The organism is Leisingera sp. ABM4_101, assembly GCF_056158725.1.
This window is the reverse complement of the sequence record NZ_JBSWTV010000001.1, coordinates 168,396-225,915: the sequence shown is the minus strand read 5'-3', so window position 1 is coordinate 225,915 and position 57,520 is coordinate 168,396. Positions and strand designations below refer to the sequence as shown.

At 61.9% G+C, this 57,520-nt stretch carries 49 protein-coding genes and 1 pseudogene (2 of these 50 only partly in view); 25 read left to right on the top strand and 25 right to left on the bottom strand.

Going from position 1 to position 57,520, the window contains the following annotated elements:
• On the bottom strand, positions 1-42 hold the 5' end (the start) of the coding sequence (locus ACXAEK_RS01000) for an Lrp/AsnC family transcriptional regulator (RefSeq protein WP_475039246.1). It extends 408 nt beyond the left edge of the window; 42 of the gene's 450 nt are visible here — the first part of the coding sequence; the start codon lies at positions 40-42; its stop codon lies off the left edge, out of view.
• Between the two features lie 60 nt (positions 43-102).
• Complete coding sequence (locus tag ACXAEK_RS00995) at positions 103-936, bottom strand: LysR family transcriptional regulator (protein WP_475039244.1); 834 nt, start codon at positions 934-936, stop codon at positions 103-105.
• Between the two features lie 104 nt (positions 937-1,040).
• Between ACXAEK_RS00995 and ACXAEK_RS00990 the strand changes: the two genes are divergently transcribed.
• The 5 genes from ACXAEK_RS00990 (at position 1,041) to ACXAEK_RS00970 (ending at position 6,241) form a co-directional block, all read left to right on the top strand.
• Positions 1,041-2,084, top strand: a complete 1,044-nt coding sequence (locus ACXAEK_RS00990; protein ID WP_475039243.1) for an LLM class flavin-dependent oxidoreductase — start codon at positions 1,041-1,043, stop codon at positions 2,082-2,084.
• Positions 2,081-2,596 carry a flavin reductase family protein gene (locus tag ACXAEK_RS00985; RefSeq protein WP_475039241.1) on the top strand — a complete coding sequence of 172 codons (516 nt, stop codon included), beginning with the start codon at positions 2,081-2,083 and terminating at the stop codon, positions 2,594-2,596. The genes ACXAEK_RS00990 and ACXAEK_RS00985 overlap by 4 nt, the downstream gene beginning before the upstream one ends.
• The gene (locus ACXAEK_RS00980) at positions 2,587-2,781 is read left to right on the top strand and encodes a 2-hydroxymuconate tautomerase (RefSeq protein ID WP_475039239.1); all 195 of its coding nucleotides are present in this window, start codon (positions 2,587-2,589) and stop codon (positions 2,779-2,781) included. The genes ACXAEK_RS00985 and ACXAEK_RS00980 overlap by 10 nt, the downstream gene beginning before the upstream one ends.
• Positions 2,782-2,792: 11 nt before the next feature.
• Entirely contained in the window at positions 2,793-3,575 is a 783-nt protein-coding gene (locus tag ACXAEK_RS00975; protein ID WP_475039237.1) for an alpha/beta fold hydrolase, read from the top strand.
• Positions 3,576-3,997: 422 nt separating this feature from the next.
• Positions 3,998-6,241: a methyl-accepting chemotaxis protein gene (locus tag ACXAEK_RS00970; protein ID WP_475039236.1), complete on the top strand. Its 2,244-nt coding sequence runs from the start codon at positions 3,998-4,000 to the stop codon at positions 6,239-6,241.
• 64 nt (positions 6,242-6,305) lie between these two features.
• Here ACXAEK_RS00970 and ACXAEK_RS00965 read toward each other — a convergent pair whose 3' ends face one another.
• The 3 genes from ACXAEK_RS00965 to ACXAEK_RS00955 form a co-directional block, all read right to left on the bottom strand.
• A complete protein-coding gene (locus ACXAEK_RS00965) occupies positions 6,306-9,347 on the bottom strand; it encodes an efflux RND transporter permease subunit (RefSeq protein WP_475039234.1) in 3,042 nt (1,013 codons plus the stop codon).
• A gap of 10 nt (positions 9,348-9,357) precedes the next feature.
• Positions 9,358-10,398, bottom strand: a complete 1,041-nt coding sequence (locus ACXAEK_RS00960) for an efflux RND transporter periplasmic adaptor subunit (RefSeq protein ID WP_475039232.1) — start codon at positions 10,396-10,398, stop codon at positions 9,358-9,360.
• 323 nt (positions 10,399-10,721) lie between these two features.
• A complete protein-coding gene (locus tag ACXAEK_RS00955; protein ID WP_475039231.1) occupies positions 10,722-11,495 on the bottom strand; it encodes a FadR/GntR family transcriptional regulator in 774 nt (257 codons plus the stop codon).
• A 330-nt stretch (positions 11,496-11,825) separates the two neighbouring features.
• Here ACXAEK_RS00955 and ACXAEK_RS00950 point away from each other — a divergent pair, with 330 nt between their 5' ends.
• The 3 genes from ACXAEK_RS00950 (at position 11,826) to dld (ending at position 16,770) form a co-directional block, all read left to right on the top strand.
• Positions 11,826-12,878 carry a TRAP transporter substrate-binding protein gene (locus ACXAEK_RS00950; protein ID WP_475039230.1) on the top strand — a complete coding sequence of 351 codons (1,053 nt, stop codon included), beginning with the start codon at positions 11,826-11,828 and terminating at the stop codon, positions 12,876-12,878.
• A 123-nt stretch (positions 12,879-13,001) separates the two neighbouring features.
• Entirely contained in the window at positions 13,002-15,068 is a 2,067-nt protein-coding gene (locus tag ACXAEK_RS00945) for a TRAP transporter large permease subunit (RefSeq protein WP_475039229.1), read from the top strand.
• Between the two features lie 19 nt (positions 15,069-15,087).
• On the top strand, positions 15,088-16,770 hold the full coding sequence (gene dld, locus ACXAEK_RS00940) for a D-lactate dehydrogenase (RefSeq protein WP_475039227.1): 1,683 nt from the start codon (positions 15,088-15,090) through the stop codon (positions 16,768-16,770).
• Between the two features lie 24 nt (positions 16,771-16,794).
• Here the strand turns inward: dld and ACXAEK_RS00935 are convergent, their stop codons facing one another.
• From ACXAEK_RS00935 to ACXAEK_RS00920, 4 genes are read right to left on the bottom strand one after another with little or no spacing between them, the layout of a single operon-like run.
• Positions 16,795-18,036: an NAD(P)/FAD-dependent oxidoreductase gene (locus ACXAEK_RS00935; protein ID WP_475039225.1), complete on the bottom strand. Its 1,242-nt coding sequence runs from the start codon at positions 18,034-18,036 to the stop codon at positions 16,795-16,797.
• Positions 18,033-19,055, bottom strand: coding sequence for an Ldh family oxidoreductase (locus ACXAEK_RS00930; protein WP_475039223.1), 1,023 nt, complete (start codon positions 19,053-19,055; stop codon positions 18,033-18,035). The genes ACXAEK_RS00935 and ACXAEK_RS00930 overlap by 4 nt, the downstream gene beginning before the upstream one ends.
• Positions 19,056-19,111: 56 nt before the next feature.
• On the bottom strand, positions 19,112-20,638 hold the full coding sequence (locus ACXAEK_RS00925) for a trimethylamine methyltransferase family protein (RefSeq protein ID WP_475039222.1): 1,527 nt from the start codon (positions 20,636-20,638) through the stop codon (positions 19,112-19,114).
• Between the two features lie 26 nt (positions 20,639-20,664).
• Complete coding sequence (locus ACXAEK_RS00920) at positions 20,665-23,094, bottom strand: GcvT family protein (protein ID WP_475039220.1); 2,430 nt, start codon at positions 23,092-23,094, stop codon at positions 20,665-20,667.
• 229 nt (positions 23,095-23,323) lie between these two features.
• Here ACXAEK_RS00920 and ACXAEK_RS00915 point away from each other — a divergent pair, with 229 nt between their 5' ends.
• The 7 genes from ACXAEK_RS00915 to ACXAEK_RS00885 all read left to right on the top strand — a co-directional run bounded on the left by ACXAEK_RS00915 (position 23,324) and on the right by ACXAEK_RS00885 (position 30,159).
• The gene (locus tag ACXAEK_RS00915; RefSeq protein ID WP_475039218.1) at positions 23,324-24,217 is read left to right on the top strand and encodes a LysR substrate-binding domain-containing protein; all 894 of its coding nucleotides are present in this window, start codon (positions 23,324-23,326) and stop codon (positions 24,215-24,217) included.
• A 218-nt stretch (positions 24,218-24,435) separates the two neighbouring features.
• Complete coding sequence (locus ACXAEK_RS00910) at positions 24,436-25,197, top strand: DeoR/GlpR family DNA-binding transcription regulator (RefSeq protein ID WP_475039217.1); 762 nt, start codon at positions 24,436-24,438, stop codon at positions 25,195-25,197.
• Positions 25,194-26,312: an ABC transporter ATP-binding protein gene (locus tag ACXAEK_RS00905; protein WP_475039215.1), complete on the top strand. Its 1,119-nt coding sequence runs from the start codon at positions 25,194-25,196 to the stop codon at positions 26,310-26,312. Before ACXAEK_RS00910 ends, ACXAEK_RS00905 begins: the two co-directional genes overlap by 4 nt.
• A 1-nt stretch (position 26,313) precedes the next feature.
• Positions 26,314-27,576, top strand: coding sequence for an ABC transporter substrate-binding protein (locus ACXAEK_RS00900; RefSeq protein ID WP_475039213.1), 1,263 nt, complete (start codon positions 26,314-26,316; stop codon positions 27,574-27,576).
• Positions 27,577-27,639: 63 nt separating this feature from the next.
• Positions 27,640-28,533 carry a carbohydrate ABC transporter permease gene (locus tag ACXAEK_RS00895; protein WP_475039212.1) on the top strand — a complete coding sequence of 298 codons (894 nt, stop codon included), beginning with the start codon at positions 27,640-27,642 and terminating at the stop codon, positions 28,531-28,533.
• A complete protein-coding gene (locus ACXAEK_RS00890) occupies positions 28,530-29,330 on the top strand; it encodes a carbohydrate ABC transporter permease (protein ID WP_475039210.1) in 801 nt (266 codons plus the stop codon). Before ACXAEK_RS00895 ends, ACXAEK_RS00890 begins: the two co-directional genes overlap by 4 nt.
• A 28-nt stretch (positions 29,331-29,358) precedes the next feature.
• Positions 29,359-30,159, top strand: a complete 801-nt coding sequence (locus ACXAEK_RS00885; RefSeq protein WP_475039208.1) for a phosphodiesterase — start codon at positions 29,359-29,361, stop codon at positions 30,157-30,159.
• A 143-nt stretch (positions 30,160-30,302) separates the two neighbouring features.
• Here the strand turns inward: ACXAEK_RS00885 and ACXAEK_RS00880 are convergent.
• From ACXAEK_RS00880 to ACXAEK_RS00870, 3 genes and pseudogenes are all read right to left on the bottom strand, one after another.
• Positions 30,303-30,764, bottom strand: a pseudogene (locus ACXAEK_RS00880) (SRPBCC family protein); the annotation flags it as partial.
• Between the two features lie 155 nt (positions 30,765-30,919).
• Complete coding sequence (locus ACXAEK_RS00875; protein WP_475039207.1) at positions 30,920-31,246, bottom strand: Rieske 2Fe-2S domain-containing protein; 327 nt, start codon at positions 31,244-31,246, stop codon at positions 30,920-30,922.
• 38 nt (positions 31,247-31,284) lie between these two features.
• Positions 31,285-32,235 (bottom strand): LysR family transcriptional regulator, encoded by a 951-nt coding sequence (locus ACXAEK_RS00870; protein ID WP_475039205.1) that lies wholly within the window; start codon positions 32,233-32,235, stop codon positions 31,285-31,287.
• 221 nt (positions 32,236-32,456) lie between these two features.
• On the opposite strand from ACXAEK_RS00870, the gene ACXAEK_RS00865 reads away from it, so the two are divergent.
• Positions 32,457-34,874 (top strand): GcvT family protein, encoded by a 2,418-nt coding sequence (locus tag ACXAEK_RS00865; RefSeq protein WP_475039204.1) that lies wholly within the window; start codon positions 32,457-32,459, stop codon positions 34,872-34,874.
• A gap of 96 nt (positions 34,875-34,970) precedes the next feature.
• Here ACXAEK_RS00865 and ACXAEK_RS00860 read toward each other — a convergent pair whose 3' ends face one another.
• The gene (locus tag ACXAEK_RS00860) at positions 34,971-35,912 is read right to left on the bottom strand and encodes a LysR family transcriptional regulator (RefSeq protein ID WP_475039202.1); all 942 of its coding nucleotides are present in this window, start codon (positions 35,910-35,912) and stop codon (positions 34,971-34,973) included.
• Positions 35,913-35,965: 53 nt separating this feature from the next.
• Here ACXAEK_RS00860 and ACXAEK_RS00855 point away from each other — a divergent pair, with 53 nt between their 5' ends.
• Positions 35,966-36,694 (top strand): hypothetical protein, encoded by a 729-nt coding sequence (locus tag ACXAEK_RS00855; protein WP_475039200.1) that lies wholly within the window; start codon positions 35,966-35,968, stop codon positions 36,692-36,694.
• Between the two features lie 6 nt (positions 36,695-36,700).
• Complete coding sequence (locus ACXAEK_RS00850) at positions 36,701-37,765, top strand: D-cysteine desulfhydrase family protein (RefSeq protein ID WP_475039199.1); 1,065 nt, start codon at positions 36,701-36,703, stop codon at positions 37,763-37,765.
• A gap of 84 nt (positions 37,766-37,849) precedes the next feature.
• On the opposite strand, the gene ACXAEK_RS00845 is transcribed toward ACXAEK_RS00850, so the two are convergent.
• From ACXAEK_RS00845 to ubiT, 8 genes are all read right to left on the bottom strand, one after another.
• On the bottom strand, positions 37,850-38,869 hold the full coding sequence (locus ACXAEK_RS00845; RefSeq protein WP_475039197.1) for a GlxA family transcriptional regulator: 1,020 nt from the start codon (positions 38,867-38,869) through the stop codon (positions 37,850-37,852).
• Positions 38,870-39,685: 816 nt separating this feature from the next.
• Positions 39,686-40,687, bottom strand: coding sequence for an IS30 family transposase (locus tag ACXAEK_RS00840; protein ID WP_475039195.1), 1,002 nt, complete (start codon positions 40,685-40,687; stop codon positions 39,686-39,688).
• Positions 40,688-40,795: 108 nt separating this feature from the next.
• Positions 40,796-41,806, bottom strand: coding sequence for an IS30 family transposase (locus ACXAEK_RS00835; RefSeq protein ID WP_475039194.1), 1,011 nt, complete (start codon positions 41,804-41,806; stop codon positions 40,796-40,798).
• A gap of 241 nt (positions 41,807-42,047) precedes the next feature.
• A complete protein-coding gene (locus ACXAEK_RS00830) occupies positions 42,048-42,572 on the bottom strand; it encodes a DUF2478 domain-containing protein (protein ID WP_475039192.1) in 525 nt (174 codons plus the stop codon).
• A 29-nt stretch (positions 42,573-42,601) separates the two neighbouring features.
• Positions 42,602-43,810, bottom strand: coding sequence for an NnrS family protein (locus tag ACXAEK_RS00825; RefSeq protein WP_475039190.1), 1,209 nt, complete (start codon positions 43,808-43,810; stop codon positions 42,602-42,604).
• On the bottom strand, positions 43,807-44,712 hold the full coding sequence (gene ubiV, locus ACXAEK_RS00820; RefSeq protein WP_475039189.1) for a ubiquinone anaerobic biosynthesis protein UbiV: 906 nt from the start codon (positions 44,710-44,712) through the stop codon (positions 43,807-43,809). The genes ACXAEK_RS00825 and ubiV overlap by 4 nt, the downstream gene beginning before the upstream one ends.
• 4 nt (positions 44,713-44,716) lie before the next feature.
• The gene (ubiU, locus tag ACXAEK_RS00815; protein WP_475039292.1) at positions 44,717-45,694 is read right to left on the bottom strand and encodes a ubiquinone anaerobic biosynthesis protein UbiU; all 978 of its coding nucleotides are present in this window, start codon (positions 45,692-45,694) and stop codon (positions 44,717-44,719) included.
• Positions 45,694-46,236, bottom strand: coding sequence for a ubiquinone anaerobic biosynthesis accessory factor UbiT (gene ubiT / locus ACXAEK_RS00810; RefSeq protein ID WP_475039187.1), 543 nt, complete (start codon positions 46,234-46,236; stop codon positions 45,694-45,696). Before ubiT ends, ubiU begins: the two co-directional genes overlap by 1 nt.
• A gap of 106 nt (positions 46,237-46,342) precedes the next feature.
• On the opposite strand from ubiT, the gene ACXAEK_RS00805 reads away from it, so the two are divergent.
• From ACXAEK_RS00805 to betI, 7 genes are all read left to right on the top strand, one after another.
• Entirely contained in the window at positions 46,343-47,884 is a 1,542-nt protein-coding gene (locus ACXAEK_RS00805) for a UbiD family decarboxylase (RefSeq protein WP_475039185.1), read from the top strand.
• Entirely contained in the window at positions 47,881-48,459 is a 579-nt protein-coding gene (locus ACXAEK_RS00800) for a UbiX family flavin prenyltransferase (RefSeq protein WP_475039184.1), read from the top strand. Before ACXAEK_RS00805 ends, ACXAEK_RS00800 begins: the two co-directional genes overlap by 4 nt.
• A gap of 115 nt (positions 48,460-48,574) precedes the next feature.
• A complete protein-coding gene (locus tag ACXAEK_RS00795) occupies positions 48,575-49,531 on the top strand; it encodes a LysR family transcriptional regulator (protein WP_475039182.1) in 957 nt (318 codons plus the stop codon).
• Positions 49,532-49,640: 109 nt separating this feature from the next.
• On the top strand, positions 49,641-50,606 hold the full coding sequence (locus ACXAEK_RS00790; protein ID WP_475039181.1) for an ornithine cyclodeaminase family protein: 966 nt from the start codon (positions 49,641-49,643) through the stop codon (positions 50,604-50,606).
• Positions 50,607-50,629: 23 nt separating this feature from the next.
• Positions 50,630-51,757, top strand: coding sequence for an aminotransferase (locus ACXAEK_RS00785; RefSeq protein WP_475039179.1), 1,128 nt, complete (start codon positions 50,630-50,632; stop codon positions 51,755-51,757).
• Between the two features lie 525 nt (positions 51,758-52,282).
• On the top strand, positions 52,283-53,791 hold the full coding sequence (betC, locus tag ACXAEK_RS00780; protein WP_475039178.1) for a choline-sulfatase: 1,509 nt from the start codon (positions 52,283-52,285) through the stop codon (positions 53,789-53,791).
• A 190-nt stretch (positions 53,792-53,981) separates the two neighbouring features.
• Positions 53,982-54,569 carry a choline-binding transcriptional repressor BetI gene (gene betI / locus ACXAEK_RS00775; protein ID WP_475039177.1) on the top strand — a complete coding sequence of 196 codons (588 nt, stop codon included), beginning with the start codon at positions 53,982-53,984 and terminating at the stop codon, positions 54,567-54,569.
• 3 nt (positions 54,570-54,572) lie between these two features.
• Here the strand turns inward: betI and ACXAEK_RS00770 are convergent, their stop codons facing one another.
• From ACXAEK_RS00770 to ACXAEK_RS00755, 4 genes are all read right to left on the bottom strand, one after another.
• Positions 54,573-55,556 carry a GlxA family transcriptional regulator gene (locus ACXAEK_RS00770; protein ID WP_475039176.1) on the bottom strand — a complete coding sequence of 328 codons (984 nt, stop codon included), beginning with the start codon at positions 55,554-55,556 and terminating at the stop codon, positions 54,573-54,575.
• Between the two features lie 130 nt (positions 55,557-55,686).
• Positions 55,687-56,376, bottom strand: coding sequence for an ABC transporter ATP-binding protein (locus ACXAEK_RS00765; protein WP_475039174.1), 690 nt, complete (start codon positions 56,374-56,376; stop codon positions 55,687-55,689).
• Positions 56,373-57,128 carry an ABC transporter ATP-binding protein gene (locus ACXAEK_RS00760; RefSeq protein WP_475039173.1) on the bottom strand — a complete coding sequence of 252 codons (756 nt, stop codon included), beginning with the start codon at positions 57,126-57,128 and terminating at the stop codon, positions 56,373-56,375. The genes ACXAEK_RS00765 and ACXAEK_RS00760 overlap by 4 nt, the downstream gene beginning before the upstream one ends.
• A protein-coding gene (locus tag ACXAEK_RS00755; protein ID WP_475039171.1) for a branched-chain amino acid ABC transporter permease crosses the window boundary here: on the bottom strand, positions 57,121-57,520 show its end. Its footprint extends 590 nt past the window's final position; 400 of the gene's 990 nt are visible here — the last part of the coding sequence; the start codon falls outside the window, past its right edge; it ends in the stop codon at positions 57,121-57,123. The genes ACXAEK_RS00760 and ACXAEK_RS00755 overlap by 8 nt, the downstream gene beginning before the upstream one ends.

Genomic DNA, 57,520 nt, shown 5'->3' with positions numbered 1-57,520 from the left:
CGATTGGATCAGCCGGAGTATATCGTGGTCTTTGTCGTCCATGACGAATTTTTCCTCTGGTTCGGCCTGGAAGACAACTTAAATCGGCAGAAACCTGGCAATTCAGGTGCGAGAAACCCCATGCGCCGCAAGCCAGCAAAAGGCGTCTTCGCGGTCCTTGCGCCAGGACAGGAAGCTCCGCTGCTCAAAGGCTGGCGCGCCTTGGACCTCAAACAGAAGCTCTTTTGAGATCAAATCAGCGGTCATCCGCCGCGGCAGATAGGCAGATCCGCCCTTGGACAGCAAATGCGCCAAGGCCCAGTCCGGATTGCTGAACGCAACAGAAGCGGTTTCACCGCTGGGCCAGGTTTCCGCATGTTGTGAGCGCACAGCGGGGCCATAGTCGACATAGATATACGCAGGGTCCCAGTCCACAGCCCGGCGCGGGCTGGTCGCGACCTGAACCAGCAGGCATGCGGAAAATTCCCTGCTGGCAAATTGTGCACCGGACAGCGGTTCGGTAAGCAGCGCGGCATCGCTCATCCCGCTCTGCAGCCAGGAGTGGGCGTCCGCAGCTAAGCCTGCCCAGACTTCACAAGCTGTTTCAGGATAGCTTTCCCGGATACCGGCCATCCAGGCTTCGCCCAGCCCGGTCCACAGGCCCGGATCGCAGACAAAGCTGAACAACCGTGTCACGCCCTGCGGCAGGCTGATCCGTGCCCGGGCATTTTCCCAACTGCGCACAATCACCTCTGCCTGCTCAAGGAAGGCGAACCCTTCCTTGGTCAGTGTGGCGCCTTTTCGGGACCGCACCAGAAGTTTTGCCCCCAGCGCCTGCTCCAGCGTGTCCAGCCGGGCCGTGACAGCGGATTGCGTGATGTTCAGCTCCTCTGCGGCCCGGTTCAGGTTTCTGGTACGGACCACGCTGAGAAATGTTTTGATGGCGGCAATGTTCATGCATCAGATAATGCAATAATACTGCATTTAAGAATAGAATAAATCCGTTTTCTTGATTTACTGATTTCTGCCACGCTGCGCCTGTCACTTAGGGGAGGCCAAAAATGGAATTCTGTATCCAGCTGTCAGCGGATTATCCGGATAAATCCTACGGCGGCGACCGCGTTTACGCTGATATGCTGGATCAGGCGAAGCTTGCGGATAGCTTGGGCTTTGATGCCGTGTCAGTGACGGAACATCATCTCATCAATTGCCTGATGATGCCGGCACCGTTGCAATTCGCTGTCAAAATTGCCGCGCACACGCAGCGTATCAAGATCATGACCTCAATTGTGGTGCTGCCGCTGCATGACATGCGCATCTATGCTGGCGAGGTTGTGGCCGCTGACATCTTCACTGACGGACGCCTGCTTTTGGGAGTTGGCCGCGGTGCCTTCAAATACGAGATGGAGCGGCTGGGTGTGCCGATGGAAGAAACCCAGTCCCGGTTCAACGAGTCACTGGCCGTTCTTCAGGCGCTGCTGTCGGAAGAAGAGGTGAGCTGGGACGGGACATACTATAAATTCGATCCGATCACGATCATGCCGCGCCCGCTGCAGCCCGGCGGGCCGCAGATGATGATGGCGGTGCTTAACCCCGAAGGCATCTATCACTGCACCAAACGCGGGTTCCACATTCAGACCACGCCGCTGTCGGGAAACCACCAACTGCTGCTGGACCAGGTTGCAGCGTTCAACCGCGCCAAGCACGAAATGGAGGAGGCCGGGCGCGGCTTGACGCTGTCGCTTTCACGGGTCGGATTCGTGACCCCTAACGCTGCGGAACGGCAGAAGAAAATTAGAGCTGCTCACAGCTACTACAGCCGCTTTGACAACGTGTTCACAGGCCCCGGGATCGTGGACAAAGGCATGATCCGCGAAATACCGCGTCAGCAAAGCGCAGAAGACCTGGCGGAAAGCCTGCTGATCGGCTCCCCGCAGGAAATGATAGACAAACTGGCGCCTTATGCGGAGCTTGGTATCGACCGTGTGATCCTGAACCCAAATTTCGGCTGCGACGCCCAAGAGACGCTGGACAGCATTCAGTGCTTTGCAGAAGAGGTGATGCCGGAATTCACCGGGCGCGCTGCTGCGGAAGCTGCAGAATGACGGCAGTGGATGCCAAGGCATTTACCAATGCGATGCGGCAGGTGGCCAGTTCAGTCACCGTGGTCACAACCGGCGGCCCTGCCGGGCAGGCCGGGGCCACTGTCAGCGCATTTGCATCCGTGTCCGCAGATCCTCCATCCGTGTTGGTCTGCCTTTACAGCGGCAGCCGGATTGCCCGCGCAGTGACAGGAAACGAGGTATTTTGCGTCAATATCCTGCCAGAGGACGCCGCCCGGACCGCCCGTATCTTCGCCGGGCTGACTGGCGCAGCTTCCGGCAGCAGATTTGAGACCGTTGCAAACCAGCAGTCCCCCTCTGGCCCGCTCCTGGCTGGGGCCACGGCCCTTAACTGCTGTCTGGAAAAGACCCTTGTGCACGCAACGCACACCGTAGCGATCGGACGTGTAACCAGCATTCGCAATGCGGCTGTGCGCCCGCTTACATATTTGGATGGCGCCTTTCAATGTGTCCGTCCCCCTCAAATTGAGACAGGAGACCAAGGATGCCAATAATCCGTGTTGAAATGTTCGCCGGTCGCAGCGAGGCGCAAAAGCGCGCCATTGTCCGCGAGCTGACCGATGCATTTGTCAGAACTGCGGGCGGGACCCCAGCCAGCGTGCATGTGGTTCTGACCGATGTGGACAAGAGCAACTGGGGCTCCGGCGGGGAATTGTGTTCAGATAAATTTCCGGATTGAGGAGGGCTGTGATGACCAAGGCGATTGATTGTGAATTCACTGTTCAGGGCGATGGCCCGCCGCTGTTTCTGATCCACGGTATCGGAGCGGCCCGCAACACCTGGGCAAGGGCCCTGCCGGAGCTTACGCAGCGTTTTACGGTTGTCACTTACGACCTGCGCGGACATGGGGGGTCGCCCTTGCCGGCAGTTCCGTTCGGCCTTGATGAACTGGTGGCAGATCTGGAACGGGTGCGGGAACGAACCGGTTTTGCCAGCGGGCATTTCGCCGGGCATTCACTGGGCGGTATGATTGGTCCAGCCTACGCGCTGAAGTACCCGCAGCGGGTCCTCTCTCTGGGCTTGCTCTCGACGGCAGCCTTCCGGACAGAGGATGACAGCGCCAAAGTATGGGCTGTGGTACAGGCCATGGAGGAAAGAGGCATTCCTCAGGTGCTGGAAACACTGACTGCCCGCTGGTTCACAGACAGTTTTATCGCTGACAACCCCGGCGTGGTGCAGAACCGGCTGAAGCAGGTGATTGAAACCGCCCCAGACGTGTTTCTGAACGTCTTCCGGATTTATGCGGGCACAGAAATGTCACCCTGGCTGCATCAGGTCCGGGTACCGGCGCTGGTGCTGACCGGAGAACACGATGGCGGCTGCAACCCGCGCCTGAACCGGCAGATTGCTCAAGCCTTGCCCAGTTCAGAACTGGTCATCCTTCCGGGCCTGAAACACTCCCTGCTGCTAGAGGCTGGAGAGCAGGTTGCCAAGGAAATCATCCGCTTCACAGACGCCTTGGCAGGGTTGTAAGTGAAAACCGGAATCGGGTGGCAGCAGAAATTGCTGTATAACAAGGGACTTTCTGCGCTCTGTTTCAGGGCGCTGAAATCTTACCAGGAACTTGCCGGAACTTAGTTCAGGAGCAAGTTGAAGGCGTTGCCCTTTCTGTCAAATCATCAAATGTGAATGAGATCCTGGGTGACGGTTTGCGGCATGAGTTTTCGCGCCGCGCTCACAATCGATCACGCCTGCACTAGTTTTCAAAGGATTTTCAGGCTGAATTGGCCGGAACAGGCGTAACTTCAAATTTGCGGCATTTCGACAGAATGAATTCCGGAAAACTTCATTTGCGATAACTTAATGATACACACTTTTTCAGGACTTTCCTGATTAACACTCCTGTATGTCCAGGTCTGTGCCTGGGCGCCGCCGTTTGCAGGAGAAACTCGCCAATGCCCCGGACCACGAAGCTGCCGCTGAAACTGAAACTGCCGCTGATCATGGTGGCGCTGACGGGGGCATTCCTCGTTACAGTTTCCTTACTCGTTTATTCAATGGCAGAGCGCAGCATCCGGGAAAATGCGTTTGCCGCTCAGAGGATTGAGGCAAAATCCGGTGCCCAAGCCCTGGAATTCCTGCTCAAGGCTGCGCGTTCTGATGTGTCCAGCCTTGCCGCCCAGCCCGCGGTTTTCAGGGCGATCGGCAATTTTGAAAGGGTGATCGGCATGGTGGAGGAAGACGACCCCGTCACCTACTTGAAACAGACCTATGCGAGCGGCAATCCGAACCCTGTTCATCTGCGCGAGGAGCTGACGGATGCCGGTGACGGATCCTATTACAACCAGTCGCATGTGACCTATCATCCGACTTTCCTGCAAAGCCTGCGCCTGAACGGCTACCAGGACCTTTACTTGATCACGCCCAATGGGCAGATCGTCTACACGGTTAAAAAACAGGGGGATTTCCTGACCGGTCTTCAGCCGGGCACCGAGGGTGGGCTTGCACAGGTGTTCCGGGCGGCACTGGACGCCGAGGCGGGCAGTGTGGCAGTGGCCGATTTTGCGGCCTATAGCCACAGCGAAGGGGCGGCTGCCTTTATGGCCGCTCCGGTCTTCACTAAACGGGGCGATGTTGCCGGGGTGATTGCGGTGCGGCTGGGAACAGCAGGAGTTGTCAATGCCTTGACCAGCAACCTGTCAGGGGGCACCCATCAGAACATCTTTGCGGTCAGCAGCGACGGAATGGCCCGCAGCCCTTCTTCGGTTGAGGGATTGTTCCCGGTGCTGCAGCAAATGCCGGAGACGCCGCAAATCCAGGCAGCCAAGGCGCGGCAAGGCGGTCAATTTGAGGGGGTCAGCTCCTCTCTGGGTGAACGCGCCATTGCCCTGGTGATGCCGCTGGATCTTCCCGGCTTGGACTGGTCGCTGGTGCTGGAAACTGACGAGCATACCGCCTTTGCTGTTGTCGAACGTATCCGCCTGATTGCTGCCGCGCTGATCGGTGCGGCGTTACTGGCGGCCATTGGCGTATCCTGGCTGGCGGCGCGCAGCGTCACCCGCCCGATCCATGCCCTGCGGGAGGCCACCAATGCGCTGGCCGGCAGCAACTATGATGCCGAAATCCACGGCCGGGACCGTGGTGACGAATTGGGTGACCTCGCGCGCAGCCTGGACAGTTTCCGCGGCAAGCTGAAGGAAGCCGATGAAGCTTCAGCCCGCGAAGTGGAGGCCGCCCGCCATACCGCTGCCGTAGTCGACAGCATGAGCGCGGCCCTCTCCGAATTGCAGCGCGGCAACCTGGCCTGCGACATCCAGGCGCCGTTCGACGGCCACTACGAAACGCTGCGGGAAAACTTCAACCGCAGTCTGGAACGGCTGCGCGGCTCAATGGCTGAGGTCGTCGGCGCGGCGGAGAACGTTGGCCGCTTCTCCGAGGAGCAACGCGGCGCCGCAACGGAAATGGCGCATCGCACCGAAAGTCAGGCAGCCACCCTGGAAGAAACCGCAGGTGCCATCCGGGAGCTGACTGGCGGCATCCGCGACACTGCAGAGCGGGCGGGACGGATGGACGAAACCATGCGCGGCGCCCGATGCGAAGCTGAGCAAAGCACCGATGTGGTGACATCTGCCGTGGCCGCAATGGACCAGATCCAGGAGGCCTCGGCGGAGATTTCCAAAATCATCAACATGATTGACGACATCGCCTTCCAGACCAATCTGCTGGCACTGAACGCAGGCGTCGAAGCCGCCCGCGCAGGCCCTGCAGGCGCCGGTTTCGCTGTGGTTGCCTCAGAGGTGCGTGCCTTGGCGCAGAGGGCCTCCAATGCGGCGGGACAGATCAAGGGGCTGACCTCGGCCAGCGAGGAGCACGTGGCCAATGGCGTTGCTATGGTCGGCCGCGCCGGCGACGCGCTGACCAGTATCATCGAGCAAGTGTCCGCCGTGTCAGGCCTTGTGACCGAAATCGCAGACGGAGTGCGTACCCAGTCCAGGGGGCTGGAAAAGATCGACGGCGCGATGCACCAGCTGGACAACATGACCCAGCAGAATGCGGCGATGTCCGAAGAGGCTGCCGCAGCCAGCCAATTGCTACAGAATGAAGCGCATAGTTTGACGGGCATCGTCGGGCGCTTCGATCTGGGCAAGGAGCATCTAGACCACAGGGCCGGCACCGTGCCGCAGCGCCTGAGTGCTTGAACACGAGGTCTTTGACCGGGGGCGCTGATACCGCGTGCGCCCCCGGTTTGCTAGCAAAGCCTAGTTAGGCGGATGCCGTTTCCTGTTTCTCCGCCCGGCGGAAAAAGATCAGGTAAAACACTGGCGCTGCCACCAGGGTCAGGACGGTTGCAAAGGCCAGGCCGCCCATAATGGTGATTGCCATCGACACAAAAAAGGCATCTGTCAGCAAGGGCGCCATGCCGAGGATGGTGGTCACCGCTGCCAGCATCACCGGGCGCAGGCGCGAGACTGAGGCTTCGACAATCGCTTCACGCAGCGGCTTGCCGGTTTCCCGCACGAGGTCAATTTCCTCCACCAGAACGATGCCGTTCTTGATCAGCATCCCCGAGAGGCTGAGCAAGCCCAACAGCGCGGTGAAGGTGAAGGGGAAGCCGGTACCCAGGAGCCCGATCACAACGCCGTTCACTGACATGGGGACCAGTAGCCAGATGATCACCGGCTGGCGGATCGCGTTGAACAGCAGAACCGAGATCAGCACCATGATCAGCAGCGTCACCGGCAGCTGCTTGCCAAGGCTTTCGTTGGCATCGCCCGAGCTTTCATGCTCGCCGCCCCATTCCATCAAATAACCGGGTGGTATCTCCATCGCCTCGATGGTCTCCTGCACCTCGGCAAAGACAGTGGCGGCAGTCAGATCCGCAGGGATGTCGGCGCCGACGGTCAGCGTAGGTACCCGGTCGCGCCGGTGCACCAGGGTGTTTTCAATCGCCACATCAATGCCGTCGATCATCTGCTCCAGCGGCACGAAACTGCCACCCGAGGAAGAGAATACCACCTGGTCATAGATGTTATAGCTCCCCTCGGGTGCGCGGCGCACCACGATGGGGATCAGCCGGTCGCGCTCGCGGAAGACACCCATCTGCAGGCCGTCGGTGGAAAACTGCAGCGCATCTGCGATGTTTTCACGGGTAACGCCTGCGGTTTGCGCACGGTCGGTGGCGTAAACCGGCTTCAGCACAGCCTCTTGTTCGCGCCAGTCATGGCGGGCGCTGAGGATGTCGGGGGAGGCGCCCTCCAGCCGCCGGATGGCTTCCTCGCCCAGTTGGCGCAGCACTTGCGGGTCAGGACCGGAGAAGCGCACCTGGATCGGGTCGCCGCCACCGGGACCGAAAACCAGCCGCTTGGTGCGGAATTCCCCCTCGGGGAATTGCGCCTGTCCGAATGTCTCGAGGTCTGCTTGCAAGGGCGGGATGGCTTCCAGGTTTTCGGTGCGGATTATCAGATGTCCATAGCTGGGATTTGGCTTTTCCGCCGAGTACGTCAGCATGAAACGGGTGGCGCCCTGGCCGGTGAAGGAGGCCACTGAGACCACGTCGTCACGCTTGGCCAGCCAGTCCTCGAACACCTGCATGTGGTCGGAAGTGGTGTGGATCGAGGTGCCCTGCGGCAGCTTGTAGTGGACGAAGAACAAGGGCGTGTTGGAGTTCGGAAAGAACTGCTGCTTCACCAGCCCGAAGCCGGCAAAGCAGGCCACGGTGACGCCAATCAGCGCGGCGACAACCAGCCAGCGCAGTTTCAGCGAAGCGCGCAGGATGACGCCATAGGTGCGGAACAGGATACCGCTATAGGCGTCTTTGTCCCCGCCCTTGCCCTGCTTGAAGAAGTAATGGCCCAGAAGCGGCGTTGCGGTCAGCGCCAAGAGCCAGCTGAGCAGCAGCGAGATGGCAATGACAGCAAACAGCGAGAAAAGGAATTCGCCCGAGGCATCGGGGCTTAGGCCGATGCCGGCAAAGGCCATGATGCCGATGACGGTAGCGCCCAGAAGCGGGATCTGGGTTTTCGAGGCGGCCTCATGCGCGGCCTTGCGCGAGGATTTTCCGCGCAGCATGGAAATCTGCATCCCCTCGGCGACCACGATGGCGTTGTCCACCAGCATGCCCATGGCGATGATCAGCGCCCCCAGCGAGATCCGTTCCATCTCGATTGAGAACATGTTCATGAAGAACAGGGTGCCGACCACGGTGAGCAGCAGGGTGGTGCCCACCACCACGGCGGCGCGCCAGCCCATGAAGAGGGCCAGAACGACGACCACGATGGAGACCGACATGGCGAGGTTCACCAGGAAGTCGTTGGAGGCCTGCTCCACCACTACATGCTGCTGGTAGATCGGTTTCAGCTCGACGCCGTAGGGGATTTGGCTGTCGAGCTCTGCCAGCTTGGAATTGACGTTGCGGCCCACCTCGACGATGTTTTCGGTGGCAAGCCCCGCTATGCCCAGTGTGAAGGCTTCAACGCCGTCAAACCGGATGATCAGGTCTGGTTTGCTGACACGCCCGCGATGCACATCAGCCATATCGATCACGTTGACCACTTCGCCTTGAGAGCCGATTGCAAGGCCGGCGATCTCGGTCACCGAGTCTGAACCTTCCGGCGCGCTCAGCCGGGTTTCAGCAGCTCCCGCCTCCAGACTGCCGGCGGAGCGGACAGAATTTGCGTTCGCCAGCGCGCTGTTAATTGCTTCAATCGGGATGTTCTGATTGACCGCAACCGCCATTTTGGGTTCGACAAAAACAGCCTCTTGCGGCAGCCCTGCGATTTCAACATCGGCGACCCCGTCCACCGTCAGCAGTTCACGCCGCAAGAAGGTGGCCAGCTCATGCTTTTCCGCATCTGTGAACCCTTCGGCGCTCACCGCATAAAACAGGCCGAACACGTCACCAAAGCCATCATTGACATAGGGCTGGCTGACACCTTCTGGAAGCGCGCGGGCCGCATCACGGATTTCTGCCCGCAGCTTGGTCCAGATTGCCGGCAGCTCAGTACCATCATAGATGTCCTGCATCTCCACTTCGATCAGTGAATGGCCCGGACGGTTGACCGAAGTAATCAGCTTTACTTCGCCCATCTTCTGGATTGCTGATTCCAGCGGCTCGGAGACTTCCAGAGCCACCTGCTCGCTACTAGCCCCATGATACTGCGTTGAAATTACTGCAGATTTGATGGTGAACGCTGGATCTTCCAGCCGGCCGAGGTTCAGAAAGCCCCAAATGCCGCCCAGCAAAGCGGCCAGCATGATGATCCAGGTGTAAAGCGGCCGGTTGATCGACCCGCGTGCGATGTCCATCTGCCTGCCCTCAGTTACCAAAACCGGAGAAACGGCGGACCCGTTGCCCGTCCTTCAGCGCGGCACCGCCTGTCACGACAATCTCCTCACCGCCGGCGAGCCCCTCCGCAATACGGAAATCCCCGTTTTGGGTGGCACCAACTTTGACAGCAGTCCAGGTGACCGCCCCTTCATCAGCACCTGCGGGTTCAAAGACCATCACCCCGGTGGCACCATCGGCTGCGGCGACCAGTGCAGTTCCTGGAACTCGGATCGCGGCATCACCGGTATCAACGCTGACCGCCACCGTGGCAGAGGCGCCAGGCAGAATCTGGCGGCCTTCGGGCGGGGGCAGGCGGAACGTAACCCGGTAGCTTTGGCCGACACTGCTCGCCTCGGCGTCAAATTCCAGAATTTCCAACGGGTATTGCGTGTCTTGCCCAGGGAAGTTGGCAACAATTGTCAGCGCGTCGCTTTCATCGGCCTGCTGAAACAGCACTTCCGGAACATCAACCTCAATGTGAAGCTCCGACATATCGTGCAGACGCACAATCGGCGTGCCGGCACTGACGGTGGTGAACTGCTCCACCTCGCGGCTGGAAACCAGCGCGTCAAACGGCGCATTCAGCGTGGCATGGTTAAGCTCATACTGCGCATCACGCAATGCCACCCGAGCCAGCCCGGCCTCGGTCTCTGCGTCGTCAATGGACACCTGGCTGACCGTCCCGGTCAGTTTTTCCAGCCTGGCAACTGTCCGGTCGGCCTGCGCCTTTTGCAGACGCGCTTGTTCCAGCTTCAGCTCAAATGGCTCCAGGTCAAGCTCGGCAATCAGCGCGCCCCGTGCAACAGTCCCGCCTTCGGTAACCGGAAACTCCAGGATCTGTCCGCTCACCTGAAAGGCCAGATCAACTGTCTGCTTTGCCGCCACCTGGCCAAAAAACTGCCGCTCAAGCAGCAGCGCCTCAGAAGACGTCTGCATCAGCTTGACCGGCTTGGGCGGCTCCTCAGCCCAGGCAGCCGCTGCCCAAACAATGAGCCCGCTGACCAGGGCAGGGGTTTGGTTCCAACGCATGACTGTCTCTCCTTCCAGGCCGCTTGCCGCCAACCCGCATGATAGCTGTTTTCGCCTCCGCTGCCAGTTGCCTTCAAGCTGGAAGCCAAGCGCTTGCCCGCCGCCGTTCCTGGCGGCCAGTTCATCAGCAAACAGCGGTCTGTGCTGCCCAACTCACTGATCCGGGAATTCGCGGTGTCTCAGCCGGCAATCGAAAACATTCCTGTGAACGAGGTCACAAAACTGCGGGTTTCACCGCACGAGCCACTGCCTCGCAAAGAGCCGAGCTGCAAATGCCCCGGATAGTCCCGCGCCCCATAACCCAGGGGCTGGCACCTTGGGCATTAGCGTGTCAGCTGCCGCCGCTTGGCGGCGCGGATTTCGCGGGCCTGCTGCTCCCGGCCGGTTCGGAACGAAGCTTCGACAAAATCCATATGGCGCCGGGCAGCAGCCTCAGCGCGGTCCGGGTCACCGTCGATGATCGCCTGGGCAATCTCCTTGTGCTGCTTCAGCAGCTCGGCGCCGGTGCCGTCCATGGTGCGCAGGAATTCGCGGTTGTAAAACACCCCCTGCCGGGTCAGATCGTAGACCGAGGCCATCATGTGGATCAGCGTGGTGTTCTGGCTGGCGTCGACCACTGCGGTGTGCAGGCGGAAGTCGGCCTCCTGGCTGGCGTCCTGATCGTCCTGTTCCCATGCGGTCTGCATATCGGCGATGATCTCAGCCAGCCGCGCCTTGTCGGAGTCTGTGGCCCGGGTGGCGGCCAGGCGGCTGGCAAAGGCCTCCTGCTCGCGGCGGTATTCCAGGTAGTCGTAGAAGGCACCGCCGTGGCGGGTGTAGAGCGACAGGAGGGCAGGGGACATGGCCCGGCCGGTGAGCGGCGCGATGAAGGTGCCTTCGCCATGGCGGACATTGACCAGACCGCGGCTTTCCAGCGTTTGCAGCGCCTCGCGCAGTTTTGGGCGTGAGACCCCCATGGCCTCTGCCAGCTCCCGCTCGGAGGGCAGTTTGCGGCCTTCTTTGAGGATGCCGTCGACGATCATCGTCTCAATCTGCTCGACCACGGCATCGGCAATTGATTCGTGTCCAACGGGGTCAAACGGGCGGATGTCGGTCATGGCGTCCACTTAGATGCTGGGAAACCTCGGAACAGAGGTCATTCTGAAACTTTACCACTGCCCCGCAAAACTGCAAGCCGATGTACCCAGAAATACGGATGCCCGACTTCGAGGCAATGATATGAAAGAAAACAATATTTCATGAACCCGTCTTCAAAGTGCCGAAAAAACATGCGGTTTCGCCTGTCTCACAATCCCGCTGCCAACCCAATCAGTGGTAAATAAAGTTGTTGACTGGATTGCTTGGTCAACAATATTTACCAGTCATGCCGCATCAGCGGTAGGATCTGCGGCCGGAGGAGCGGCCGGACTGAACCCGGAGGAGACCCCATGAAAAAGACCCTGACCTCGCTGGCCGTGGCCGCTTCGCTGCTGGCAGCCCCTGCCGCACAGGCTGCCGACAAGCTGCTGCTGAAAACCCCGATTGCGTTTTCGACTGCGCTGCCGGGCCTTGGCTCGCCGATCCCGCGGGTGGCGGAGCAGCTGGACCTGATGTCGGGCGGCAGCCTGAAGATGAAGGTCTACGAGCCCGGCAAGCTGGTGCCGCCGTTCGAGATCCTGGACGCGGTGTCCTCGGGCAAGATCAACTCCGGCTACACCACCGCCGGTTACTGGGCGGGCAAGATCCCGGCCGCGCCGCTGTTCTCTGCGGTGCCGTTCGGCCCGGAAGCGGGCGAGTACATGGCCTGGCTCTACTATGGCAACGGCATGACCCTGTATCAGGAGATGTACGACCAGGCGGGCTATAACGTGAAGGTTCTGCCCTGCGCGGTGATTGCGCCGGAGACCTCTGGCTGGTTCGCCAAGGAGATCAACAGCGCCGAGGACCTGAATGGCCTGAAGATGCGGTTCTTTGGCCTGGGCGGCAAGGTGATGCAGAAGCTGGGCGTTGCCACATCGCTGCTGCCCGGCGGTGAGATCTTCCCGGCGCTGGAGAAGGGGGCGATTGACGCCACCGAATTTTCCATGCCTGCGATCGACGCCCGTCTCGGTTTCCACAAGCTGGTGAAATACAACTACTTCCCCGGCTGGCACCAGCAAGCCACCGTGTTTGAACTGCTGGTGAACAAGGACGTCTGGAACGCAGCCAGCGACCAGCACAAGGCCATCATCGAAAATGCCTGCAAGGCATCCATGGCCGACAGCTTTGCCGAAGGCGAGGCGATCCAGCACGCGGCGCTGATCGACAACGTCGAAAACAACGGCGTGCAGATCAAGCAGTGGGACGCTGAGATGCTGGATCTGTTCCGCACCACCTGGAACAAGGTTGCCGAGGAAGAAGCTGCCAACAACAAATTCTTCAGCAAGGTTCTGGGCGACATGCAGGGCTTCCGCGAGGGCTATGCGGTCTGGAAGGAAAACGCATTCCTCCCGCGCAAGTAACCCGCTTGCGCGACCTCGGGGCGGCCATATTCCCGCCGCCCCGCCTTTCCCGATTTTCGTCATTTCCCTTACTGATACGGGCGCATTCACGTCCGCGCACGCCACGTTCCGGAGGAGGAAACCATGGCTGAGAATCTGCACCTGCAGGACGACCCGATCGAACGCTACGAAGAGATCCTGGAGCATGGCGACGAGGACCGGCAGCGGCTGGCGGTGTGGATCGACAACGCGGTCAAGGGGACCGGCAATCTGGTGATGTGGGCCAACCTGCTGCTGGTGCTGGCCATCGTTTCGCAGGTCGCCATGCGCTACCTGCTGAACCAGAACTATCCCAAGCTGGACGAGATCCAGTGGCATTTCTACGGGCTGGTGACGATGATTGGCATTTCCTATGCGCTGGTCACAGACAGCCATGTGCGGGTGGATGTGCTGCATATGCAGCTGAGCCGCCGCGCCCGGCGGATCATCGAGGTGACCGGCATCCTGACCCTGCTGGTGCCGTTCATCTATCTGATGATCGATCAGGGCTATGACTATTTCTATGAAAGCTGGCGGGTCAATGAACGCTCTGACAGCCCCACCGGCCTGCCGGCCCGCTGGGCGCTGAAGGCGGTGATCCCGCTTAGCTTTGTCATGCTGGCAGCGGCGGCGCTGGCACGGCTGATCCATGACGGACACGCGCTGCTGGCAGGTCCGGCAGAGGAGCGTGCGGGCAAAAGCCTGCGGCTGGTGATCTGGGCGCTGGTTGGTTTTGCGGTTGTGGCAACGGCGCTGACATTCCTGGTGGAGAGCACCGAGGAAAAACTGGTCATCGCCATGTTCCTGACCTTTATCGCGCTCTTGTTCACCGGTTTTCCGGTGGCCTGGACGCTGGCCGGGGTCGGGGTGGCCTACTGCGGCCTCGCCTATCTGTTCGACAATGGCCTGATGAACTGGACTGGGCTGGAGGAAACCCTGACCGGGCTGGATTACCTGACGCTGGGCGCGGTGGTGAACCGGGTCTATGCCACCATGTCGAACGCGGTTCTGGTGGCGCTGCCGATGTTCATCTTTATGGGTCTGATGCTGGACGAAAGCGGCGTCGCGGAGCGGCTGATGACCGCAATGCAGCGGCTGTTCGGCACCGTGCGCGGCGGGCTGGCGATCACCGTCACCATGATTGGTATCATCCTGGCGGCCTCAACCGGCATCATTGGCGCCTCTGTGGTGCTGCTGGGCGTGCTGTCGCTGCCGTCGATGATGGAGCAGAAATACGCGCCGTCGCTGGCGGCGGGCGTTGTGTCGGCCTCCGGCACCCTGGGCATCCTTATCCCGCCCTCGATCATGCTGGTGATCATGGCCGACCAGATGGCGCTGAGCGTCGGCGACCTGTTCATGGCCGCGGTGTTCCCCGGCGTCATCATCGGCGCGCTCTACCTCACCTATATCTTCGTGATCGCCCTAATCAAACGCGACGTGGCCCCGGTGCCTGCGGGTGCCAAACGCCCCGACTGGGCGGCGGTCAAGGACGTGCTGATCGCGGTGCTGCCGACGCTTGGGCTGATCCTGGCGGTCCTCGGCTCGATCTTCGCGGGGCTGACCACCCCGACCGAAGCCTCCGGGGTGGGTGCCCTGGGCGCGACCCTGCTGGCGCTTGGCTACCGCAAGCTGACGCTGGCGAAGCTGGTCAACGTGCTGAAGGCGACCTTTAACACCACCGCCTATATCTTTGCGATCTTCCTGGGCGCCACGGTGTTTTCCTATGTGCTGCGGGAGCTGGGCGGCGACGCGCTGATCGAGGAGATGATCCAGGGCACCGGTTTCGGCCCCGAGGGCACCGTCTTCATGATCCTGTTCATCGTGTTCCTCTTGGGGTTCGTGCTGGACTGGATCGAGATCACCCTGATCGTGCTGCCGCTGATGCGCCCGATCGTGAACGGGCTGGGACTGGATATCCCCGGGTTCGGCGCCATTGATGAGCCGGCACTGGTGTGGTTCGTGATCCTGGTGGCGGTGACGCTGCAGACCTCCTTCCTGACGCCGCCGGTTGGCTTTGCGCTGTTCTATCTCAAGGGCGTGTGCCCGCCGGAAATCCGCCTGGGCCATATCTACAAGGGCATCATTCCTTTCGTGCTGCTGCAGTTGACCGGGCTGATGTTTGTCTACCTGTGGCCGGCGCTGGCGACCTGGCTGCCGTCAGTGGCGTATTGAGCAGGGGAGGGCGGCTGTCATGAGCGATGCAGAGCTGATCGGGACGCTGAAATCCATTTGCGGTCGCCGCCATGTGCTGACCGGTGCCCGCGCCACCCGGCGGTTCCGCAAGGGGTTCCGCTCGGGCGAGGGGGAGGCGCTGGCGGTGGTCCGGCCCGCAACCCTGCTGGAGCAGTGGAAGGTGCTGCAGGCCTGTGTCGCGGCGGACAAGATCGTCATCATGCAGGCGGCCAACACTGGTTTGACCGAGGGCTCCACTCCCAAGGGCAGCTATGACCGCGATGTGGTGCTAATCAACACCCGGCGGATGGATCAGCTGCAGCTTCTGGACGGCGGCAAACAGGTGGTCAGCTTCCCGGGCAGCACCCTGTTTGCGCTGGAAAAGCTGCTGGCCCCCTTGGGCCGTCAGCCGCATTCGGTGATCGGCTCCTCCTGCATCGGGGCGTCCATCGTGGGCGGCGTCTGCAACAACTCCGGCGGGTCGCTGGTGGAGCGGGGGCCGTCTTATACCGAGCTGTCGCTGTTCGCCCGCATCACCGCGGAGGGCCAGCTGGAGCTGGTCAACCACCTCGGCATCAACCTGGGCAGCAGCCCGGAGGAGATCCTGACCCGGCTGCAGAACGGCGACTACCGCGCAGAGGATATCGAGACCGGCAACCGCAAAGCCTCCGACACCGGCTATGCCCGCCGGGTCCGCGACATCGACGCGCCAACTCCGGCCCGGTTCAACGCCGATAAGTCGCGCCTCTATGAGGCAGCGGGCTGTGCAGGCAAGCTGGCGGTGTTTGCGGTGCGGCTGGACACCTATGCCAGGAACAGCGACGAGCTGACGTTTTACGTTGGCAGCCAGACCACCGCGGCGCTGACCGCGCTGCGCCGCCGTATCCTGGCGGAGTTTGACACCCTGCCGGTCAGCGCCGAGTACATGCACCGGGATGTCTTTGATCTGTCGGACCGCTACGGCAAGGACACTATGGTGATGATCGACAAGCTGGGCACCGACCGGCTGCCGATGTTCTTTGCGCTGAAAGGCGCGGTGGACGCGCGGCTGGCCGGTATTCCGGGGCTTGGCAATCTGACCGACCGGGTGATGCAGGGCCTGTCGCGCCTGTGGCCGGATATCCTGCCGATGCGGATGCGGGCGTTCCGCCGGTCGCACCCGCATCACCTGATCCTCAAGATGCGCGAAGGCGGCATTGCCGAGGCCCGCGCGCTGCTGGAGGAAATGGCGGGGCAGGGGATGCTGAGTTATTTTGAATGCACCCCGCGCGAGGCCAAGATGGCCGGGCTGCACCGCTTTGCAGCGGCCGGTGCCGCGGTGCGCTATATGGCGGTGCACCGGTCAGATGTGGAAGACATCATCGCGCTGGACATCGCCCTGCGCCGCAATGATCAGGACTGGTTCGAGGAACTGCCGCCGGAGATCGCGGACCAGCTGGTCAGCAGGCTCTATTACGGGCATTTCATGTGCCACGTTCTGCATCAGGATTACATCGTGAAGAGGGGCGCCGATCCGAAGGCGCTGAAAGACGCGATGCTGGCGCTGCTGGACAAGCGCGGGGCCGAATACCCGGCAGAGCACAACGTCGGCCACCTGTATCCGGCCAAGCCGGACCTGGCTGCGTTCTACAAATCGGTCGACCCCACCAACAGCATGAACCCCGGCATCGGCAAGATGTCCCGCAGGAAAAACTACGCCTGACGCGGCATCGCAACCGGCGGGGCTTTACATAAACCTGTTCGGCCCAAAACCTGCCAGCCCGGGCTCCAGCGGCCGCCCAGCGACCACATCCGCGATCAGCCGCCCGGTGGTGGCGCCCAGGGTCAGGCCCAGCTGGCCATGGCCGGTGGCAAAGCTCACATTTGCCAGCTTGCTGGTGCGTCCGATAATCGGGCGGGTGTCGGGGGTAAAAGGGCGGCGGCCCATGCGGCGCTCGCGTTTGTCTGCTTGCAATCCCGGCAGAACCCGGTGCGCGCGTTTGACCAGCACATCGGCCCGGCGCCATTTCGGGGCGGCTGACAGGCTGGCGAACTCGACTGTGCCCGCAACTGCCAGCGCATCGCTGTAGGGTGTAAGGCCAAACCCGCCCGCGGGATAGAAAACCGTGTGTTTCAGATCAACTCCGGGATCCCGCAAGGCGGTGGAATAGCCAATCAGCCCTTCCATGTGCAGCGGGATGCCAAGCTGTCCGGCAAGGCCCTTGGAATGGGTGCCTGCTGCGATCACGACTTCATCTGCCGCCACCAGCTGCCCGTCCGCAGCGCGCACATTGATGATGCGGCTGCCGTCGCGTTCAAACCCTGAACATGCCTGCGCCAGCACCGTGCCGCCACGCCGGACAAAGGTCCGCGTCAGCCTTTCAACCAGTTGTTTCGGATCAGTGACAAAGCTCCAGTCCCGCAAAACTGACGCGTACTTGAAATCGGCGGCGATGGCCGGGTCCATCTCATGAGCTTCCTGGCCGGAGATGTCGTCGATGGTGCAGCCCAGCTCGCGCGCCAGATCAAAGGCGGCGCCCATGGTGGCCTTGTCGCGCTCATCATCGAACAGCTTGATCACCGGGCGTTCCACCAGCAGTTCCGGCGCGCCGATATCCGCCAGCTGCGCCTTAAAGTCCGCGGTGGCGGCAAAGGTCAGCCGCGCCAGATCGGCGGCAATGGCGCGCATGCGGGAGGGCAGGGAATTGGCGGTGAAGCGGGCAAACCAGGGCAGCAAGGGCAGCGCGCTGGCCGGGCGCAGCGACAGCGGTGCCTCCGGGTCCAGCAGCCAGCCCGGCACTTTCATCAGCATGCCCGGCTGCGACAGCGGCACGATCTCCCCCACCGCGATGCAGCCGCAGGAGGCCCAGCTTGCGCCCTCGCCAACTGGTCCGGGCTCCAGCACGGTGACGCTGTGGCCCTCGGCCTGCAGCGCCAGCGCGCAGGAGATGCCAACAACGCCGCCGCCCGCAATCACCACCCGTTTCATGCGGGGTTTGCCAGCTGGTGCAGCTGCGCCAGCAGGTCTGTGCTGACCTCGACACCCTCCGCCTCGGCAGCAGTGCGTTTCTTCAGCCGCCCGTCGCCGGGAACCCGCGCGGCGCCATTGCCCTCGATCTCGGCGCAGATGCGGGTGATGTAATCCCCGAATGCGGCATTGCCGAAACGGGACGGGTCGATGGCGATCAGGGTGGCGCCGCCCTTGATGTTCAGCGCGCCGAAGGATTCACGCTCATTATTGTCAGCTGACAATTTTCCGCCTGCCAAGGCGGCGCCCAGCACTTCGATCATAAAGGCAATCGCGGCCCCCTTGTGCTCGCCAAAGGGCAAGAGGCTACGGGTTTCGAGGATCGCATTAGGGTCCGTGCTGGGGTTGCCATCCGGATCCAACCCGGCAGGCCGCGGCAGGTCATGGCCCTCGGCGGCGGCCATGCGGATGTCCATCAGAGCCACCATCGAGGCCGCCTGGTCCCAGACCACCGGCTCAGCGCCCTGGCGCGGGCAGGCAAAGGACATCGGGTTGGTGCCGAACACCGGGCGCACACCGCCCTGCGGCACCACCATCGACAGCGAGTTGATGACGGCCAGCGCCACCAGCCCGGCCTCGGCCAGCGGTTCGGTGTCAAAGCGCAAGCCGCCCAGGTGGTGGCAATTGGAACAGGTGAAGGCGGCTATGCCGTTCTCACGCGCCAGGGCAATCAGCTCCTGCCGCGCGGCGGCCGCGGCGATCTGGTAATAGCCGTTGTCCGCGTCGCCCCGCAGCACGCCCGGCGCGATCTTTTCGATCTTGGGGGCCGCGGCGCCATTGGCATAGCCGGAAGTGAAGCTTTGCGCATAGACCGGCAGCATCCGCAGGCCGTGGCTGCGCGGACCGTCGCGTTCGGAGCAGGTGACGATATCGGCAATCACATCGCTGCCCGCCGCGTCCATCCCTGCGGCCACAAGGACAGATTTGGCCAAATCCCGCACCTCGGCGAGTGAGAGCGTTTTTGTCGAAGCTGTGGTCATGGGCTCAAATCCTGTCCTTGTGTCGGGTCAAACCGGGCGCTTTGGCGCCCGCCTTGTCAGGCTTGGTACAGTGCGCGCTTTTTGGCAACATATTCGTCGAGTGCGCCGCGCTGACCGTCCGGCATCGGCGGCTGCACGTAGCTGTCCAGCATCCGCCGGGCCTCCTCGCGGCCCACCAGTTCCGCGGTTTTGGCGCCCTCCGCCTCCCATTGCTCGAAACTGTCGTTGTTCTGCAGCGGGTTCATATGCATCGGGTTTTCGCGGGTGTGATCGGTGCCCAGGAAATGACCGCCGGGGCCAATCGCCGCGATGTCACCCAGCAGCGCATCCAGGCTTTCCTCCTGCAAGCCGCTGAAAAAGCGGTGGAAGTTCTCCAGCTGCAACGTGTCCTGCACCCACTTCGCATAGCTGACCCCCAGCGCACCCTCCAGGAAGCCAGCCGAATGCACGATGTAATTCGCACCGCCTAAAAGCACCGGCCACATGGTGTTGGCGGTGTCGAAACCCGCCTGCATGTCTGGCGATTTGGAGCCGGTCCACATGGTGCAGGTGCGCCAGGGCACGCCGTAGAACCGCGCCATCTGGCCGACCAGAAGGTTCATCAGGCCGGGTTCCGGCGAGCCCATCATCGGGGCACCGGTCTTCATCGACACGCCCATGATTGCCACCCCCAGAACCATCGGCGCGCCGCGGCGGATGATCTGGCTGTAGGCCATGCCCGCCAGGCTTTCGGCGATCAGCAGCGCCACACCGCCCTGCGGGCTGGCGGGTGCCGAGGCGCCGGCCAGCACAAAGGGCGACAACAGGCAGGGCTGGTTGGCAGACGCATAGACCCGCAAGGACTGCAGCATGGTCTCATCCCAGACCAGCGGCGTGTTGCAGTTCAGCAGCGCGGCCAGAACCACGTTATTGTCGACGAATTCTTCACCAAAGACGATGCGCACCATATCGACCGTGTCGCGCGCCGCCTGTTCCGACAGCACCGAGCCCTTGATCGGCTTGTCGGTGAGCGTCAGCGCCGCGTGCACCAGCTCCAGATGGCGCTGCGGCACCGGCACGTCCTGCGGCTCCACCGGCAGGATGCCCGGAACCATCATCGACTGGCTCATCTGGCTCAGCTTGAAGAAGTTATGCGCATCCTCCAGCACCGAGGGGCGGCGGTTGCCGTCCAGGTCGTAGACAAAAGGCGCGCCATAGGCGTTGGCAAAGACCGAATGCCGGTTGCCCACCCGCAGCGAGCGGTCGGGGTTGCGGGCGGCATAGCCCCATTCCGACGGTACCGAGGAGATCAGCTCCATCAGCATGTCCCGCCCGATGCGCACCCGTTCGCCCTGCACATCGGCGCCCGCGCGCTTCCAGTCAGCCAGCGCCACCGGATCGCGGAATTCGATGCCGGTGGTCTCCAGGATCGTCATCGCCGCGTTGTGGATCTTCTCCACCCCTTCAGGACCCAAGAGATCAATGGGGCCGACCCGGCGGTTCAGCGCAGGCAGGTAGACCGGGGCCGGGTTGGTGCGGGCTTTGACGCGCGCAGCCCGTCCGCCCCGGGCGCCGCGCGGCGCCCGTGTTGTTTGTTCCGTCATGTCATGCTCCTGTGGCTAGGCCGGGATCAAGCCCGCGCGCGGGCGCTGGTTGGGTCGACGGCGCAGACGCCGATCACCTCGGCCTCGCGCATCTCGTTGTGGACCATCACCTGCAGGCGCGTGCCCTCGGCGGTGAGCTCCTGCGGCACCAGTGCCATCGCGATGTCGTGGTTGCAGTAATAGGAGAACCCGCCCGAGGTGACGCGGCCGACAAGCGTGCCGTCCTTGTACACGCTCTCATCCGCCATCACCGAGGTGTCGCAGAACGGCAGCTTCAGGGTGACCAGCGTGCTGTAGCCGCCTGCGGCCTTCTGTTGCAGCAGTGCCTCACGGCCGATGAACTCGCGGCCCTCCAGCGCCACGAAACGGTCCAGCCCGGCCTCGAACGGGGTCATGTCCTTGCAGATCTCCCGGTTGATCGCGCGGTAGGATTTCTCCAGCCGCATCGATTCCAGCGCCTCCAGCCCAAAGGGTTTGACCCCGGCCTTCAGCAGCTGATCAACCAGATGGCGGTTGTAGCCGACCGGATGATGCAGCTCCCAGCCCAGCTCGCCGGTGTAGGAGACACGCAGCAAATGGACGCCCTTGGCATAGCCGACCTCGCCCATCTGCGCCGTCAGCCAGGGGAAGGCCGCGTTCGACAGGTCATTGTCGGTCAGCTGCTGCAGGATCTCGCGGGACTTCGGCCCCGCCAGGGCAATCACACCCAGCTGTTCCGAGATGTCCTCCATGATCACCGAGCCATCATCCGGCAGCAGGCGCGACAGGTAATCCCAGTTGTAGACCTGCCCGTTCGGGGTGGAGACCAGGTAGAAGTCGTTCTCGCCGTAGCGGACAATGGTGTATTCGCCCTCCATGCCACCCTGCGGATTCAGCGCCACCGCCAGGGTCATGCGGCCAACCTTGGGCAGCTTGTTGGCCATGATCCCGTCCAGCCATTTGGCAGCACCTGGGCCGCGCACGGTGAACTTGGTCATCGGCGACATCTCGATGAAACCGGCCTCCTCGCGGGTGACGCGCACCTCTTCCTGCACCAGCTCCATGTGATCCGTGCGGCGGAAGCTGTGTTCGGGGATGGCCTCAGCGGGCGATTTGGCAAACCAGCGCGGGAATTCATAGCCGTTGAACGTGGTCCAGACCGCGCCATGCGCCGTCAGCAGATCGTAGGACGGCATCGTCTTCATCGGCCGGGCGGAAGGGAAGTCCTCACCCGGGACATGGGCGTCCATATGGGTACCCCAGGTCTCGCGCACCTTGTCCATGGTCCAGCGCTTGGAGGCATAGTCGCCAAAGCGGCGCGGGTCGATTTCGGACATGTCGATGCCGGGGTGGCCATCAACGATCCAGCGCGCCAGGCGTTCGCCCATGGTGCCGCCCCACAGGATGCCGCCGGGCACGCCCTCGGCAAGCCACAGGTTGTCGTGCCCCGGTGCCGGACCGCACAGCGGCAGCTCGTCCGGGGTCATCTGGAAGGGGCCGCGGGTGTTGGCTTTGATGCCCACTTCGCCCAAGGCAGGCACCCGCTCCAGCGCGCGTTCCCACTGGGTTTCCACCGCCTCGAAGTCCTCCGGCAGCAGGTCGGCGCCGAAATCGGCCGGAACCCGGTCCTCGGCAAACAGCTTGAGGTCTTTTTCGAACTCATAGGGGCCGAACTGGAAGCCGCCGACATCCTCGCGCAGGTAGGCGCCGTAATCCTCATCCCGCAGGATCGGGAATTCGGGCAGACCTTCGGCGCGGCGCTCTTTCAACAGCGGCACGGTCTCAGTTGTCCAGTACTGATGCACGATCGGGATGCAGGGCAGGTCCAGCCCCACCCGGCGGGCGTTCTCGCGGGCATAGTTGCCGGTGGCAAAGATCAGATGCTCGCAGGTGATCTCCCCCTTGCTGGTGGTCACCTTCCAATGGCCGTTGTCCAGCTTCTCATAGCCCTGCGCCTCGGTGTTCTGATAGACGGTGGCCCCCTGGTCACGGGCCAGCTTGGCCAGGCCCATGGTGATGTCGGCCGGGTTCACGTAACCGTCCTGGTCATGCAGGATGCCGCCGCGGATGTTCTCGCTCTGCGCCAGCAACGGGTGGATCTCCTTGATCTCCTCCGGCGTCACCAGGCGGCAGGGCACGCCGGCGGCCTCGGCAATGGAGATATAGGACTGGAACTCATCCCAGCGCTTTTCGGTATTGGCCACCCGCAGCTGGCCGACCTGGCGCAGGCCGACGGAGGACCCCAGTTTCTCCTCCACCTCGCCATAGATGCGGATGGTTTCCATCGTCATCTTGGAGATGTTGTGCGAGCGCACGAAGGTCACCAGCAGCCCCGCCGCATGCCAGGTCGACCCGGAGGTCAGCGTGGTCCGCTCCAGCATCACCGCATCGCTGCAGCCGTGCTGCGTCAGCCCGTAAAGGATCGAGGCTCCGACACAGCCGCCGCCGACGACCACCACTTTTGCATGCGACTTCATAGACCAACTCCTGTTTGCGGGTTTCCGGCAGCTTGGGCTGCAGCGGCAGAATTCCTGACGGTATCGCCCGGCAGGTGCTGATCCTGTGCCGGGGAATGATGCTGCATTCTGGCGTCATTCCCGCATCCGGCAATTGCAAAAATTTTCATCTTGGCTTAGCTGAATTTGCCCAAGACCAAGAAAAGAGACATGCAGCAATCAGCATTTCCTGCAAAAGGATAAAGCCGCCTTGCCCAAGCGCCCCTATGACCTGCCCCGGATGAGCTCCCTGGTCAGCTTCGAAGCCGCTGCCCGGAACACCAGTTTCAAACTGGCCGCAAGCGAGCTGAACGTCACCCCCGCCGCGGTCAGCCACCAGATCAAGACGCTGGAGCGGGAGCTGCAGTGCAGCCTGTTCAACCGCTTTCACCGCGGTGTCGAGCTGACCGAAAGCGGCGCCTATCTGCTGGTCGCCCTGCAACGGGGGTTTGAGGGGATCAGCGATGCCTTCGAGCAGCTGCGGGCCCAGCACGGGCGCAGCTCGGTGACGGTCCGCTCCAGCACCGCTGTCAGTTCGCTGTGGCTGACGCCGCGGCTGGCGCATTTCTGGAAAAGCTACGAGCATATCTCTGTGGCACAAATCGTCAGCGATATTGAAAACGCCGCCGGCGATTGCGATCTCAGCCTGCACTACGGCGACATGTCCCGTGACAGCGGCCATTGCCGGGCGCTGTTCCGGGACCGGATCATGGCGCTGTGCAGCCCGCGGTTTGCCGCCCAGCACCGGATTGCCAGCGTCGCGGACATCGCGGATGTGCCGCTGATCCATCTCGACTCGCTGGAAACCGGCGGCACCGACTGGCAGGGCTGGGCGCAGGCCCTGGGTTATTGCGGGCCGCTGAAATCCACCCACCGCGTCAACAATTATGTCATCGCCCTGCAGGCCGCGCAGGACGACATGGGGGCGGTGCTGGGCTGGGAGGGCCTGACTGCGGATCTGGTCGCCTCCGGCAAGCTGGTTAAGCTGCTGCCCGACACCATTTCGGCGCCGCTGGAGTTTTATGTCAAGCTGCACAACCAGGCATCCGACCGCGCCAGACTGGTATTTGACTGGCTGACCGGGTTCTCCAAGAAAACACTTTGATTTCACAGGCTGCCAGCCAGCGGCAAAACTGTTGGATTGCGGTCTCCTCAGCATCGCGCAACGCCGGACACAACCCGCTTGGACCACTTTGTCAGGCCTGTTACAGCCATCGGTCGCTGCCCTGCAGCGAAGCTGAAGCTTGACCGTTGCGCTCTTTTGAGCAGAATAGTCATGAGATTGTCACATAATATGCTCATATGAGCATTATGAGGTGGGATATGAACAGGCAAACAGCAATTCTCGAAACAGCTCAATCCCAAGGCAAGGTCCTTGTGGATGAGCTGGCAGAGCAAATGCAGGTGTCCGCGCATACGATCCGCCGCGATATCAATGCCCTGTGCGAACAAGGCAAACTGCGGCGGCTGCATGGCGGCGCCGAGTTTATTGAAGGCAGTTCAAACCTGCCCTATGCCACACGTTCGACGCTGAATGTCGCGGCCAAGAAACAGATTGCCGGGCAGGTGGCTCAGCTCATTCCTGATGGCGCCACCTTGTTCTTCTCAATCGGCACTACCCCGGCATTGGTGGCCGCCGCCTTGGCAGGGCGTGAAGGCCTGACCATCATCACCAACAATCTCAACGCTGCCATGGCCCTGTCAGAGGCCCCCGGCGCACGGATCATTCTGCCCGGCGGTGCGATGCGGCTGCCAGACCGGGACATTCTGGGCGCCCAGGTGCTGGATCTGTTCCGCGGCTACCGCGCCGACTTCGCGGTCTATGGGGTAGGCGGCATCGACAGCGACGGCAGCCTGCTGGATTTCCACGAGGAAGAGGTACAGATCCGCCAATGCCTGCGCCGTAACGCACGCTCCTCAGTTCTGGTGGCGGATGCTTCAAAATTCGGTCGCCGGGCTGCGGCCGTCGGCGGACGCCTGGAAGAGGCGGATCATATCGTGATCGACCAGCGGCCTGGGCCGCCGTTTAACGCGTTGCTGGAGCCTCTTGACAGCCAACTAATTGTCGCAGGAGAGCAGCCATGACCTTTCTCGCTCTGGAAAAGATCAGCCGTCAGTGGGATGGGCAGGGAGGAGTGCAAGACATCAGCCTGAACCTGGCCCAAGGGGCATTCATGTCCATCCTGGGGCCGTCGGGCTGCGGCAAGTCGACCTTGCTGCGGCTGATTGCCGGGCTGGAACAGCCGCAATCGGGGCGCATTCTGATTGACGGCAAGGACGTAACCGCCTTGCCCGCGTCACAGCGCAACCTGTCGATGGTGTTCCAGTCCTATGCGCTGTTTCCGCATTTGAACGTTGCTGAAAACGTGCTGTTCGGGCTCAAGGTGCGCCGGATCAGCCGCAGCGAACAGGCCAAACGCCTGGCCAAAGCACTGGAGATGACCGGCCTGCAGGGGCTGGAACGGCGCAAGCCTGCCCAGCTGTCCGGCGGCCAGCGGCAACGGGTGGCGCTGGCCCGTGCAGCGGTGGCGGAAAAACCCCTGTGCCTTATGGACGAGCCGCTATCGAACCTGGACGCCAAACTGCGCCATTCGGTGCGCCGGGATATCCGGGCGCTGGCGCGCACGCTGGGGCTGACGGTGGTTTACGTGACGCACGACCAGGGCGAGGCGATGAGCCTGTCTGACACCGTGGTGCTGATGAACGCTGGCCGTATCGAACAGGCCGGCAGCCCAGCAGAACTTTACAGCAGCCCTGCGTCAACCTTTGCTGCGCAATTCATCGGTGAACCGCCCGCGGCGCTGATTGAGGGCCCGGCGCTGGGTCTGGACAGCAATGTTCTGGCGGGCATCCGCCCCGAAGCCATTCAAATCCTGCCGCGGGCGGCAGGAGATCTCACTGCCACCATTGAAGATATCGAGTTTCTCGGTTCGGAAACCCGCCTGGCGCTCAACAATGCTGCAGCCCGCGGGCTGGCCGCCATTCTTCCGGCTGATGCGGAGTTCTCGCTTGGCCAGGAAGTCGGAGTGTCCATTCCAGAGGAAAGCCGGCTCCTTTTCAACGCCCGCACGGGAAAGTTGGAAAAGGAGCCTCAGCAGAATTCCGTGACGCGCATTCGCCAAAACACAGCGTCCGGAACAGGGCCCAAGGCCCCCCGTCACCTGAACTTGTCACCTGAACTTGCCCAGAAGGAAACTTGATATGACCCGTATGCCTGCCTTGGCGGCCATTCTTGCCGCATCGACTGCTATCGTCAATCCGGCGGCAGCAGAGACTGAATTGACGATGTATTATCCGATTGCCGTTGGCGGCAAGCTCACCGAAGTGGTTGACGGTATCATTGGCAAATTCGAGGATCAGAACCCGGATATCAAAGTCAATGCGATCTATGCGGGCAACTACGACGACACCCGCATCAAGTCCCTGGCCGCTTTGGAAGCAGGGGAGCCCGCCCAGCTGGCGGTTATGTTCTCAATCGACGCCTATGACCTGATCGAACAGGACCTGGTGGTGCCATTTGATGATCTGGTCGAGGGGGCTGAGGAAGAAGCCTGGCTGAACAGTTTTTACCCGGCTCTGATGGCAAACGGCAAAATCGAGGGCAAGACCTGGGGTGTCCCCTTCCAGCGCTCGACCATCGTGGCCTATTACAACAAGGACATGTTCCGCGCGGCCGGCCTGGATCCAGAGAAGGCCCCGGCCTCCTGGGATGAGCTGGTGGATATGGGCAAAGCCCTGACAAGCGATGCTCATCACGGCCTGATGATCCCCTCAACCGGCTACCCCTATTGGATGTTCCAGGCGCTGGCGATCCAGAACGGCAAGGAGGTTATGTCCAACGACGGCGTCACCACCTATTTCGATGACGAAGCCGTGGTCGATACGCTGGAATTTTGGCAATCTCTGAGCCAGGAACATGGCATCATGCCCGAAGGCACCGTCGAATGGGGCACCCTGCGCCAGGCCTTCCTGGAAGGCAAAACCGCGATGATGTGGCATTCGACCGGCAACCTGACCGCGGTCAAAAACAATGCCGAATTCGACTTTGGCGTGGCAAAGCTTCCTGGCAATGTGCGGCTGGGCTCGCCCACCGGCGGCGGCAACTTCTATGTCTTCAAGGACAGCACCGCTGAGGAGAGGGAAGCCGCGCTGCAGTTGATCAAGTTCATGACCGCGCCGGAGCAGGCCGCCGAATGGTCGATCGCCACCGGCTATATGGGCGTGTCGCCTGCCGCCTACGAGACCGAAGCGTTGAAAGCCTACACCGCGGAATTCCCGCCCGCTCTGGTGGCCCGCGACCAGCTGGAGCATGCGGTGGCCGAGTTTTCGACCTTTGAAACCGCACGGGTGCGCGATGGGCTGAACGCAGCAATCCAATCGGCATTGACCGGCGAGAAATCCGCCGCAGACGCTTTGGGAGAAGCGCAGGCCGCCGCTGAACGCCTGCTGCGCGCCTACAAGTAAGGCGCAAACCTTGTCCGGGGACCGGGTCATCTGCCCGGCCCCCGCTTTCAGCCAGGAGACAGCATGACGGACATCTTTGCACTGGAACGCCGCCGCCGGGCGATCAATGGCTGGCTGCTGCTCAGCCCGGCTCTGGTGATGCTGTCGGTGTTTGCCTTCTACCCCTCGATTGCCACTGTCGTGACCTCGCTCTGGTCGCGCGGCACCCGCCGCCGGCCTGCGGAGTTCGTGGGGCTGGAGAATTACCAGTATCTGTTTGAGGATCCCACCTTCTGGCTGGTGGCGTGGAACAACCTTCTTTATGCCGCCGTCACCATCCCGGTCTCCATTGCCCTGGCGCTGGCCATGGCGCTTTGGGCGAACTCGAAAATCCCTGCACGCAGCTTTGTCCGCACGGCCTATTTCACGCCGACTGTGCTGCCAATGATTGCGGCTGCGAACCTGTGGCTGTTCTTTTATACGCCGAGTTTTGGCATCCTGAACCAGATCGGCGCGCTGTTCGGGGCAGAACCGGTGAACTGGCTGGGCCAACCCGGCACAGCATTATGGGCTGTCTGTGCGGTGACGATCTGGAAAGAAGCCGGTTTCTTTATGATCTTTTACCTGGCGGCCCTGCAGACCATCCCGCCGGACCTGAAGGAGGCCGCCGATATCGAGGGCGCCAGCCGCTGGACCTATTTGCGCCGGATCGTGCTGCCGCTGCTGATGCCGACCACGCTGTTCATCCTGGTCAATGCGATGATCAATTCGGTCAAGCTGATCGACCACCTGTTCATCCTGACCAAGGGCGGGCCCTCCGACAGCTCCAAGCTGATCCTCTACTACATCTGGGAAAATGCCTTTGCCTATTTCGACCGCCCCGCCGCGGCAGCCATGACTGCGCTGGTGCTGGGCGTGTTGGGCCTGCTGGCAGCCTTCCAATTCCTGGTGCTGGACAAAAGGACACATTACAGATGAGCCGCTATATCGAACCGGTCCTGGCAATCGTGCTGGCGGTGTTGTGGATCTCACCGCTGATATTTGCCTTTTGGGCCGCGTTCCATGACGTAAGCGATGCCGTGAATTTCCGGTTGAGCGCCCCGCTGACGCTGGACAACTTCCGCACGGCTTGGGACGGCGCACCCTGGCTGCGCTATTTCCTGAACACCTTTCTGCTGGTGACACTGATCCTGGCGGGCCAGTTCTTCCTGTGCACCCTGGCCGGTTTTGCCTTTGCCCAGACCGAATTCCGCGGCCGGGACACCCTGTTCATCCTGGTTCTGCTGCAGCTTTTCATCCTGCCTGAGGTTCTGATCGTCGAAAACTACCGGGTTGCCGCCACCCTGGGAATTCTGGACAGCCTGACCGGGATTGGCGCACCCTATATGGCGTCGGCCTTTGGCATCTTTCTGATGCGGCAGGCCTTCAAATCTGTGCCAAAGGAGCTGGAAGAGGCCGCCCGGGTCGAAGGCTGCTCAACCCTGGGCGTGCTGTGGCGGGTCTATGTGCCGGCGGCACGGCCCACTTATCTGGCCTATGCGCTGGTGTCAGTTTCGACCCATTGGAACAACTTCCTGTGGCCGTTGATCGTGACCAACTCCGAAAGCACGCGGCCGCTGACCGTTGGCCTGTCGCTGTTCGGGGCGCCGGAAAACGGGGTGGATATCTCGGTGATCTCTGCTGCCACCGTGATGGTGATCGCGCCGCTCCTGATCCTGTTCCTGGTGTTCCAGCGGCAGTTTGTCCAGGCCTTCCTGACCGCTGGTGTCAAATGACGCCGGCCCCGAAACGGACACGTTAACCATGATCAGAATCCTGCAGATCTCAGACACGCACATTCTGCCGGAAGGCCAGCTGTTTCAGGGCCGGATAGACACCGCCGCCGCCCTGACCCGGCTGCTGCACGGATTGAAGCAGCTGCTGCCCCGCATCGGCCCGGTCGCGCGGATTGTAGTATCCGGAGATCTGACCGAAACCGGCTGTGCTGCCGCCTATGGCCATTTCCTGCGGCTGATGCAGGATAGCCCGCTGCCCTGGCTGGCTACTCCCGGCAATCACGACGCCCGGGCGCCGATGCGCGCGGCACTGCAGGGCAGGGACTGGATGCCGGCAACCGGCCCGGTCAACTGGCAGCAGGATCTGAACGAAGTGATCCTGATCGGGCTGGACACGCTTGTGGAAGGGGCTGCGCATGGCGAACTGAGCCTGGAAACCTGCGACTGGCTGGATGCGCAGCTTGCCGGTGCAGGCGGGCGCCCGGTTCTGCTGTTCCTGCATCATCCGCCGGTCGGGACCGGGATTGCCGCCATGAATGAAATCGGGCTGAAGATGCCAGAACGCCTGTCAGAGATACTGGCCCGTTACCGCGGCCCCTTGCAGATCGGCTGCGGCCATATCCACCGCATGAGCATGGGCATCTTCGCCTCCTTCCCGCTGGCCACTGCACCGGGCGCCTCACACAGCATTGCGCTGGATCCGGAGGGCAAGGGCCCGCTGGCCTGGGTAGACGGCGGAAGCGGCGCCATTTTGCACAGCTTTGATGGCGGGTTCCGCACAGATCTGATTACGCTGCACGACTTCGGCGCCACCGTGGCCTTTTCCTGACCACCAGGGCAAAGGCAGCAGAAAGCGCCTTGCCCGAATCGCCTGGCTTCAAATGGGTGCAGCCGCCTTTTTTGCTCCGCGCTGATCTGCCTTTGCAGGCGGCGGCTGAACAGCAGCGGGCCGGCCTCAATCGCCGAGTCTGCATTGCGTGTTGTTTTCCCGTCCATGACCTTTTGCACCTCAACCAGAATGTCGAGACCCAGGTCGAAGGCGAATTTGACAGAGTCGCTTATTTCCTGCGAGATTTCTGCATCATCCGGATGCACATTCCGGATCTGGAACCAGTAGTAGCGCGTGGTTTTCTCATCCACCGGGGTCATGAAGATGTAGCTGTCCATCTGGAAAGACTGCCCATCCGGCAGATTGCCCGCGTCACCGCCGTTACCGGCAGGTGTAAAGATCGCCTTGAATTAGGCCAGCGACGGATAGCGGACCTCGTAATGCTGCTCGCGGTCGCAGTTGCCCTCACACGGCACCAGTTTCTTGTGAAAGGGCGCGGCCTCCACAAAATACACCCAGCGCGGCACGATTACGCCGTCATCGGCGCCGTCGACGGTCAGCGGCTCCCCTTCGCAAGCAGCATTGCTGAAGGAGTTTTGATGCACCCAAGAAACATGAGACGGTCGAGCAGGTTGTCGGTGATGCAAAGATAGCTGCAAGGAAACGGCATTGCAGCGCCCATGTTGATACCCCAGGCGGGATCGTCGAAACGCTCCACCTTGAACATCTTGTCCGCACCCGCCAGCGCCGGACCGCCCAATCAGATCCAGACCAGGACACAACAGCTTTCGGCCGGATAGGAGCGAATGTTGGTGGCCGCCGGGATCTTGTCCTGACCGGGGACAAGCACGCAGCCGCCAGCGCAGTCAAAGGTCGTCCCGTGGAAGCCGCATTCGATTTGGTCACCCTTTGTACAGCCCTTGCGCAGTGGCAGCTTGCGGTGCGGGCTGGCGTCGATCCTGACGACCGGTGCGGCGGCTTCGGTGCGATAGATCACGATCTTTTCGCCCAGCACTTTGATCTGGCGCGGTTCGCGGGTGACTTCGCTGTCCCAGACAGTGACACACCAGGTGTTGCGGAGATACATGTTCAGCCTCTTCTGTCTGAGGCGCCGGGAATAGCGGATCAGATTGCCTGCTGCCGCCGCGGCAGCCCGCCGCTGGCACAGGCATTGATCAGCCAGCGGCGGATCCGGGCGATTTCCGGCTCGGCCTGAACGGCGCGGCGGCAGGTCAGGAAGTACCCGTTTTCTGTGCGCAAGCCGGTGCCGGGCAGCTCGGCCAGTTCGCCGCTTTCCAGCGCACCGTCATCCAGGCCGCGCCAGATAATAGCGATGCCGCGGCCTTCGATCGCAGCATGAACCACATGCGGATAACTGTTGAAAAACAAGGTTGCCGGATCCGGTTCGTATTCGATGCCGAAACGCTCGAAGAAGGATCCGAACCACAAGATGCCGTATTCGCCGCGGTCCAGGTGCAGCAGCGGCAGACCGGTCAGCTCCTGCAGCTCTGGCCTGCGGCCAGCTAGTCCAAGCCGGTCCAATAGAGCGGGCGCGGCGGCCAGGCAGATATCTTCGGGGATCAGCCTTTCCGAATGCCATTCCGGATCCGGGTGCGGGCCAAGCCGTACATCCAGATCCGGCAGGCTGCCCTCCGCATGGAGCCCCAGCGGTCCCACGGACAGGTTGATCTGCAGATCCGGATAGACCCGCTGCAGACGCGGGTAAAGCTGCATCATCCGGAAGTAGGCAAAGCCGTGGCCGCAGCGGATGCGGATTTCTCCCGGCCCCTGCTGGCGGTGCAGCTCCTGCGCCTTTTGCGAAATGGCGCCAAGCCCTGCATCAACCGCCGCAAAGAACTGCTGCCCGGCGGCGGTCAGCACCATCCGCCGGTTCTGACGCAAAAACAGCGGGCAGCGCAGGTGCTCCTCCAGGTTTTGAATATGGCGCGACAGGCTGGACTGCGACGTGCCAAGCGCTTGCGCCGCGGCGCTGACCGAGCCAAGCGACGCAACCGCGCGAAAGGCCGCCAGCGCGTTCATTACAGGGAGCAGAAAGGAATCGGTTTCTGGCGGCATCTCAAAGGTTCCCGTGTGAACGTCATCGGGAAACTACACGGAAATTCATGCGAAAAAAGCATGGATTGACGCTCCCAAGAAGCCGTTTAAGTTTACGAAACGACTGCTAAAGAAAAAATATGATTTTCTTTCAATATATTACGTCACCCTCAAGAATTGAACAAATGCCTCCACGCGCTGTTTACCGCATCATTTTGGCAAGGAACCAATTGGAGGGCGCCATGCCTGAGCAGCGCAATATTGTCATCATCGGCGGCGGGGCTATCGGCCTCAGCCTGGCTTACCACCTGGCAAAGAAGGGGGCAGAAGACATCCTGCTTTTGGAACGCAACCAGCTGACCTCCGGCACCACCTGGCACGCGGCAGGCATTGTCGGCCCGCTTCGCTCCACCTTCAACATGACCAAACTGGCGTCAAGGGCGCTGCAGACCTTCCCGGAGCTGGAGCAGGAAACCGGGCTTGCGACCGGCTATCAGCAGACAACCGGCTATTGGATCGCCCGGCGGCCGGAACGGATGGATGAGCTGCACCGGATCCATGCGATGGCCGGCTATACCGGCATGTCGCCGGAAATCCTCACGGGCGAAGAAGTGGCGGCCCGGGTGCCAGGGATCAGCGCCGAAGGTATCTACGGCGCGCTGACACTCAAGGAGGACGGGCAGGTCAACCCGGTCGATCTGTCCATGGCCTATGCCAGGGGCGCCCGTAGCCGCGGAGTGGAGATCCGCGAAGGGGCCGTGGTGGCGCGGCTGCTGCAGAAGGGGGGCCGGGTGGCAGGTGTTGAAATGTCCGATGGCACCCGGATCGAGGCTAACCAGGTGGCCCTATGCGCTGGCGCGTGGTCCAAGAAGCTGGCCGATGACGCCGGCGTGGTGCTGCCGCAGCACGCGGTCAAGCACATGTATGTGGTAACGGAGCCGATCGAGGGCTTTCCCAAAACCTTCCCGGTGTTCCGCGACATGGAAACCCATGTCTACATGAAGGGCGACGCCGGCAAGCTGCTGGTCGGCTGGTTCGAGATGGATGCCAAACCCTGGGATCCCCATAGCCCCGAGGGCGACCGGCCATTCCTGGAGATGGAAGACGACTGGGAGCAGGCCGAACCCTTTATCGAAGCCGCTTTGACCATGTTTCCGGGGCTGGAGAGCGCCGGCATCCAGCATTTTCTGAACGGACCGGAAAGCTTTACTGCGGACAGCCGTCCGCTGGTGGGAGAAACGCCCGAAATGCAAAATCTGTTTGTGGCGACCGGATTGAACTCGGTGGGCATTATGTCCTCGGCCGGCGTTGGCGACGCATTGGCAAGCTGGATGATTGACGGCGAAGCCCCCAGCGGCCTTTGGGATATCGACATTCTGCGCTGCGATCCTTTGCAGTCCGGCCATGCCTACATGGAGGACAAGATGAAGGAGTCCGTCGGCAACAATTTTGCCATGCACTGGCCGTTCAAACAGCCCATATCCGGACGGAACCTGCGGCTGTCGCCGCTGCACGGGCAGCTGGATCAGGCCGGTGCAGTCTGGGGGGTTGGCGGCGCCTGGGAACGCACCCGCTGGTTTGCACAGGATGAGGCCGAGAAGAACCTGCCCTACGCCGCAGGCCCGCAGACATGGCAGTATGCAGCCAACCGCGAGGCACAGGCCATGGCAGCGGGTGTTTCATTGATTGACCTGTCGATGTTCACCAAAATCGACGTCTCGGGGCCGGATGCGCTGGCGCTGATGCAATGGGTCAGCACCGCTGACGTGGACGTGGCGGCGGGCCGTGCCGTTTATACCGCCTGGCTGAACCAGCGCGGTGGCACCGAGGCGGACCTGACCGTGACCCGGACAGGCAAGGATTGCTTCCGGGTGACGTCCGGCGCTGCGACCCGGCGCAAGGATCTGCAGTGGCTGCAGAAACAGGCCCGGCTGAAGGGTTTTGACGTGACCCTGGCCGATGTGACAGAAGCAGAAGCGGTGATTGGCGTAATGGGGCCAGACTCCCGCGCGCTGCTGAAAAAGTTGTCAGCTGACAACTGGGACGTCTTTGCCTTTTCCACAGCCCGAAGAGTCACAGTGGCAGGCGTTGCCGGCTGCGCTACCAGGATCAGTTTCGTGGGCGAGCTGGGCTGGGAAATCTCCGTTCCGGCAGGGCAGGGGCCTGTGTTGTTCGAAGCGCTGCGGACTGAGGGCACGGGACTGCTTGGCATTCACGCCTTTGACGGCTGCCGGATTGAGAAAGGTTTCAAGCATTGGGGCCACGATCTGGGGCCGGACATCTCGCCGTTGGAGGCAGGCATCGGATTTGCGGTGAACTGGACCAAGGGAGAGTTTCTTGGGCGCGGCGCTTTGCTGGCCCAAAAGGAGGGCGGCCTGACCCGCCGCCAGATCCTGCTGGAAGTGCAGGGCGATGCGCTGCTCCTGCACGACGAACCGGTCTGGGAAAACGGCGCCCGTGCCGGGCTGACCAGCTCCGGCGCTTGGGGGCCAAGGACGGGGAAGAACCTGTGCTTTGCCAACATTGCCATCGCACCAGGGGAAACTTTGGCCGCAACCCGGGCACGCAGGTTCGAGATCGAAGTGGCAGGGCGCAAATACAGCGCCGTGCCGCTGTCACAACCGCCCTATGATCCGGCCGGTCTGCGGATGAAAGGCTGAACCACCTTGGACCGGCCCGATTTCCGGGTTCCTTGCCGACCGGAGCCTGGCCGGCAAGGGAATGACGGAAGCCGGTCCCGCCGGAAAAGGGCTGTATCAGCCGGGCCCGTACGGGTTCTGCAGCTCTGCGATGAGCCGGCGCAGGCCTGGAATGTCCTGCGAAGCCGCCAGCGTAACACAGCGCAGCGGCCAGCTCAGCTCTGCGGCCAGCGGTACGGCGGCGACGTTGCTTTCCTTCGCTGCCGCCAGCACCTCGGCATCTGCGATAGCCCGGCCCGCTCCCTGCGCGGCCATGCTGATCAATGCCATTTGGGTCCGTGCCTCGGCACGGATATGAAAGGAAATATCATCGCGTCCGAACATCAGCTCCACGGCGCGGCGGAAGGGGCTGCTGGCAGGCAGCATAACCTGTGGCTGTTGCGCAAGCTCTGCCGCTGAGATGGCAGCGGCACCGGCCATTGGATCCTGCAGCGGCAGGACCGCCACGGGCTGGAGGCCGGCCAGACGCGTGCAGATGAGGTTCGGGTCGCCCGGATCGGACGAGATGACGGCGCAATCGGCATTGCCTTCCCGGAGTGCTGCAAGGCAGGCGCCTTCACTCAGAACATCCAAGTCAATTCTGAGCGCGGCGTGTTCTGCCATCAGCCTGCCTGCCGCAGCAGCGACCCGGGTATCGGCGGCCGCAGGAACTGCGGCCACCCTCAGGTGGCCGCCCGTGCCGGAGGCGATTTGCAAGGCAGTTTCCCGGATCCGTTCCAGCCCCTGGTAGTGCTTCTGAACCGCTTGCTGCAGGCTGTGCGCCGCCGCGGTGGGCGCAAATCCCCGGCCGGCGCGGTCAAACAGGGCAACACTCATCTCCGCTTCCAGGTCCGCAACAGCCCGGCTGATCGCCGGTTGCGAAATATGCAAAGCTTCCGCGGCCTTACGGGTGGAACGATGGCGGTAAGCCATCTGGAAAATCTCGATCTGGCGGGCAGTGATGCGCATCCCATCCGATAACATGTGAGCATCGGAAAATTCAATAAGATGATTTTTCATGCATGAGCTGCGCCGGTATCTTGCGGACCATCCAAGACCGCAGGGAGATTGCAGTGACCTCCGAGACTGCCTTGATGCTGTTTGCCGTAACTGCCGGGGCAGGGGTGCAGGCCGGGACCGGGATCGGCTTCAGCATCATTGCCGCCCCGGTGATGATGGTATTGCTGGGCACCGCCACAGCGGTTCCGGTGCTGCTGTTGCTGAACACGCTGGTTTCCGCCGTGGCGATTGATTTGCAAGCCTGGCGGGGCAGCAGGCCTTTGATCCGCAGTGCGGTGTCCGGCTGCCTGATGGGAATTCTGCTGGGTCTGCTGATCTATCCGTATTTGCCGGAGCCTGTTGTCCTGGCCCTGACAGCGGTCCTGCTGCTGGCGGGTGTTGCCGCATCGCTGCTGCCGCGGGTCAGGGTGGCCGGGGCACGCGGCTTCAGGGCAATTTCCGGCCTCTCAGGCCTGGCCACCGTCTGGGCCGCAACCCCCGGGCCGCTGATGATGCTGGGCCTTCTTGCGGCCGGCCATACGGCGCTGGACTGCCGCAAGCTGGTGCAACCGGTGGCACTGGCGGCATATGGGACTGCGTTCGCGCTGCACTGCCTGTCCGATTGGGCCGCCTTGGCCCGTGCCCCCTGGCTTTGGCAGCTGACAGTGGCGGCGGCGGCCGGCAGCCTGCTGGGCCGCTTGGCCGGGCCGTATCTGCCGCAGGCGGTTGTGGTACATATGACCCGCGGGATTTCAATTTTCGCCTGTGCCGCCCTGTTCCGGCGCGCATACCTGGCTGTATGACAAAGGATGAAAGAACAGATGGACATCGGCAAGAAGCTGGCAGAGTTCCCCCGCGCCAGATTGATGAACACTGCAACACCGGTTGAGCGGTTGGACCGCCTGTCGGAACAGCTGGGTATCGACCTGTGGATCAAACGCGACGATCTGACCGGCCTCAGCTTTGGCGGCAATAAGACCCGCCAGCTGGAATTCTATATGGGCGAGGCGCAGCAGCGGGGGGCGGACACCATTTTGATCACCGGCGCGGTGCAGTCCAATTTCGTCCGCACTGCTGCCGCCGCAGCAGTGAAACTGGGAATGCAGCCCGTGCTGCAGCTGGAGGAACGGGTGGCCGATATGGGTGACCTGTATTACCGCTCCGGCAATGTGCTGCTGGCGCAGATTCTGGGGGCGGAGCATATAAGCTACCCCTTGGGCGAGGATGAAGCGGGTGCCGACAACGCGCTTCACGAACGCGCGGACCAGCTTCGGGCGGCAGGGCGCAATCCCTATGTCATTCCTTTGGGTCTCGGCCACCCGCCGCTTGGCGCGCTTGGCTATGTGGCCGGCGCGGCTGAACTGGCCGCCCAGACCGGAGGATTCGATGCGGCTGTGGTACCATCCGGCAGCGGCGCGACCCACGGCGGTTTCCTGACCGGCTTGCGGCTGGCGGGCAAAACCGCACCGGTCTATGGCATTTGCGTGCGCCGCAGCCAGGCGCAGCAGCATTCCCGGATGCAGACTGTGCTGAGCAATCTGGCTGCGCTGATGCAGTTTGATCCGGCGCTGGTGACAGGCTGTATCCGTACCTGGGACGGCGCATTGGCCCCCGGCTACGGGCAGGTTGGGGCCGGCACCCGCGCTGCACTGCAGCTCATGGCCCGCAGCGAGGGGATCTTTCTGGATCCGGTTTATACCGCCAAGACATTTGCGGGGCTTCTGGGACTGCTGAATGAAGGGGTAATCCGCAAAGGGCAGAAAGTTGTTCTGCTGCACTCCGGCGGGCAGGCCGCCCTGTTTGCCTATCAGGAGGAGCTGCAGGCACGTGGCCTCGCGAAATATGGCAATGTCGGCAAAAGCCCTCCGGAGTGAAACTCCCCGGAGGGGACCCAGCTGCCAAGCCGCCTGCAAGAGGAGAGCGGCGCGGCGGACCGCACCGATGGGAGAGAAGGCGGCTTAGGCAGCTTTGGATGCGCGGAAACTGACTGGCGTGGCGCCAAAGCTGTTGCGGAACAGTTTGATGAAAGATGACAGCGACTTGAACCCGCAAGCCAATGCGATCTCTGTAACCGGCATGCTGGTGTCCTCGACCAGGCTGCGGCCCAATTCCAGCCGCTGCGCACGGTAGAATTTCACCGGCGAGGTCCCGAGATGGCGCAGAAACATCCGTTCCACCTGGCGCACCGACAGGCCGATCCCGGCCGCAATCTCATTGACGGGCAGGGGCTCTTCCATATTGGCCAGCATCAGATCAATGGCTTTTTGCAGCTTGGGCGGCACACCTCTGTAGCGGTCTGCCGCAGAGCAGGTCTGCGCCCGGCCGCCGCTGCGGGCAGATTGCAGCAGCAGGTAGTTCCGGATCTTCCCCGCAGTTCCGGCACAAATTTTGTTCTCCACCCAATTCAGGGCAAAATCCATTGCCCCCAGCTCGCCGGAGCAGCTGAACAGATTGCCATCCCGGACAAAAATTAAGTCCTCGAACTCCACATGGGGCAATGTCTCGCGGTTGGCCGGCAGCCGGGACCAATGGTCTGTGCCGCGTCTGATATGGCCCGACCGCGCAATCACCCGGACGGCAGCCCCCATTGCGCAGACTGGGGTCGCCGCGGTGCGGCAGCGGCGCACCAGGTCCAAAACCGCCACTTCTTCGTCTGCGGTCAAATGCTGGCCGGAGCAGATCACATAAACATCAGGCCGGGGCTGTGCCTCCGTGCTGCGCAGACTGTCCGCCAGTACCCCGTCCGGCGCCACCAGCACCTTGGAGCGCGACCTGATCGGTGCCCCATCCAGTGTCAGCAAAGAGACCTCAGCACAATCGCCGCTGGACACCGTCTGCACTGCATCAAGCACATCGGTCAGCGAAGTCAGGCTGAGCAGCGAAAACCCCCCAGTCAAAAGTATTGCCACATTGTGATATCGCCGCGGCCGTTGGTGCACTTGGGCCGCGGCGGCCGGAAAGGCATGAAGCTGTGTCATCTGTCTGCTTCCTGTCTTGCTAAGGTGTTGCGCCAGATGCCGGACGGCAGAGCCCGTTCCCGGCGGGCCCGGCGTGCGCAGGCTGGCCTCTGCGCCTGCGGCGGTGGCGTGCAATCGGGTGCTGGCGGCCAGTCATTCTTTGCTCCTGTTGATCTCTGTACCGGCTGGCGCTTCGGCGAATGGGCAAACCAGCCCGGTCCCAGAGGTGACGACACTATATTGCCACCAGAAAATGGGTTCCTCTCAAGACCCATTAATTGAGAAATGATATACCCACTTTAAAATGACACATGCCGCAAATCAGGGGTGCGCGCCCCTGGCACGTCCTTGTAAGCCCCATTCAGAAATGCCATCGGCAGTGCAAAGCAGGAAAGTCACCGCATAGCACTACAGTAACAAGGCTTTTCAGCCCGCGGATATCAAATATCGAAGGACTGGAAAGCCTTGTGGGTAAAGGGGATGCCTAAAGCGATTGTGACCTTGCGAGCTTAATGATCAACGCTAGGAAAACCGCCGCCACTGTCGGTATCGCAATAAATGTGATCGGGATGCAGAAAAACACTGCGCCATGTCTTGCGATCAACTCGTCGCATTCCAAAAGTTCGAAAGGCAGGTATCCCATCAGTGCGATTAACACGGCACCAGTTAGGAATATCGCTCCCTTGAGCATTACAGATTGCTCGCCTCTTTTTTTAATGAACTATGAGCCGCCTTTGTTGGTATATTTACCACCGCAAACCTGTCAATCACCGATAGCCGGCACCTCTGTGAGCGATACTTGAACCGCAACTCTTGTCTGGGTCCAGGGTAGGTGGCTCACCTCATTTCCTCTAGCATCTTTTCCCGGAAGACCTCTGCTGGGGTCTTCCACCCGAGACATTTGCGGGGTGTGTTGTTAAGACGGCCGCAGATCACTTTCATGTCGTGATCTGAGAGCTGTCGGATGTCGCGCTTTCGCGGGAGCCATCGCCGGGCCCGCCGGTTTGTGTTTTCGACGGTGCCTTTCTGCCACGGGCTTGATGGGTCGCAGAACCAAGTCTGTGTTCCGATTTCGGCTTGCAGGTGCGGCCAGCTAACGAACTCGGTGCCGCGATCGAAGGTGATCGATTTCCGCGCCAGGTGAGGCAGATCACGGATGGCCCTCATGATCTTGCCCATGACGGGCTTCGTGCGTTTGTTCGGGTTCTTCAACAAGACCGTGAAGCGGCTGGCGCGCTCAACCAGGGAAGTCACATTGGGCTGTCCAAGGCTTTGCTTGAACAGCATAAGATCAGCTTCCCAGTGCCCGAACTGGCGGCGGTGGGCCACATAATCCGGGCGGAACAGGATACTGACATCACAATGGAATTTGGACTTCTGAAGCTTGCGGGCGCGCCTTGGCCTGCGAGCTGCGCGGTGGGTTGGCAGATACCACCAGAGTTCCTGTCCCATACCTTCCTTGGAGTAGATGTAGCGGTAGATGGTTTCCTGGCAGACCCGAAGCCTGGCGCCTTCATGGATCATCCGGTTTCCGATTTGCTCCGGGGTCCACCCGTTCTTCAGACCTTCCACGACGCGCTTACGTAATTCAGGATGCCGGATCAGTTTCCGTTGTCGCGCGCGCCGGTCGGCTGCCATCAGCTGGGCCGCGGCACCGTAATAGCCATCACATTTTGGCAGGCAGGGATCGGAAAAATGGTTCCGCTTCAGTTCCCGGAATATCGTCGATCTGCAGCGGCCAAGCGCGCGCGCCATCTCGTTAACTGGAACCTTCGCATGCCTCCAGCGTTCAATCTTACGCCGCTCAGTGATACTCAGCTGGCTGTAAACAGCTCCCATTTCAATTCCTCTCGTCAGATAACATGCTGTTTTCTAACAAGTATCGCAGTTGGAGGTAGCGCGCTCCATTGTGAACTCACGCTGAAGCGCAATTTCTGATATGCCGTTCTATTCCAATCGGTTTTGGATTTCCATCAGCTCGTTTTCGAAGATCTCAGCAGGGGTATGATAGCCCAAGCACTTGCGCGGTGTGGAATTGAGGCGATGGCAAATCGACCTCAAATACCGATTTGTCAGCGCCGTCGGTTCGGTTGGTCTGGGCAGATATCGGCGCAGCCTGTTATTGGTGTTCTCAACCGTGCCTTTCTGGTACGGCGCTTGCGGGTCACAGAACCACACATCCGCACCGGTCCCGGCTTTGAGGTGCCGCCAGGCTGAGAACTCCGTACCTCGATCAAAGGTGATCGACTTGCGCGCATCGGCGGGCAGGGGAGCCAGGCCTTGGATTAGCGCTTCCATGATCGGCTTGGACTGGCGATCCTCGTTGCGCTTGACGACAGCATACCGGCTGACGCGCTCGACCAGGGAGGTTACGTTGACCTTCCCATGTTCCTTGCGGAACATCATCAGATCGCATTCCCAGTGGCCAAACTCGGCACGCTCAGAGATGCGCTCAGGCCTGTGGGACAGGCTTTGGACGTCGAAGATGTGTGTCCTGTTGTGCCTGCGATAACCCCGCGGCCTGCGACGGCAGCGGTGCTCGGGCAGGTGGCGATAGAACTGCTCGTCGCGGCCGTCCTTGGAATAGGCAAACCGATAGATCGTCTCATGGCTGACGCGGATCGGATGACGTTCCAAACGCATTCGGCCTGCGATCTGTTCCGGCGGCCAGCCAGCTTTGAGCCTGTCTTCGAAGGCTTCCTTCAGTTCAGGATAAACGATCATCTTGCGATGGATCGCGCGGCGCGCCTCGTATTTGTCCTGAGCGACAAGCGCGTGGTAGCCGTTCAGCTCCGGCAGTTCGTCGTCCGTATATTGGTTCCGCTTGATGTCCCGGTAGATCGTGCAGGGCGCGCGGCCCAAGCGATCAGCGATCTCCGCTATCGGCATTTTGGCTTCAAGCCACTTAGCGAGCTTGCGTCGTTCAACCAGCTTCAGGTGACAGTAGTGGCTTCCCATTCTTCATACTCCATGCAACTCTCTGTATTCGTAAAGAATTTGCACTTCGTTTGTGAATCCACCCCTGGGCACGTTCAGCGGCCCATAACTTGGATTATGTTTAATTATGCAAATACCACCAGCGCTAGGCCCCGATGCCCGGGCAAACCAGCGGAAGCCCGCGCCAGAACAGCCGTCTCAAAGGCGGCGGTCGCAGACGGCCGCCACCGTGAATAACAGTGTGCCTGAGGCACAGAAATTCTTACGAAAGAGGCTGCCGGACTGGCAACACGCTGTCACACCACGCCCTAAGCGCCGGTGCATTGTCAGAAAGCGGCTCAGCCAGCCCGCCTGAAAATTCCTGGAAGGCCGCCAAACCGCCAACCCCAACTCCAACCAGGACCGGTATTTCGCGGTCCAGCGCGGCGGCGATAACACTGCAAAAGCCGCGGCCCGCGCATTCTTCCGGGCCGAACTTGTTGAGCAGAAACAGGCTGGTGTTCGCCATCGGGTCCGCTTCGACCCGCGCCACCGCTTCGGCAATGGCGGCAGGATCCAGCCGGCAGGCCCCCGATCCGCCGCCAAGATCCTGCGTAATCTTGATAATGCTGCCCTCATGCAGCACACGCACTCTCATATCGCAGCCGTTTGCGTGGCCGCTGGAATAGCTCTGGTCTTTCACGATCCCCGACAGCTGCACGCCGCTGGCCTGCAGCGTGTCAGCGAGTTCTGACAGCAGACGGTCGGTTTCGCCGCGCTTTGGCGAGGTGACATATGCGATCTTCATTCAGTCCTCCAAATCTACTGAATACTTGTTCATGGCCGGACTGCACTCCGGCCGCTGAAAACGGGCCGGCGCACTGGACCCAAAAGCGCGGGCAGGAAGCCGGAAACAAAGGCCAGCCAGCCGATGCACCATATCAAGGCCGCCGCGGCAATCAGAGGTCCGGCCTGTCCGGGAAACAGCACGGCGGCCAAGCGGAGCCAAACCGTAAACCAAATCAATACGGTGCCGGCCACGAACCCCCAGCCCGCACGCATTATGCCATCCGGGCAATGGCAGGCCGCCCGTCCGGCAACTGCCATGATCAGCCCGGCCATGGCACCAATGGTTATGATGTGAACAGCGCCAGCCATTGGATAGTCCCCCAGGCCCAGCCCGCTGATCCCCATGGTCAAAGCCCCCAGCGGCAGCCAGAGAAAGGCCGCATGCAGTGCTGCCAGCAGCGGATTGCGGAACGCGATGCCTGTTTGCCAGCCCTTCGTGCCCCAGAGCATCGCAGCGGCTGCTGCGGCCAAGGCGGCATGGGCTGCAGCAGAATACTCCGCCAGCTTCAGCACCAGTGCAAATGCCAGCAGGGATTGAGACAGGACGCGCAGGCCCGGCCGCTCCTGCACTGGCCAGCGGGCGTCACCGTGTTGAGCGAACCAATTGCGGGTGAAGGCAGGAACTGCCCGCGCGGCAATGCTGAACATCAGCAACAGCAGGCCGGTCAAAATGGCTTCGGCCACTGCCAGGCTGTTCCAGATGCTGCCTGCAGCGGCTTCGAACAGAAACACGGCGTCACCCAGGCCAAGCGCCGCCACAGCTGCAGCAAACCCCAGCTTGCTGAATGCATTGGCGGCAACCAGCTGGCAAATGAGAAAACCTGAAAGCCCCAAAAAAAACAACGCACTGAGGAAAATCGACACTGCAAGCGGAAGCATGTCGAAGCTGGCGGCAGCACCCCGTGCAAGGAGCCAGGACAGCGTCAGGGCCTGCAAGGCGGTACCGCGCAAGGCAGGACGCCCGGTCCATCCTGGCAGTGCGGTCAGCAGATAGCCGCCAATGGCAGCGCCCCCGAAGCCAAAGATCAGTTCATGGACGTGCCACAGGACGGCAGGGCTGAACCGCGGCGCAGGCAAACCCCAATCAGCCCCCAAAGGCCACCAGGCCACGCTCAGCAGCGCGCAAAGAAACGACAGCAGAAACAGCGGACGGTACGGCGCATCCCAGAACGCGCCCAGATCCCGCCGCCAGGTCACGAGGCGGCCGGCCGGGCGGACCAGGACGCCCCGCTTGGCCCTTGCAGGAAACCATCGCTCAGCCTGGTTGAAGGTGAAGACCGGCGGATTTCATCCGCAACTGCACCGGAAGCGAGGTCACCGCTAAGCCGCTGCCGGTACAGCTGGCAAAGCCGGATGAATCCTTGCGACTGCGGCGACAGGCGCAAGGCTGACACTCCGGCACGGGCAAGGGTTTCGATCTGAAGATCGGCGCAGGCAAAGCTGTCTGACAAAGTCTGCACCCCGTTCATCGCCATAAAGGGCTGATCCTCCAAGGTCAGCACCTCCAACCCGTCAGGGTCGTTTTCGCAGGCGTACTGGCAGTTGTCCTTGGTCCGCTTGTGCAGCCGGGCGTGATAGCAGCGTCCGGATATTGCCAGAGGCAGGCGGCCATGCCCCCAAACCTCCACTGCGACACCGAGATCCGCCCCGGCGCGGGACAGTACTTGGACGGACCCGAGCGGCAGTTCGGGCGGCAGGCAGATGCGTTTGGCCCCTCGCGCGGCCAGCCAGGCCAGGGTGCCCTCATTATAAACATTGATCAGCGGACCCACGTGGAAACCTATCCCCTTGGGCAGATAAGCCAAGGCAGTCAGGTCGTTGATCTCTACCGTTACCCCCATCTCTGCCAGCCCGGCGGTCAGCTTGCGCTCCCGCTTGAGAGTGACCAGAGCAAGGCTGGTCAAGACCACTTCCTTACCTGCATCGGACAGGGCGGCCAGGGCCTCCGGTATGCGATCCTGATAAAATGGCAGGCGTTTGGAGCACACCAGTTCGCCCAGGACAACGCGGTCTACCGGCGCTTCTGCCAGCGCTGTGTAAAAGCCGCTCCAGGTATCGGCCGGCCAGAAGAATTGGTTTGGCCCGACAGTCAGTTCCATGCGGTTATCTCCAGGTTTTCTTGTAGGCGCCGGTGGTCATGGCCTGGCCTTCCGATAGCCGCGCCAGCATCCCTTCCGGCATCGGCCTGCCTGCCTCCAGCGCATCAACTGCAGCACGGAAGTTGCGCACCACCTGCGCCACATAGGACTTGGAGCGCTGGCGGCCCTCGATCTTCAATGCGGTGACACCAGCCTTCTGCAGCTGCGGGATCAGCTGTTCAGCATTGAGGCTGACCGGGTCCTCAAACAGATGCCCTGTCTGCCCGTCCGCAGAAAAGCACCCCTTGCAAAGCGTCGGATAGGGCGCCGGTTCATCCCTTTCCACGCGGTGGATCGTGAACCCGCCCAGCCTGGCATCCAGTGCGCCGTTGTCGTCGCGGTATTCCACGTGGCTCGCTGGCGAACAGACACCGTTCATGTTGGGTGAAAGCCCGGTTGCATAAGAGGAGAGTGAGCAGCGCCCCTCGGCCATGACGCACAGCCCGCCAAAGACAAAGACCTCAGTCTCCACTTCCGTTTCACCGTTGATGGCAGCAATTTCAGGCACCGAAAGAACACGCGGCAGCACCACGCGTTTCACCCCAAAGGTGGAAGCGTAGAAATTGATGATACTGGCATTGGCCGCAGCAGCCTGCACCGACAGGTGCAGCCGCAGATCCGGATGAGTGCGTGCGGCGTAGTCCAGCAAGCCTGGGTCCGCCAGGATCACGGCATCGGCACCGGAGCGCTGTGCATCATCGACGGCGCGGTGCCAGATGGCTTGATCACCTGCACGGGGAAACGTGTTGATCGCCACCAGCACCTTGGCGCCATGAGCATGTGCATATTCCACACCCTCGCGCATTTCCGCGCGGTCAAAATTCAGGCCGGGAAAGTTGCGGGCATTGGTCTCGTCATTGAAGCCGCAATAGACCGTATGGGCCCCGGCCTTAACAGCCGCGCGCAGCGCAGCAGGCGTGCCTGCGGGACAGACAATTTCCATCACCATGCTGCGGCCTCCTCTGGCCGTGTCAGGCAGACCCCCGTGCAGCGTTCTGCAAAAGCAGCAGCCTGCAGCAGGAACCGGGAAAACGGGCCGGACAGGGCGGCGATTTCCTGTGACAGGTCCAATTCGGCGTCATCCACGGCATTGCGCAACGCCAAAGCCGCCCCGGTGTCCCCCTCAATCACCAGATCGCGCGAGAAAAACAGCGCGTCCCCGTCATAGGCGCCATGAACCAGACCCAGCAGCGCAGCGATCGGGCCGGAAATCCGGACCGCCTCGCTGCAGCTGTTGCGGGCAGCATGGACCGAGGGCGCGCCGTCATTCGGATTCAGGCACAAGACAATCGGCAGATCAACCGGATCCAGGATGAACCTTGTCCGGCTGTGCTCCCCCAGGCGGCGGAACAGGCCGGGGTGGCGCCTGGCGATCCGGCGGCTGCAGGCCGTCAGAGAGACGGACAGCGGCGCCAGAGGCACCACCCGCAAAACATTTGCCAGGGCCGCCGGGCAATTGGGAATTGAGGTCTGGGGCTGGGGCAATTGACAGTGTTCCTTTCCGGCCAAAGGCTTCTCTTGGCACAGGTTTAGGCAAGCCATCGCCGCCGGAGTTTGACGGCGCGCAAATTCACCCAGTGAAAACTTGCTAATGAGCCACTGCACTCAGCCGAGGAGAAGTCCCGTCCGTACCCTTCCGCCATACCCCAGCCTGCGCCATTTCCTTGACTGGTGTTCGGCAACCGGCCAGTTCCTGAGGATTGCTGAGCCGGTCCAGGTGCGCCATCAGATGACTGCAGTGCATCGCGCCGTTCTGGAAGCACGGGGGCCAGTGCTGCAGTTTGACCGCCCGGTTTTGGCAAACGGGCAAACTTCGGGTATTCCGGTGGCCGTAAACCTGTTTGGAACCGCCAGCCGCGTGGCCGCGGGTCTAGGAGTTGGCTTGGATCAACTGGACAGCTTGGGGGCTTTTCTCGCGGCGCTCCGCTCGCCGCCGCCACCGGACGGGCTGCGGGATGCTTTGTCCCGCTGGCCGATGCTCAAGGCCGCGCTGGCGGCGCGGCCAAAGATCGTCAAATCGGCGCCGGTACAGGCTGTCGTGCGCGAGGGGCGCAGCGCCAGTTTGGAAACCCTTCCGGTCCAGACCCATTGGCCCGGGGACGCAGCCCCGCTGATCACCTGGCCAGTGGTGATCACCCGACCGCACGGGAGCCGGCCGGACAGCATCAACAGCTGCAATGCCGGCGTTTACCGGACCCAGGTCCTGGACCGCAGCCGGCTGATCATGCGCTGGCTGCCGCACCGCGGCGGGGCAGCACATCACCGCAGCTGGGCACGCCGGGGCGAAAAAATGCCGGTGGCTGTGGTTCTGGGCGCTGATCCGGCGGCACTGCTGTCGGCGGCGCTGCCCTTGCCCGAGACAGTGTCAGAGCTCACCTTTGCCGGGGCGCTTGGCGGCGCACGGCCGCGCATGGTTCCCTGCAAAAGCGTGCCGCTGATGGTTCCCGCAAATGCCGAGATCGTTCTGGAGGGGTGGGTGTCAGCTGAAGAAACCGCACCCGAAGGGCCGTTTGGCGATCACACCGGCTATTACAACCCCGCAGAGCCCTTTCCGGTTATGCAGCTTAGCGCTGTAACGCACCGGGAAAGCCCGCTGTACCTGTCCACCTATACCGGCCGCCCGCCCGATGAGCCCGCCATCATCGGCGAAGTGTTCAACCGGATTGCGCTGCCGGCAATTCAGGCCCAGATCCCGGAAATCCGCGATTTGTGGCTGCCGCCCGCAGCCTGCTCCTACCGGATTGCCGTCGTCAGCATCGATAAGCGTTACCCGGGCCAGGCGCGCCGGGTGATGATGGCGCTGTGGGGGATGCTGCCCCAGTTCAGCTACACCAAGATGATCATCGCAGTGGACGCAGAGACAGATCCCCGGAACTGGGACGACATCGCCTGGGTGCTGGCCACCCGCATGGACCCGTCCCGGGACGTGATGATTTTGGAAGGCACACCTATGGATTACCTTGACTTCGCATCTCCGCAACCCGGTCTAGCGGGCAAGATCGGTATCGACGCCACAACAAAGATTGGCAGTGAAACAACCCGGGAATGGGGCCAGGTCATGCAAGGGAATGCCAAGGATCAGGCCTTTGCCGCTGACCTGATTTCACGCTTGATGCCGGAGCTGGGCGCGTGACTGCGCGGCGGGTTGTGCTGGGGGTGACGGGCGCGTCCGGCGCCATGCTCAGCCTGGCCGCGGCACGGCATCTGGCCGCCATGGGCGTGGAGATTGACCTGGTGGCCAGCACCGCCGCCAAACGCACCCTGGCAGAGGAATGCAGCCCCGGAGCCTTACAGGCCCTTGAGGCACTGGCCGCACGCAGCCATGCGATTGACGATATCGGTGCCGTCATTGCATCGGGCTCTGTTCCGGTGTCAGGGATGATTGCCGCGCCGTGTTCGATGCGGTCTCTGGCCGCAATTGCCCATGGGCTCGACGACAACCTGCTGACACGGGCTGCGGCTGTGCAGCTCAAGGAACGGCGGCGCCTGATTCTGCTCACACGTGAGGCGCCATTGACGCTGGCGCATCTGCGGAACATGACTGCCGTGACGGAAATGGGGGCAATCGTGCTGCCGCCCGTCCCCGCGTTCTATCTGCCGCATGCGACAGTGACGGACGCCGCAAACCAGATTGCAGCCCGTGCCGTCGACTTATTGGGGGTTTCGGCTCCATGCGCACAATCCTGGTCACCCAGGGTCGCAGAGTGAGGCAGACCTGGCTGCAGCCAGGCTGCCTGCCCAATGACCTGCTATGTTCATTCCGGGAAATATGAGATACCGGCTATAACATCGGCAATCCCGAAATAAACAGCGGACACTCCGGATGAAACGGCTGCAAGACATTGACCTTAGGCTTCTTCGCAGCTTCCAGGCAATTGCCAGAGCAGGAGGGCTCGCCGGCGCGCAGGCGGCGCTCAATTGCTCGCAATCCACGTTGTCCACGCAGCTGGCTGACCTGGAAACCCGTCTGGGGTTCCGGCTGTGCAGCCGGGGGCGCGCGGGATTTTCCTTGACACCCGAAGGAAAGAAGCTGCTGGCAGCGCTGGAGGATCTCTTTGCCGCTGCCGACCGATTTCAGAATGCAGCCGCCACAATTTCCGGCGACCTGAGAGGTGTGCTGCGCATCGGCATCATGGATGCAATGCTCGCCAACACGGCCTGGCCGCTGCCGACGGTGCTTGGCCGTTTTTCCGAGCGCGCAGCGGACACCTATGTAGATCTGTCGCTGGTTTCTCCGGCGGCGATGGAGAACCTGGTCCTGGACGGCCAGCGGGATGCGGTGATCGGCCCATTTCCGGTCAAGCGCGCCGGGCTGGAGTATGTCCCGCTGTTTCAGGAACGGCACTCCCTATATGCGGCCTCACAGCACCCCCTGACCCGTAAGTCAGGCGTCACATTCGAGGATCTGAGCGCTCACGCGCTGATTGTCACAGCTGGCGAGCTGCGGCGGTTCCCGTTTATCCGCCGCCGCCGGACTGCGGAGGGGGAGGAAAACATCTGCCCCGCCGCCACGGTCGACCAGATGGAGACACATGCCATTTTGATCCGCAGCGGGCGTTACGTGGGCTTCTTGCCGGATTACTATGGCGGATCCCTGTCCGGCATGGAGGCACTGAAAACCGGCAGCACCCTGCAGTACCTGTCGCCGATTTATCTGGCTTACCGCAAGACTGCAGATCAAAACATCATACTGCGGGCCTTCATCAGCCGGGTAAAGGAACAGGAGCTGGCCGATGGCGCCCTGCTGCGGTCCGGCGCCGTGATACCCCTGGAAAGCTAAAACATCGGCAAGTTCGATGTATTACCGTCATGGTCCGTATTTTTCGGAGCACATAGCGGCGTTACCTTCTCTGCGCACCGGCTTGTACAAAGCTTGAAGGAGAGAAGAAATGAACGAGACATGCCAAACGGCCCCGAAAGCACCACTGGTTCTGGACGCCGCCGCGGTAGAGGCACTGCTGCCGCGGGTGGACAGCCTGGGGGCCATGCGGGAGCTATTTTCCGAACTTGGCCGCGGCCAGGCTGTGCAGCCAAAGCAAACCCTGACCTTGTTCCCCGGAGACCAGGGTGATTTCATCACCTATTTGGGTGCCAGCAGCGGAGCTGGCCTGTTTGGCGCCAAATTGTCGCCCTATCTGCCGCGGCCCGGCAAGCCGGTAGTCACCGCCTGGACCCTGCTCATGTCGATGGAGAACGGGCAGCCGCTCATGCTGTGCGCTTCCGATGCATTGACGACTGAACGCACTGCCGCGACCACTGCGCTGGCGGTTGATCACCTAGCCCGGCCAGAGGCACGCGAACTGGCCATTATCGGGTCGGGCAAGGTGGCGCAGGCGCATCTGCGGCATGTATTGCCGCTGCGCAACTGGACAGGGATCCGTGTCTATTCTCCAAGCCTTGCGCACACTCCCCGGCTGGCGGACCTGTGGCGCAGCCTGGACAGCGGCGTCAGTTTTGCCGCCTCGCCCAGCGAAGCCTGTGCAGAAGCAGATGCCGTGATGCTCTGCACATCTTCCGGGGCGCCGGTAATTGATACAGCCAGTATAGCCGCAGGAACCCTAGTCACATCCATCAGCACCAACGTTGATAATGCGCATGAGGTTGATCCCGCGTTCCTATCGCAAGCAGAGGTTTATTGCGACGACTGCAGAACCACGCCGTCCTCGGCAGGGGAAATGAAACTTGCTGCTGCCGCAGGCTGGACAGCTGACGCCATTCGCGGCGACCTGGCGCAGCTGCAGAACCACGGCTGCGAAACCCCTTCTGGCAGCAAGCCGGTCTTTTTCCGCTCCATCGGCCTGGGGCTGGAGGACATCTTCATGGCCCGCGCCATCTATGACGCCGCACAGCGCTGACACAGAAAAACGGAGTGAAACCAATGGATATCAAACCCTTCGGTGTTGAAATCTGGATGAATGAGTTCGAGACCAAAAGCGAGCTCAACCTGGCGGAAACCTGCGTGGAGTCGATCACGCTGGGTGAGCTGTTCGCCATGGCCGGTTTGCGCGGCAGCATCCTGGACGAACTGTCGGCGATGAAGATGACCTATGGCGCCATTGAAGGCTCCGCCCGGCTGCGCAATGCGGTTGCCGGCCTCTATCAAAAGCAGGAACCCAGCAATATTCTGACCACCCACGGCACCATCGGGGCAAACGCGCTGGTGCATCAGGCCCTGGTATCACGCGGCGACCATGTGATTTCGGTTATTCCGACCTACCAGCAGCACTACTCGATCCCGGAGAGCATCGGCGCCGGCATTGAGCTGCTGCACCTGCGGCCTGAAAACGGCTTTCTGCCCGACCTGCAGGAATTGCGCGACATGGTGCGGCCCGGCACCAGGTTGATTGCAATCAATAACCCCAACAACCCCACCGGCGCCCTGATGGACCGCGCGCTGCTGGAGCAGATCGCAGATATCGCCCGCAGCGCAGATGCCTGGCTGCTGTGCGACGAGGTCTATCGCGGCACCGATCAGCAGGGGGACGGCTTCACCGCCTCGGTGGCGGACCTCTATGAAAAGGGCATCAGCACCGCGGGCATGTCCAAGGCCTATTCGCTGGCTGGGCTGCGGGTCGGCTGGATTGCCGGACCGCAGGACTTGCTGCATCAGGTCATGCTTCACCGCGACTACAACACAATTTCCGTTGGTGCCGTGGATGAGCTGCTGGCAGCCATCGCATTGGAAAACAGAGAAAAGATTCTGCAGCGCGCACGCCAGATCACCCGCGCGAACCTGCGGACCCTGAACGAATGGGTGCAGAGCGAACCGCTGATCACCTGGGTGCCGCCGCAATCGGGCACCACAGCTTTGCTGAAATATGACCTGCCGCTGCCCTCCCGGGATCTTTGCGTGACGCTGCTGCAGGAGGAAGGCGTAATGCTGACACCCGGCAGCGCCATGGACATGGAGGGCTGGCTGCGGCTGGGCTATGCCAACCCGGCGTCCGACCTAAGGGAAGGGCTTAAGCGGTTCTCAGCTTTTCTCGCCCGCTGCGCCCGGTCCTGAACTGGGCGGCCGCAGCAGGTTGCTTCCGGCCTGGAAAGCGATTTGGAGAATGTGGTGATCGCGCTGACCCCCGGGCCGGTCCTGGCGGCTGCGTGAAAGCGGCCTCGCCGATGGTGCCTGTCACCGGGGCCGCTGAAGAGCAGCGCAGCGCATCCCCGCCGGTTTCATCGGAACAGGCGGCCATGATTGCATCAGCACCGGGATGGCGGGTCACGTCTTCCAGCAGACCAGGCACGCATACCGGCAGGCCACCGATCAGAATCCGGCCATATGCATGATCAGCGGGAATTCCCAATTCAGCACCCCGTCGAAAATCTTGGGCACGCTCCGCTGTTTCTCACCCAACAAAAGCAGGATCAACACTTTGAACAGAAACGCCAGCCCAGTTGCCCTTAGAAGACTTGAGTGACAGTACTTCGAAGTATTTTTAATTGACTGTTCAATCAATAACCGGCAACCTCTCTGCCAGGCCCCGGCCAGCCGGGCTGTGCGGCCCGAAACCAACGTCTTTCTGGAAAGATGAAGATGACCCGACCCAACATCCTGATTTTCATGGTGGATCAGCTGAACGGCACATTGTTCCCGGATGGTCCTGCGGAATGGCTTCATGCCCCGAATCTGAAGAAACTCGCCGAACGCTCCACCCGGTTCCGCAACGCCTATACCGCGTCGCCGCTTTGTGCGCCGGGGCGGGCCAGCTTCATGTCTGGCCAGCTGCCATCAGCGACCCGGGTCTATGACAATGCCGCGGAGTTTGCGTCCTCTATCCCGACCTACGCGCACCATCTGCGGCGGGCAGGCTATTACACATGCCTGTCCGGCAAGATGCATTTCGTCGGTCCCGATCAGCTGCATGGGTTCGAGGACCGGCTGACCACCGACATCTATCCGCCGGACTTCGGCTGGACCCCGGACTATCGCAAACCCGGGGAGCGCATCGACTGGTGGTATCACAACATGGGCTCTGTCACCGGGGCGGGAGTTGGGGAAATTTCCAATCAGATGGAATTCGACGACGAGGTGGCCTTTCACGCCACCCAGAAGATCTATGACCTGGCCCGCGGCAAGGACGATCGCCCCTGGGCCCTGACCGTTTCCTTTACCCACCCCCACGATCCCTATGTGGCGCGCAAGAAATACTGGGATCTCTATGAGGATTGCGCGCATTTGCTGCCAGAGGTGGCGGATCTTGGCTATGACAACCAGGACCCCCACGCCAAACGGATTTTTGACGCCAACGACTGGCGCAGCTTCGATATCACCGAGGAGGACATCCGCCGCTCCCGCAGGGCGTATTTCGCCAATATTTCCTATCTGGACGACAAGATCGGAGAGGTGATGGAGGCGCTGGAAAACACCCGGCAGGAGGCGATCATCCTGTTCGTCTCCGACCATGGCGACATGCTGGGTGAGCGCGGCCTGTGGTTCAAGATGAGCTTCTACGAGGGCTCCTCCCGCGTGCCGCTCATGGTGAGCGCGCCGCAAATGACGCCTGGGCTGATAGAGACGCCCGTGTCCAACATCGATGTCTGCCCGACACTATGCGACCTGGCCGGGGTCAGCATGGCCGAGGTGATGCCTTGGACGTCCGGCGAAACACTGGTGCCGCTGGGCCAGGGCGGCAGCCGGACGACGCCGGTGGCGATGGAATACGCGGCAGAGGCGTCTTATGCTCCGATGGTCTCCCTGCGGCAGGGTCAGTGGAAGCTGAACCTGTGCAGCCTGGACCCGGACCAGTTGTTCGATCTGGATGCCGACCCCCATGAGCTGACCAACCTGGCAGAGGATCCGGCCCACACGGAAGCGCTGGAAAGCCTCAAGGCAGAGGCCGCCGCGCGCTGGGATCTGGACCGTTTTGATGCCGAAGTCCGGGAAAGCCAGGCCCGCCGCTGGGTCGTCTATGAGGCCCTGCGCGAAGGCGGTTACTTCCCCTGGGATTACCAGCCCCTGCAAAAGGCCAGCGAACGCTACATGCGCAATCACATGGACTTGAACGTGGTGGAAGAGAACGCGCGTTTCCCCAGAGGGGAATAGGTGGGCGGCCTCCGAATTGCTGACTGAAACCCGGTGCCGGTCAACGTATGGCCGGCACCGGGCTTCCCCTGCACGTGTCTTCCCATTTCCGCGTGCAGGGGCCCCGTCTCTGCCAGCCTTTGCGCCGCCCGGGCAAATTGACGCTCTGCCCGCGGCCCGTATAGAAACGCCTGCAACAAAGGGGATTTTCGTGCCGAAACTTGGAATGGAGCCGAAACGCCGGGCCGATCTTGTTTCGGCCGTCATCGACGAGATTGGCGAAGCCCGATCGCTGGACGTGACAGTGTCAAAGATTGCCAAACGCGCAGGCATGAGCAGCGGATTGGCGCATCACTATTTCGGAAGCAAGGACCAGATGCTGATCGCCGCCATGCGGCACATTCTCAGCGTGTTCTCCCGCCGGGTGGCGCAGGGCCAGGCCCAGGCCGGCAGCCCGCGGGGCCGCCTGGACGCAATCATTCTCGCCAATTTCGAAGACCATGTTTTCGACCACCGCAAAACCTCGGCCTGGCTGTCGTTTTATGCCCTTGCCCACAGCAACCAGGATGCCGCCAGGCTGATGCAGATCTACCAGGCCCGGCTGCGCGCCAACCTGATGCATGACCTGCGCAAGCTGGCCCGCAACCCCGCCATGATCGAACGCGCGCTTTCTTCGCTGATCGACGGGGTTTACTTGCGCGCTGCCCTCAGCGGCAGGGGCACGGACCCCGAAGCGGCGCGCCTGGTGCAGGAAACTTTGGACGCCCTGCTGGAAACCGATGCCAGAGGGCCAGAATAGGTTTCACCGTTTTTGTTCCCGGCGCAGCTGATGCGGTGTCACGCCGAATTCATGCCGGTAGGCCTTGGCCAGGGAGGCGGAAGACGGGAAACCGCAGGCCAGGGCAATTTCGACCACCGGCAGGCTGGTGTCGGTAATCAGCTTGCCCGCCATCTTCAACCGCACCCGCCGGTAATACTTGGCCGGTGTGGTATCGAGATGGGTCAGAAACAGCCGCTCCAGATGCCGGACGGAGATGCCTGCGCGCTCGGCAATCACCGCGGTCGGTAACGGGTTTTCCACCGCTTCCTCCATCAGCGCAATCGCCTTGGCCAGGCGGTCGCCCAGGAAATTCACGTTGCCGCTCGCGCCTTTCGGCTGTTCACCGGAAAGCCCGCGCGCGGTTTCGATCATCATCATGCTGGCCAGCTCCGCACTGTCCTGCGGCGTCAGGACTTCAGACAGCAGCCGGATAACGATTTCTGCAGTATGCGCGCGCCCCGCACAGGTGAAGATCCCGGCGTTATTTTCAACCAATTGACTGGAAACCATTGGAAAGTCTCCCGTTTCAGCCAGGGCTGCTGCATCCTTCCAGTGGGTTGTGACCGGCCCGGAAGGCGCTGAGGATCTGATATAGGCCGTTGCCGCCTCTGACAGCAGGAACACCGGGCGGCGCAGCTGCTGCATGGCCCGGGCGCGCTGTTGCCAATTGCCGCCGGAACAATTGCGGCCGCCGGTCACAAACAGATAGTCCTTCAGGTATTGCACCCCGATTGCAGGTTCTGCGCGAACCAGAACCTCTGAACTGCTGGACACAAGCCCCGGCAGATCAGAGGTGACCTGCCAGTTAAACAGCACACCCGCTTCCAGCCCGTTGGCGGCCTGCAGCACTGCAATAACAGAGGCCAGCTCGAAATGGGAAAAACCCGGCCGCACATAGACTTCAAAGCTCAGGGTTTTTCTGAACTGGTCCGGCGGTGTAGAGTTTGTTGCGGGGCGGATTCGCACGTCTTGGTTTCCAGGCTGGCAAATTCGGGACTGCGGCAAAGCGCAGTCTTTCAGCTACCACAGGCAGCCGTGCAATACACCTGTCAGACGCGCGCACGATTTGCCGCATGAACTGTGCCATGCCTTTGCATCACACCCCCAGGAACCGGTCCGCAATTTCCGGCGACAGCTCCGCGATCCGGCCCTCCCAGGCGTTGCTGCCCTTGTTCAAGATCACCGCCCGGTCAGCGATGGCCGACAGCTCCTTCAGCGATTTGTCCACCACCAGGATCGACAGGCCCGCCTCGCGTTTCAGCCGGGCAATCGCGGCCCAGATTTCCTGCCGCACCACAGGCGCCAAGCCTTCGGTCGCCTCGTCCAGGATCAGAAGCCGCGGATTGGTCATCAGGGCGCGCCCAATCGTCAGCATCTGCTGCTCGCCGCCCGACAGCGATCCGGCGGCCTGGGTCCGGCGTTCCTCCAGCCGCGGAAACAACTCTGCCACCTTGGCCATGTCCCAGGGGCCTGAGCGGGCGGCGGCGGTCAGGTTTTCCTCCACCGTCAGCGGCGCAAAGCACCGCCGGCCTTCCGGCACCAGTCCAACTCCTAAACGGGCGATTTTGTGCGACGGCAGCTGGCGCAGGTCGTGGCCGTCGAACCGCAGCTCCCCCTCGGAGGCCGCCAGCATCCCGCAGATCGTCTTGATGGTGGTGGATTTGCCCATGCCGTTGCGGCCCATCAGTGCCACCACCTCGCCCTCGGCAATATCAAGATCGACGCCGAACAGCGCTTGCGCTGGTCCGTATGACGCCTCAACACTTTGTAAAGACAGCAGGCTCATGCGGCGTCCTCCTCTCCCAGATAGGCGCGGCGCACCTCGGCGTTGGCGCGGATCTCATCCGCGGTGCCGGTGGCAATGATCTGGCCGTAGACCAGCACGCTGATCCGGTCCGCCAGGGCAAAAACCGCATCCATGTCATGCTCCACCAGCAGGATCGGCGCCTCTTGCCGCAACCCATCAAGGAACCCGGTCAGCGCCTTGGACCCGGCGGTGCCGAGGCCTGCCATCGGCTCATCCATCAGGAATAGCTTAGGTTTCAGCGTCAGCGCCACCGCCACTTCCAGCTGGCGTCTTTGGCCGTGCGAAAGATCCGCGGTGCGGCGGTTGGCATCCTGCATCAGTCCAACCCGCTCCAGCGCGTCGCGCGCCCGCTCCAGCAGTTCCGCGTCCTTCATCACGTTGCGGAAGAAATGGAACACACGGCCCCGCCCGCCAAGCGCGCCCAGCACCGCGTTCTGCAGCACAGTGTATTCCATCGCCAGTGCGGAAATCTGGAACGTCCGCCCCAGCCCCATCCGGGCCCGTGCCACCGTGTCCTGCGCGGTCACATCCCGCCCCAGAAGCTCGACCGTGCCGCTGTCGGGCGCCAGGTTGCCCGCGATCTGCTTGATCAGGGTCGATTTGCCCGCGCCATTGGGCCCGATCAGCGCGTGGATTTCACCGGACCGCAAATCCAGCGAGACGTCGCGGCTTGCCTGCAATGCGCCAAAACTCTTGTTCAGGGCTTGTGTTTTCAAGACGACATCAGCCATGCGCCTTCTCCCGTCCCGCAATCGCCCCGATCAGCCCGCCGCGTGCAAACAGCACGATCAAGAGCAGCAGCACGCCCAGGAAGATCTGCCAGTAATCGCTTATGTCGCCCAGCAGATGCTCCAGCATGATGTACAAAGCAGCACCCGCAACCGGCCCGTAAAGCCGCCCCACCCCGCCCAGGATCACAAAGATCATGATCTCGCCACTGGTGTGCCAGCTGAGCATGGTCGGGCTGACAAAGCGGTTGAGGTCCGCAAACAGCGCCCCCGCCAGCCCGGTGATGGCGCCGGATATTACAAAGGCCGTCAGCCGCAGGGTAAACGGCGTAAGGCCCACCGCCTGCACCCGGTCCTCATTCTGCCGCGCCGCCGCCAGTGCCAGCCCGAAGGGT

Coding starts and splice junctions, on each gene's coding strand:
- ACXAEK_RS00795 (WP_475039182.1), top strand. CDS start 48,575: ATGAAACGGCTGCAAGACATTGACCTTAGGCTTCTTCGCAGCTTCCAG.
- ACXAEK_RS00910 (WP_475039217.1), top strand. CDS start 24,436: ATGAACAGGCAAACAGCAATTCTCGAAACAGCTCAATCCCAAGGCAAG.
- ACXAEK_RS00990 (WP_475039243.1), top strand. CDS start 1,041: ATGGAATTCTGTATCCAGCTGTCAGCGGATTATCCGGATAAATCCTAC.
- ACXAEK_RS00805 (WP_475039185.1), top strand. CDS start 46,343: ATGAGCCACTGCACTCAGCCGAGGAGAAGTCCCGTCCGTACCCTTCCG.
- ACXAEK_RS00865 (WP_475039204.1), top strand. CDS start 32,457: ATGCCTGAGCAGCGCAATATTGTCATCATCGGCGGCGGGGCTATCGGC.
- ACXAEK_RS00885 (WP_475039208.1), top strand. CDS start 29,359: ATGATCAGAATCCTGCAGATCTCAGACACGCACATTCTGCCGGAAGGC.
- ACXAEK_RS00975 (WP_475039237.1), top strand. CDS start 2,793: ATGACCAAGGCGATTGATTGTGAATTCACTGTTCAGGGCGATGGCCCG.
- ACXAEK_RS00965 (WP_475039234.1), bottom strand. CDS start 9,347: ATGGACATCGCACGCGGGTCGATCAACCGGCCGCTTTACACCTGGATC.
- ubiU (WP_475039292.1), bottom strand. CDS start 45,694: ATGGAAATTGTCTGTCCCGCAGGCACGCCTGCTGCGCTGCGCGCGGCT.
- ACXAEK_RS00950 (WP_475039230.1), top strand. CDS start 11,826: ATGAAAAAGACCCTGACCTCGCTGGCCGTGGCCGCTTCGCTGCTGGCA.
- ACXAEK_RS00920 (WP_475039220.1), bottom strand. CDS start 23,094: ATGAAGTCGCATGCAAAAGTGGTGGTCGTCGGCGGCGGCTGTGTCGGA.
- ACXAEK_RS00895 (WP_475039212.1), top strand. CDS start 27,640: ATGACGGACATCTTTGCACTGGAACGCCGCCGCCGGGCGATCAATGGC.
- ACXAEK_RS00925 (WP_475039222.1), bottom strand. CDS start 20,638: ATGACGGAACAAACAACACGGGCGCCGCGCGGCGCCCGGGGCGGACGG.
- ACXAEK_RS00930 (WP_475039223.1), bottom strand. CDS start 19,055: ATGACCACAGCTTCGACAAAAACGCTCTCACTCGCCGAGGTGCGGGAT.
- ACXAEK_RS00945 (WP_475039229.1), top strand. CDS start 13,002: ATGGCTGAGAATCTGCACCTGCAGGACGACCCGATCGAACGCTACGAA.
- betC (WP_475039178.1), top strand. CDS start 52,283: ATGACCCGACCCAACATCCTGATTTTCATGGTGGATCAGCTGAACGGC.
- ACXAEK_RS00765 (WP_475039174.1), bottom strand. CDS start 56,376: ATGAGCCTGCTGTCTTTACAAAGTGTTGAGGCGTCATACGGACCAGCG.
- ACXAEK_RS00835 (WP_475039194.1), bottom strand. CDS start 41,806: ATGGGAAGCCACTACTGTCACCTGAAGCTGGTTGAACGACGCAAGCTC.
- ACXAEK_RS00830 (WP_475039192.1), bottom strand. CDS start 42,572: ATGAAGATCGCATATGTCACCTCGCCAAAGCGCGGCGAAACCGACCGT.
- ACXAEK_RS00995 (WP_475039244.1), bottom strand. CDS start 936: ATGAACATTGCCGCCATCAAAACATTTCTCAGCGTGGTCCGTACCAGA.
- ACXAEK_RS00845 (WP_475039197.1), bottom strand. CDS start 38,869: ATGACACAGCTTCATGCCTTTCCGGCCGCCGCGGCCCAAGTGCACCAA.
- ACXAEK_RS00985 (WP_475039241.1), top strand. CDS start 2,081: ATGACGGCAGTGGATGCCAAGGCATTTACCAATGCGATGCGGCAGGTG.
- ACXAEK_RS00850 (WP_475039199.1), top strand. CDS start 36,701: ATGAAAGAACAGATGGACATCGGCAAGAAGCTGGCAGAGTTCCCCCGC.
- ACXAEK_RS00890 (WP_475039210.1), top strand. CDS start 28,530: ATGAGCCGCTATATCGAACCGGTCCTGGCAATCGTGCTGGCGGTGTTG.
- ACXAEK_RS00860 (WP_475039202.1), bottom strand. CDS start 35,912: ATGAAAAATCATCTTATTGAATTTTCCGATGCTCACATGTTATCGGAT.
- ACXAEK_RS00760 (WP_475039173.1), bottom strand. CDS start 57,128: ATGGCTGATGTCGTCTTGAAAACACAAGCCCTGAACAAGAGTTTTGGC.
- ACXAEK_RS00935 (WP_475039225.1), bottom strand. CDS start 18,036: ATGAAACGGGTGGTGATTGCGGGCGGCGGCGTTGTTGGCATCTCCTGC.
- ACXAEK_RS00790 (WP_475039181.1), top strand. CDS start 49,641: ATGAACGAGACATGCCAAACGGCCCCGAAAGCACCACTGGTTCTGGAC.
- ACXAEK_RS00840 (WP_475039195.1), bottom strand. CDS start 40,687: ATGGGAGCTGTTTACAGCCAGCTGAGTATCACTGAGCGGCGTAAGATT.
- dld (WP_475039227.1), top strand. CDS start 15,088: ATGAGCGATGCAGAGCTGATCGGGACGCTGAAATCCATTTGCGGTCGC.
- ACXAEK_RS00900 (WP_475039213.1), top strand. CDS start 26,314: ATGACCCGTATGCCTGCCTTGGCGGCCATTCTTGCCGCATCGACTGCT.
- ACXAEK_RS00960 (WP_475039232.1), bottom strand. CDS start 10,398: ATGCGTTGGAACCAAACCCCTGCCCTGGTCAGCGGGCTCATTGTTTGG.
- ACXAEK_RS00955 (WP_475039231.1), bottom strand. CDS start 11,495: ATGACCGACATCCGCCCGTTTGACCCCGTTGGACACGAATCAATTGCC.
- ACXAEK_RS00980 (WP_475039239.1), top strand. CDS start 2,587: ATGCCAATAATCCGTGTTGAAATGTTCGCCGGTCGCAGCGAGGCGCAA.
- ACXAEK_RS00785 (WP_475039179.1), top strand. CDS start 50,630: ATGGATATCAAACCCTTCGGTGTTGAAATCTGGATGAATGAGTTCGAG.
- ACXAEK_RS00905 (WP_475039215.1), top strand. CDS start 25,194: ATGACCTTTCTCGCTCTGGAAAAGATCAGCCGTCAGTGGGATGGGCAG.
- ACXAEK_RS00970 (WP_475039236.1), top strand. CDS start 3,998: ATGCCCCGGACCACGAAGCTGCCGCTGAAACTGAAACTGCCGCTGATC.
- ACXAEK_RS00875 (WP_475039207.1), bottom strand. CDS start 31,246: ATGTATCTCCGCAACACCTGGTGTGTCACTGTCTGGGACAGCGAAGTC.
- ubiV (WP_475039189.1), bottom strand. CDS start 44,712: ATGGAACTGACTGTCGGGCCAAACCAATTCTTCTGGCCGGCCGATACC.
- ACXAEK_RS00870 (WP_475039205.1), bottom strand. CDS start 32,235: ATGCCGCCAGAAACCGATTCCTTTCTGCTCCCTGTAATGAACGCGCTG.